This is a genomic window from Calyptranema fuscum S582, assembly GCF_055793305.1.
This window is the reverse complement of sequence record NZ_JBSLYH010000051.1, coordinates 1-54,416: the sequence shown is the minus strand read 5'-3', so window position 1 is coordinate 54,416 and position 54,416 is coordinate 1. Positions and strand designations below refer to the sequence as shown.

Annotated in this window: 37 protein-coding genes, 1 pseudogene and 2 riboswitches; of the genes and pseudogenes, 14 read left to right on the top strand and 24 right to left on the bottom strand. The window is 48.2% G+C overall.

Translation table 11 applies throughout. The features are described 5' to 3' along the window. The 4 genes and pseudogenes from ACR6Z4_RS26235 to ACR6Z4_RS26220 form a co-directional block, all read left to right on the top strand. Positions 1-246 (top strand): annotated as a pseudogene (locus ACR6Z4_RS26235) (IS701 family transposase); the annotation flags it as partial. Positions 247-629: 383 nt separating this feature from the next. Beyond that, on the top strand, positions 630-1,265 hold the full coding sequence (locus ACR6Z4_RS26230) for a hypothetical protein (protein WP_479720298.1): 636 nt from the start codon (positions 630-632) through the stop codon (positions 1,263-1,265). Between the two features lie 29 nt (positions 1,266-1,294). Next, entirely contained in the window at positions 1,295-1,768 is a 474-nt protein-coding gene (locus ACR6Z4_RS26225) for a hypothetical protein (RefSeq protein ID WP_479720297.1), read from the top strand. Between the two features lie 789 nt (positions 1,769-2,557). Next, a complete protein-coding gene (locus tag ACR6Z4_RS26220) occupies positions 2,558-3,193 on the top strand; it encodes a hypothetical protein (RefSeq protein ID WP_479720296.1) in 636 nt (211 codons plus the stop codon). Positions 3,194-3,563: 370 nt separating this feature from the next. Here ACR6Z4_RS26220 and ACR6Z4_RS26215 read toward each other — a convergent pair whose 3' ends face one another. From ACR6Z4_RS26215 to ygfZ, 6 genes are all read right to left on the bottom strand, one after another. Further along, the gene (locus ACR6Z4_RS26215; RefSeq protein ID WP_479720295.1) at positions 3,564-5,456 is read right to left on the bottom strand and encodes a right-handed parallel beta-helix repeat-containing protein; all 1,893 of its coding nucleotides are present in this window, start codon (positions 5,454-5,456) and stop codon (positions 3,564-3,566) included. Between the two features lie 898 nt (positions 5,457-6,354). Beyond that, positions 6,355-6,535: riboswitch (cyclic di-AMP (ydaO/yuaA leader) on the bottom strand. 255 nt (positions 6,536-6,790) lie between these two features. After that, the gene (locus tag ACR6Z4_RS26210; protein ID WP_479720294.1) at positions 6,791-7,420 is read right to left on the bottom strand and encodes a pentapeptide repeat-containing protein; all 630 of its coding nucleotides are present in this window, start codon (positions 7,418-7,420) and stop codon (positions 6,791-6,793) included. A 96-nt stretch (positions 7,421-7,516) separates the two neighbouring features. Continuing rightward, positions 7,517-8,980, bottom strand: coding sequence for a DICT sensory domain-containing protein (locus tag ACR6Z4_RS26205; RefSeq protein ID WP_479720293.1), 1,464 nt, complete (start codon positions 8,978-8,980; stop codon positions 7,517-7,519). Positions 8,981-9,425: 445 nt separating this feature from the next. Further along, positions 9,426-10,154: a phytanoyl-CoA dioxygenase family protein gene (locus ACR6Z4_RS26200; protein WP_479720292.1), complete on the bottom strand. Its 729-nt coding sequence runs from the start codon at positions 10,152-10,154 to the stop codon at positions 9,426-9,428. A 212-nt stretch (positions 10,155-10,366) separates the two neighbouring features. After that, positions 10,367-11,371, bottom strand: a complete 1,005-nt coding sequence (locus ACR6Z4_RS26195; RefSeq protein ID WP_479720291.1) for an alpha/beta fold hydrolase — start codon at positions 11,369-11,371, stop codon at positions 10,367-10,369. Positions 11,372-11,471: 100 nt separating this feature from the next. After that, complete coding sequence (ygfZ, locus tag ACR6Z4_RS26190; RefSeq protein ID WP_479720290.1) at positions 11,472-12,527, bottom strand: CAF17-like 4Fe-4S cluster assembly/insertion protein YgfZ; 1,056 nt, start codon at positions 12,525-12,527, stop codon at positions 11,472-11,474. 405 nt (positions 12,528-12,932) lie between these two features. Here ygfZ and ACR6Z4_RS26185 point away from each other — a divergent pair, with 405 nt between their 5' ends. Then, the gene (locus ACR6Z4_RS26185) at positions 12,933-14,150 is read left to right on the top strand and encodes a DUF790 family protein (protein ID WP_479720289.1); all 1,218 of its coding nucleotides are present in this window, start codon (positions 12,933-12,935) and stop codon (positions 14,148-14,150) included. A 140-nt stretch (positions 14,151-14,290) separates the two neighbouring features. Here ACR6Z4_RS26185 and ispD read toward each other — a convergent pair whose 3' ends face one another. Further along, positions 14,291-14,977, bottom strand: a complete 687-nt coding sequence (gene ispD, locus ACR6Z4_RS26180; protein WP_479720288.1) for a 2-C-methyl-D-erythritol 4-phosphate cytidylyltransferase — start codon at positions 14,975-14,977, stop codon at positions 14,291-14,293. A gap of 146 nt (positions 14,978-15,123) precedes the next feature. Beyond that, positions 15,124-16,215, bottom strand: coding sequence for a redox-regulated ATPase YchF (gene ychF, locus ACR6Z4_RS26175; protein ID WP_479720287.1), 1,092 nt, complete (start codon positions 16,213-16,215; stop codon positions 15,124-15,126). Between the two features lie 137 nt (positions 16,216-16,352). Between ychF and lexA the strand changes: the two genes are divergently transcribed. From lexA to rsmI, 4 genes are all read left to right on the top strand, one after another. Beyond that, positions 16,353-16,982, top strand: a complete 630-nt coding sequence (lexA, locus tag ACR6Z4_RS26170) for a transcriptional repressor LexA (protein WP_479720286.1) — start codon at positions 16,353-16,355, stop codon at positions 16,980-16,982. Positions 16,983-17,352: 370 nt separating this feature from the next. Beyond that, positions 17,353-18,072 (top strand): DUF2726 domain-containing protein, encoded by a 720-nt coding sequence (locus ACR6Z4_RS26165; RefSeq protein WP_479720285.1) that lies wholly within the window; start codon positions 17,353-17,355, stop codon positions 18,070-18,072. Between the two features lie 310 nt (positions 18,073-18,382). Beyond that, complete coding sequence (locus ACR6Z4_RS26160; protein ID WP_479720284.1) at positions 18,383-19,048, top strand: hypothetical protein; 666 nt, start codon at positions 18,383-18,385, stop codon at positions 19,046-19,048. Between the two features lie 201 nt (positions 19,049-19,249). Then, the gene (gene rsmI / locus ACR6Z4_RS26155) at positions 19,250-20,104 is read left to right on the top strand and encodes a 16S rRNA (cytidine(1402)-2'-O)-methyltransferase (protein WP_479720283.1); all 855 of its coding nucleotides are present in this window, start codon (positions 19,250-19,252) and stop codon (positions 20,102-20,104) included. Here rsmI and ACR6Z4_RS26150 read toward each other — a convergent pair. Further along, complete coding sequence (locus tag ACR6Z4_RS26150) at positions 20,093-24,703, bottom strand: PAS domain S-box protein (protein ID WP_479720282.1); 4,611 nt, start codon at positions 24,701-24,703, stop codon at positions 20,093-20,095. The genes rsmI and ACR6Z4_RS26150 overlap by 12 nt on opposite strands. 378 nt (positions 24,704-25,081) lie before the next feature. On the opposite strand from ACR6Z4_RS26150, the gene ACR6Z4_RS26145 reads away from it, so the two are divergent. Continuing rightward, positions 25,082-25,417, top strand: a complete 336-nt coding sequence (locus tag ACR6Z4_RS26145; RefSeq protein ID WP_479720281.1) for a hypothetical protein — start codon at positions 25,082-25,084, stop codon at positions 25,415-25,417. Here ACR6Z4_RS26145 and ACR6Z4_RS26140 read toward each other — a convergent pair. The 4 genes from ACR6Z4_RS26140 to ACR6Z4_RS26125 all read right to left on the bottom strand — a co-directional run bounded on the left by ACR6Z4_RS26140 (position 25,374) and on the right by ACR6Z4_RS26125 (position 32,177). Further along, positions 25,374-26,024: an alpha-ketoglutarate-dependent dioxygenase AlkB family protein gene (locus ACR6Z4_RS26140; protein WP_479720280.1), complete on the bottom strand. Its 651-nt coding sequence runs from the start codon at positions 26,022-26,024 to the stop codon at positions 25,374-25,376. The genes ACR6Z4_RS26145 and ACR6Z4_RS26140 overlap by 44 nt on opposite strands. Further along, on the bottom strand, positions 26,006-26,689 hold the full coding sequence (locus ACR6Z4_RS26135) for a hypothetical protein (RefSeq protein ID WP_479720279.1): 684 nt from the start codon (positions 26,687-26,689) through the stop codon (positions 26,006-26,008). The genes ACR6Z4_RS26140 and ACR6Z4_RS26135 overlap by 19 nt, the downstream gene beginning before the upstream one ends. Positions 26,690-26,696: 7 nt before the next feature. Continuing rightward, on the bottom strand, positions 26,697-29,411 hold the full coding sequence (locus ACR6Z4_RS26130) for a PAS domain-containing sensor histidine kinase (protein WP_479720278.1): 2,715 nt from the start codon (positions 29,409-29,411) through the stop codon (positions 26,697-26,699). A gap of 210 nt (positions 29,412-29,621) precedes the next feature. Further along, positions 29,622-32,177 carry a HEAT repeat domain-containing protein gene (locus tag ACR6Z4_RS26125; RefSeq protein WP_479720277.1) on the bottom strand — a complete coding sequence of 852 codons (2,556 nt, stop codon included), beginning with the start codon at positions 32,175-32,177 and terminating at the stop codon, positions 29,622-29,624. 512 nt (positions 32,178-32,689) lie between these two features. Here ACR6Z4_RS26125 and htpG point away from each other — a divergent pair. Next, positions 32,690-34,681, top strand: coding sequence for a molecular chaperone HtpG (gene htpG, locus ACR6Z4_RS26120; RefSeq protein ID WP_479720276.1), 1,992 nt, complete (start codon positions 32,690-32,692; stop codon positions 34,679-34,681). A 206-nt stretch (positions 34,682-34,887) separates the two neighbouring features. Then, the gene (gene rpmB, locus ACR6Z4_RS26115; protein WP_479720275.1) at positions 34,888-35,124 is read left to right on the top strand and encodes a 50S ribosomal protein L28; all 237 of its coding nucleotides are present in this window, start codon (positions 34,888-34,890) and stop codon (positions 35,122-35,124) included. A gap of 295 nt (positions 35,125-35,419) precedes the next feature. On the opposite strand, the gene ACR6Z4_RS26110 is transcribed toward rpmB, so the two are convergent. From ACR6Z4_RS26110 to ACR6Z4_RS26085, 6 genes are all read right to left on the bottom strand, one after another. Further along, complete coding sequence (locus ACR6Z4_RS26110) at positions 35,420-36,592, bottom strand: ABC transporter substrate-binding protein (RefSeq protein ID WP_479720274.1); 1,173 nt, start codon at positions 36,590-36,592, stop codon at positions 35,420-35,422. A gap of 404 nt (positions 36,593-36,996) precedes the next feature. Continuing rightward, entirely contained in the window at positions 36,997-37,128 is a 132-nt protein-coding gene (locus ACR6Z4_RS26105; RefSeq protein WP_479720273.1) for a hypothetical protein, read from the bottom strand. Positions 37,129-37,166: 38 nt separating this feature from the next. Further along, positions 37,167-38,261, bottom strand: a complete 1,095-nt coding sequence (locus ACR6Z4_RS26100) for a zinc-dependent alcohol dehydrogenase (RefSeq protein WP_479720272.1) — start codon at positions 38,259-38,261, stop codon at positions 37,167-37,169. A gap of 101 nt (positions 38,262-38,362) precedes the next feature. Next, positions 38,363-39,403: a cobalamin biosynthesis protein CobW gene (cobW, locus tag ACR6Z4_RS26095; RefSeq protein WP_479720271.1), complete on the bottom strand. Its 1,041-nt coding sequence runs from the start codon at positions 39,401-39,403 to the stop codon at positions 38,363-38,365. Then, positions 39,396-40,553 (bottom strand): hypothetical protein, encoded by a 1,158-nt coding sequence (locus tag ACR6Z4_RS26090; protein WP_479720270.1) that lies wholly within the window; start codon positions 40,551-40,553, stop codon positions 39,396-39,398. The genes cobW and ACR6Z4_RS26090 overlap by 8 nt, the downstream gene beginning before the upstream one ends. An 8-nt stretch (positions 40,554-40,561) precedes the next feature. Next, positions 40,562-40,750, bottom strand: a complete 189-nt coding sequence (locus ACR6Z4_RS26085) for a CbtB domain-containing protein (protein ID WP_479720269.1) — start codon at positions 40,748-40,750, stop codon at positions 40,562-40,564. Positions 40,751-40,776: 26 nt separating this feature from the next. Continuing rightward, positions 40,777-40,919, bottom strand: a riboswitch (cobalamin riboswitch). Between the two features lie 153 nt (positions 40,920-41,072). Between ACR6Z4_RS26085 and recQ the strand changes: the two genes are divergently transcribed. Continuing rightward, on the top strand, positions 41,073-43,319 hold the full coding sequence (gene recQ / locus ACR6Z4_RS26080; protein WP_479720268.1) for a DNA helicase RecQ: 2,247 nt from the start codon (positions 41,073-41,075) through the stop codon (positions 43,317-43,319). Between the two features lie 244 nt (positions 43,320-43,563). On the opposite strand, the gene ACR6Z4_RS26075 is transcribed toward recQ, so the two are convergent. The 5 genes from ACR6Z4_RS26075 to ACR6Z4_RS26055 all read right to left on the bottom strand — a co-directional run bounded on the left by ACR6Z4_RS26075 (position 43,564) and on the right by ACR6Z4_RS26055 (position 50,659). After that, positions 43,564-44,685 carry a hybrid sensor histidine kinase/response regulator gene (locus ACR6Z4_RS26075; protein WP_479720267.1) on the bottom strand — a complete coding sequence of 374 codons (1,122 nt, stop codon included), beginning with the start codon at positions 44,683-44,685 and terminating at the stop codon, positions 43,564-43,566. A 107-nt stretch (positions 44,686-44,792) separates the two neighbouring features. Next, positions 44,793-45,989, bottom strand: coding sequence for an EAL domain-containing response regulator (locus ACR6Z4_RS26070; RefSeq protein ID WP_479720266.1), 1,197 nt, complete (start codon positions 45,987-45,989; stop codon positions 44,793-44,795). Positions 45,990-46,010: 21 nt separating this feature from the next. Continuing rightward, positions 46,011-49,076, bottom strand: coding sequence for a PAS domain-containing sensor histidine kinase (locus ACR6Z4_RS26065; protein WP_479720265.1), 3,066 nt, complete (start codon positions 49,074-49,076; stop codon positions 46,011-46,013). Positions 49,077-49,080: 4 nt separating this feature from the next. After that, a complete protein-coding gene (locus ACR6Z4_RS26060; protein ID WP_479720264.1) occupies positions 49,081-49,512 on the bottom strand; it encodes a response regulator in 432 nt (143 codons plus the stop codon). An 82-nt stretch (positions 49,513-49,594) separates the two neighbouring features. Next, entirely contained in the window at positions 49,595-50,659 is a 1,065-nt protein-coding gene (locus ACR6Z4_RS26055; protein WP_479720263.1) for a pentapeptide repeat-containing protein, read from the bottom strand. A 510-nt stretch (positions 50,660-51,169) separates the two neighbouring features. On the opposite strand from ACR6Z4_RS26055, the gene polA reads away from it, so the two are divergent. Next, positions 51,170-54,094 carry a DNA polymerase I gene (gene polA / locus ACR6Z4_RS26050; RefSeq protein WP_479720262.1) on the top strand — a complete coding sequence of 975 codons (2,925 nt, stop codon included), beginning with the start codon at positions 51,170-51,172 and terminating at the stop codon, positions 54,092-54,094. Positions 54,095-54,416 lie beyond the last annotated feature (322 nt).

The window sequence follows — 54,416 nt, the reverse complement described above, 5'->3', positions numbered from 1 at the left end:
GCTGGGCAAGTCTTCACGCAGCATCCCTGGTGGGACAATCAACGGGGATGGAAAAATCTGCTCAATAATTTACGGTTGGTGATTGAACCGTAGATTGCCTTTAACCATCTCAAACGGTGGTTAACTGTGTTTTTCATTCCCACTCTGGAGCAAGGATTTGCCCAATTGATTAAGTGGATGCAGCAGTTTTACTGTCCGGTTATTCACGATGTACTCCTACGTCGCATCTTATTTAACTCTGCTTAAATGATGGAAGAGGGATATAACAGGAATAACTCACCATCACTAAGACTATCTTCTTGAGAAAATTTTTTAGTAAATTTGTGTCATTTGCTGATTTAATGATATTTATTCTCATTAGTGAGTGTTAATTTACTGACTAAGTTAAAGCTAAAGCCCTCAGTCTCATTGCTCTAAATGTTTTTGCGCACAAGCATCTGCCTATCTGGCAAGGTTTTGTGCTGTCAATTCTTATTGCAATTCCTCTACCGCTGCTTGGGCATACGTAGCACACCAAATTAACGGTTTCGGCGGGAGTGGAAGGGGTGCAGTCCCTCATCTTCTCTATGCAAAATTTAGTGTTTACACGAGTAGTTATCCTGCAAGTTCTTTCATCTGGAGTATGACTGATGTATCAATCAGAACCTGATCCCCTCGTCGCAGAAGCTATCCCGTCTCAGTTTCCCAAAACATTGGACATTGCCACGGTCAGTGTTTATGGGTTGGCAATTCTTGCGGCTGGGCTATTTTTGTTTCTGCCCTTTGTCAACCTGCTGCATCCCAGTCCATGGCAGCGATCGATCGGGTTGATTCATGGCATTGGAGCTATGTTAACGACCGTTGTTGTAGCTTACGCCGGACACTTAGCGTTTCCGTTACTGCGCGGCTCCGCCAAAGTTTTGCCCCAAATGCGAACGCTGACCTTTTGGTCAACAGTTATCACGGCTTTGGGTATTGCCACAGGCAACCTGGCTTATATGCGTTACAGAGCAGACATCAATTTTGGTGGGGCACGGGCTTGGCTTAAAGAAAATTCGCCCTTGGGTCAATACGTGTTGATGGAGTATCACGAATTTAGTGTGCTATTTACGCTGCCGTTGGGTGTGGCTTGTACTTGGATTTTGTGGAGGTATGGCGATGCAATTTTAGAGAAACAGAACCGCCCGGTTCTGGCTGTTACTTGCATTGGTTTGATGGCAATGATGTTTTTTGCAATGGGTGGGTTTGTTACGGGTTTAGGCATTGCCAAAATTCATGCGCTGTAATGTTTTATTGTTCTTAAGGAAGGTGAATGATGAATCAGCAAATATCACGTCCACGCACAAACAAGCCACTACCTTTTTACATTCAATGGTGGAATGGCTTGAAGCAATTTCCTAAAGTCCTTCACAACGGGTCAAAGAACCCACCTGCCACTTCGGGACCGGCAGCAGCTTTTTTGCTGAGTGGCGGAATTGGTGCAGTAGTGATGATGGTGGCACATCATCTTTCCGATACATCAAAGGCTCGCGAGGCGGCTTTACTTAAGTTGGGCAGTTGGATACCCGGTAGTGTGAACTCTGATCTAATGTGGGGAAATATTGGTAGCTACGCTGGTAAAGAAACAGTACTGCTTATCGGTTGGTTGGTTAGCCTGGCAATTCTCTATCCAATTTTGAAGCACAAGCAAATTAAACCGAGAACGCTGTTCTTCTGGACGTTTAGTCTATTTACATTAGCCACTGTAATGTCGTGGCATCCGTTGTTTCCTTATCTTCCATTGCAATAAAGAAGGATATCGCTATGCAGCACTCTAGCTTTGTGATGCACAAGTATATATGGGCTTGGGTAGGTGTTTTTGCTGCTTTTACCACCTCTTTTTCGGTAGCCATGATGCGGGTTAGCCAAACTGATAAATTTGCAGGGCAACCGCTGAATTCATTGACATGTGAAGGGCAGATGCCTACTCAAAGAATGGTCACTCGATTCGTTGCTTGTGCTCAGTTGAATCCAACATCGAATTCAGCACCCTAAATTCCTGAGAATTGAAGGTGGCTCTCAAGTGTTTGATCGACTCGACCTACAGCAATTTTCAATTTCTTAAGCCACAGTTTTTTCGTTGTGTGCCGCGCGGAGCGCGGCACACAACAAAAAAACTGAACATATCCAAGCGCGAAGCGCTGTAAATGCCGAAGGTAGTGGTATTTATGTAATGATTTTTGGCACGAAAATCACTATATAAAATCACTACCAATCGTCGTGCTTGATGGCTTATTTTTTTGAAACAGTAAAACTTCCTTTCAGGCAGAAAAATATAAGTTGACTAAAGGATCGTATTCCGGTCATATCCAAAGGTATTTCTGGGCATCTTAACCTTAAAAGCTTTGCGATTTCCCTTACGTAAGCTTCCAAAGAACCATAACCCATGAAAGTCATTTATAAAACCCCAAATAAGCTGATCATGGAATTCTACCCCTGGTTTAAGTGGATGCTTGTTAGTGTTTTCAATACCTGCGGAATAATTTGTTTACTCACGATTTTGGGGGCAACCTGGGACACTTTTGACTGTAATCGCGACTTGTCATCTTCCACCCAAGGACAATGCACGTTAACCCATCACAGTTGGATCGCCAAAAGTCAACGCCGTTGGCAACTACAACAGATCGAAGGGATCAGTCTGGAGCCGGAAGGCTTCCAAAAAAATGGTTCACCTCGTTATCGGATTGATTTGCGCACGACAGAAGGAATGGTCACGATCGTGGATAGCGCCAGTACTGACCTTTCACCGGGAATTGCTCAGGAGATTCAGCAGTTTCTGGATAATTCTCAGCAATTGAGCTTTAAAACCCAGAGGGATGAGCGACCCTATATTCTTTTCTGCGTCATACTTTGTCTGGCATTTTCAGGACTGTTTAATGTTTTGGGTATAGTGGTGACTTTGGAGATCAGCAAGTATACCAAGCAACTAACCTTACGACGGCGTAATCTACTGGGGACACGAACCACGACGTATCCGCTAGACCAGATTGCGGATGCGATTGTGCAGCAACAATCGGGTGGAAAGTTTGGTCCAATGGGTCGATTAGTGATTGTGCTGAAGGACGGCAAAAAGATCGTTGCTCATGATTATGATCGATTTGACATGGAAGCAAACTCTCACAAAAGCGCGGTGCTCATTTGCCACTTTCTCGATCTCCAGACTGGGGATGACTAAAAAATGACATGAGAACCTCTGTAAACTTTGCTGGATTCAAGGCAAAGCGTGATGGCAGCAACCTAACCAGCCTCTTGCCGTGAACGATCGAGACATTGCAAGTCAGGACTTGTTTGAGAGCGTCCAGCACATCAATGCCTTGCGTTTTCAGGTGGACTTCCAGCTATCCAATCCGTTCCGATAATCCTTCAATCAGGGCGATAACTGCATCCTCTCCTTGGATGCGAACCCTGTGGATCTCGTCCTGGCTGATTGGTATTGAGAGATTGGGCTGGTTCATCGGCTATGGCTTCGATTCAAGCTCAATCTTCAAAGCTTTTCAATCTTCAAAACTTCGATATCATGCGTATGAATTGCATTCCAGGCGGCATCATGTTGGCATACTGAACAGACCTGCATTTATCGCTGATTCATGCCCACCCACCCCGACGTTGGCAATTTCCCCGGTGCCCCATGGTGTCTGGGTTGTCAGTAAACCAGGGTCGATCGCCATCATCATGAAGGGGGTAGAGCGCTCCAAGGGATTGATTGGAATTGCAACAAACACAGGTTCTTGAATCGTTTCGGCAGTTGTAGTACTGGCAGCAGAGGTGCTGGTGGGCATGGTCAATTCATCGGCAGTAACATTGCCTGTTAAGGGGACATTGGCAGCATTGCCCAACAGGCGATCGCGACTATCACTCAGGCTACGGCTGCGCGTCGTCAAGCTAGTGGTGATAGAAGTATTGGCGATCGCCACTGCACCAAATTCAAAGGCACCGACATCAATCTGTCCATCACGCTGAAAGCCGCGTCCATCGACGCTAGGGACACCATCGTTGATGCCCGCATTAATGGCAGGGCTACCTGCCAGCAACGCCAGGGTAAGAACACCTCCCCCATTGTCTTCAAGCACTCCCAAATTGGGATCGACCAGGCGAACATTGGCTGTAATTTTGAGTTCACCCGGCAGTAATGTAGGAAATTGAATATTGCCACCCCCATCAATCAGTTGGCTATTAGACTGACGATGTTTACGATTTGCCCCCGCACCATTGCTGTCAAAAATAGAATTGGTAACGGTGATGGGTCGCTTAAATCGATAAATGGCACCCGCTTGATTGCCAGCATAGTTATCGTAAAACGTTGAATTCGTGATAAAGGTTTGCGATGCCCATTGGCGATTATAAATCGCACCCCCTTCGCCTGTATCGTTGCCACCACTGGCTTTATTGCCCGAAAAGGTAGTGTTAATCAACCGGACTGGTGACTCTCCGGTATACCATAAGCCCCCACCTTCCTGAAATGCTGTATTGTTTGCAAAGGTAGTATTGCGCACGGTCAGCCGAGTCGGTCCCAAGCGCAATCCACCGCCGATTGATTCACCTTTTTGGGATTTGATGGCTTTGTTATTGATAATGATGCATCCTTCAATCACTACTTGATCTTGAGGATAGCCAAACAGATAGAGTCCGCCCCCCTCTCCAGCCGCTTTGTTGCCGTCAATCCGACTGTCCGTAATGATAATTTTGCCGCCAACCGCATCGCCATTTTCAGCATCATTGTAAAACCGAGGATCATTAGGGATACTGGCTCCGTCTGCATAGATTGCCCCTCCCCAACCTTTAGGCATATCGGCAGTCAAGCGATCGCCTGCTGTTGAATCATTTTTTAGAAATGTAGATTGTTCAATCGTCAGATTGCTGAAGATGGTATAAATCGCACCACCATTAATCCCCCGATTGTTTTTAAACTGGCTATTTTGAATGGTGACATTACATTTTCGCAGGGTTCCAATGGCACCACTACTCATTTGCAAATCACCATACTTGGCACCATTGTTGTTGGTAAACTGGCTGTCAATCACTTTCAATGTGCTGCGATCGCGCACAAAGATGGCTCCACCGCCACGGGACGTATTATTTCTAAATTGGCAATTTTCAATGGTTAATTTGGCTCGTTCTTCAGTATGAATGGCACCGCCCAAATCATTGTCAATAAAGCCTTTTTCCAGAATCAAATGTTTGAGGGTGAAGCTGGTGCCTTCTGTTTTGACATTGAAAATACGAACAGTTTTGTTGCCGCTAATGATTAAACCAGGTGCATTGCTCCCGTCGATCGTTAGCTTTTTGTCAATCCGTAAGCCTTTACTGGTCAGCGTAATGGTTTGATTGGCAAGCGACGCTGCAAACTGAATCGTATCTCCCGCATCAGCATTGGCGATCGCTGCCCGGAGTGACCCTTTGCCACTATCAGCTGTCGTCGTGACAGTAATCTTTGCCATGGTTTTTTCCTCCAAAGGTCTAATAGCGATTAGTGATTAGCTGTTGGCTATTAGCAGTTAGCGAACAGTTATAGCAATTGAATGGTTAATTAGGACGGGGTGCAGGGGTGGAACCCCTGTCCGGGGGCATAGCCCCCGCACCCCCTGTCCTAACCAGTCCTTCGGTTGCTATATCACCTTGATAAATTAGGGACAAACCAAACGTTTGACAAAATGCGATCGCAAAAAATACTCAGCAAAATTCGTTCTCTGTACCCATTTTGAGCCTACCTAGAACATTAATTTTTCGTACCCGAAGGGTAGAAAACCCAACGCTTCTAAGAGGGTGTTTGAAAAGTGGACTATTGTGATTTTAAGCACGGGTTGATCCCCCCTAGCTCCCCTTCAAAAGGGGGGAATTGGTTCGGAAGTCCACCTTTTGAAGGGGGATTTAGGGGGATCTGAAACATCGTGCTACCGGCAATAAGACCTTTAAAACATCCTCTAAGGAATGGGAATTAAATAACTCCGATGATTTGTTGTAGGGGCGAACGGCCGTTCGCCCCTACAAACGATCCAATATTCGATCTTATTTAATCCACGATCCTAAGCACTGTTGGATGAGTTCTGAAGATAGTGTTCTAGACATGATGATTTGGAGAAAGGATGTATTGCTACATTCTCACTAGACCTCTGGCAAATTTGATTGGTTTGATTGGTTTGATTGGTTTGCTCAAGGGGGCTTTGATTGGAGGCTTTGCTTCCAATCAAAACAATCAGCAAATTTATATGAGATTCAGCAACACCCTAGAATTTAAAGAATTGGAATAATGTCATGACCGATTGAACATTGATGCAAAGGAATCACATCCTGGTAAAAACCAAGGTGATCTAGGATGAAGTAAAAAATACTGATCCTTCAGTCTTTCCTCACTGCCGACGAAGTTAGCTGACGGGCTAGGACTGAGAAATGTCCTTCTGCATAGGAGATGAGCCAACAAAAACAGTAGACGCCGGTATGTCTCATCTGTCTTTCCTTAGCAGATAAGCCCCCAAAAGTGGGTTCCTCCGTTCTGGTTTTACTTCGGAGCGCCTTCAAATGAAGTAAAGTCCAGATTAGGCTGACAAGGTATTAAGTTTCAGAGATACCCTAACATTGCATTTTGCTTGCGTCAACCTCCCCCATCAAGCGATTTACACCAACATCGGTATTCTCCGAATTGATGGATGGATGCCGCTTGTAGCAAATATAGCGATTGACCACCGACCCGTGCCCTTAAAAAGACATTGATCTATGTGAAAACTGGCAACGCCAGTTTTCACACAGATCAATGTCTCATAGGAAACGCTTGCGATTACCGCAATATTGTTCCGGTTAAACACGCACCTGCGAGATTGGTTCCTTCTAAATTGGCACCCGACAATTCAGCGCAAAGCAGGTTGGCTCGTGTGAGGTTGGCACCCGCCAGATTGGCATCGCGCAAATCGGCTTCTTCCAGGTTGACCTCACTCAGCATTGCCCCTTGCAGATCTGCCTGACTCAGGTTTGCCCCTTGCAGATTGGCGTTGCTCAGATTCACACCCCGTAAATCTGCCCCTCGCAAATCAACGCCTTGCAGGTTAACTCCCATTAAATTTGCACCACTGAGAAATGCCCCGGCAAAAATAGTGCTGCTAAGATTGGCTTGCATTAAATTGGCACCGCGCAGATTGCTGCCGCGCAGATCCGCTTCGTGTAGATCTGCTTGCATCAAATTGGCACCCAGAAGATTTGCTCGCAAATCTGCTCCAACCAGTCGCGCCCCGGCTAAATTGGCTCCATCCAGACGTGCCCCCGACAGTTTAGCGTGGCTGAAGTCGGTACCCACCAAATTTGCGCCTGCCAGGTTGACATTACTCAAATTCATCTTTGACAGGTCTTCGTCTTCTAAGTCTGCTCCGGCTAGATGCTTGAGTTTGCCTGCTCGGATTGCTTCAGTATCCATAGTCTGGTGAGTAGAAGGGGTAATGGAGGGAAACGGATGAACTAGTGTAAATATGAGAAGCCCAGCTTAATGCGTTTAGCACGGGGCTGACAACGATTAACTACGTGATTCTAAGGGTTGCCCCAGACGCAAAAGTTCTTCTTCAGAATGGGAGTCGAGCATCCATAACCCCATAGCAATTTTGGGTAATGCGATCGGTAAATGAATTCCCTGGCACAAGCCATTCACTAATAATTGCAGAACCTCAACCAGTTTGGGATCCCATCGTTGACCTTGCTGTTGTTGACAAACCGCCAGGGCTTGCTGCATGGCTTCGGGTGAACCCAGGCTGGGGTTGGCTTCGGTCGGATGGCTGGAACGAGCGATCGCCAGTTCTTTTTGAAAAGCGGAGGCTAAACCCAAAATTCTCGATTCAATCGGGATTTCATCACATTCCAATCCCGCAGGCTGACCCGATCCATCCCACCATTCGGTTTGATGGGTCAAGATAGTGGCGATCGCTTTCATCCGTTGCATCCGTCGCAGTAGTTGGGTGCCTGGGATCAGGGAGCAGGTCAGCGGCACACTGGGAGTTTCTGCGTTCTGGGTCGGAACGCCCGGTGTCAGCTCGGCGGTGAAACTTTGTAAGAATGCCAATCGGTGTAATAGCCCCGACAACCGCAGCCGATGGAGTTGCCATGCAGGCAGGTCAAGCAATTGTCCCATCGTTTCGGCTAGGGTAGCCACCTCTGCGGCAGCCATAGGATTGCTCAGATCGGTCTGGTCAATCAACTGGGCGACTCGCAGAAATGCCTGCAATTCATTCGATAACAGGTTGCTGTCTAACCCTCGCTGGTTCAGGAACTCGTAGGACTGCACAGTTTGCAGCAAATCCTGTTGGCTAATCCGTAGATAATCCACGACGCGAGAGACAATTTCACCCAGGTTATCGGCAGTGGGTAAGCCACAAAGGGCGTTTTGCTGCTGGCACTGGGCTTGAATGTCTTGCAGTTGAGCTGCTAATTTCTGTTGCAGGGCTGGATTGTAAGTACCAATATGGGCGATCGCCAGTGCGGCTGTTTCTTGCACCAGGCTTGGCTCAAACGTCCACAACCCATAAAACTTACGTTCTCGATCTTCTTTGGGCAGTCCGTAGGCTCCATACTCTGCCTCAGTCAACTCCTGGCACAACACCATCGCCGTGTAGTTGGGCGACACCACAATCAAATGCCACTCCTGGGCAACGGGGTCAGTCGGAGTTAATCCCACCAGGGCGACATTATCCAATTGGCTGGTCGGGTGTTCTGCGAATCCGGCATCGGGTGCTGCCATGATGACAATCTGGCGAGACTGCTGGGCAATGTCGTGGTAACGCTCGGCTTCTTCTAAATACCACTTGCCCCGCTGGAAGGCTGTAATCACCAACGGCGAGTAAGGTTCAGTCAAAATGGCATCTTCTAACGCATGACACAGGGCAACCAGGGTGTTTTTGTAGTACACGCCAAAATTAAGCGATCGCCCTCTGCCATCGGCTAGTTGATGAGCCTCTTGCAATTTTTGGAGAATGGAGCCTGCTAACATGCTGACAAATTTCAAAAAACAGCTAGATAAAAAATTCTATGAAAACAGAGAGAATCATTGGTTTATACCTGCATTCTCTCAGACTTGAGGCTATCTTAACAAATCTAAATCTTATTTCTCATGAAATTCATGATTTTCTTTTATATCGCTACCCACTTGGGTTGAGTACGGGGTGTGGGGGTGGAACCCCCACGCAGGGGGCACCGCCCCCTGCACCCCCTGTACTTAATCAACCTGCATATTGCTATATATCGCTACGTACTTGGGTTGGGACGGGGTGCAGGGGTAAAACCCCTGCGTGGGGCACCGCCCCACACCCCAACGTCCTAACGTGATTACGTAAAGCTATACCGTGCTTCGCGCCTGGATAGGGTTAAATTTTTTGGTGTGTGCCACGCTCCGCGCGGCACACACCAAAAAATCATTCCTTTTTTAGGGCGACTCGTTAAGGATAAACTCCCGGTGGTTTTAAGCGCTGACGTTGGGCATCGCTGAGGTCGGCATAGTCATCGGCATTGTAATAGCTCCGCGACCAAGCAGACGGAAACGGGGAATATTTATAGAACAGGGTGCGGCGTTCTGATTGACCGCGCCAGGGCATCGTTCCGTGGCTCAGGGCTTCGGTAAAGATTATGGCTGATCCGGCTTTGCCTGCAATTTCTCGAACACAGTCGGGGGGCTGCTCCAGCGATCGCCAGTCGGGGGGCAAGGGCAGGTTGCTTTTGTGGCTACCGGGAATGCAGCCAAATCCACCGTCTCCAGGTAAAACATCTGTGAGGTTGTAGGCAACGGTGGTTAAGCCGTTGTACATGCGATCGCCTTTGTAGAGATAATATTGACCGGGGTCGTAGGGCGTGCCACCTCCATGCAAATGGCACCCAATCGGACCGCGTCCCTGACGAATAATATGGGTATAGTCGTGGTCGAGACGAAAGTCTTTGCCCAACAATTCGACCAAATATGGAATAATGCGAGCCTGATCAATCAGCGATCGGTAGGGCTGCCCCCAGGACAACATGCCATCAAACCGTAGACACGATTGATCGGGCTGGGGTAACGCGGCAATCTGTTGATCCATGATCTGGTTGAGGGCATCTAGCTCTGCTACCGTTAGCACATCCTCAACCACAATAAATCCCTGAAGATCAAACAAATATCGTTCCAAATCATTCATAAGCTGGTAGTCCTAAAAAAGTAATGATTTTTTGTGGCGGGGGCGACGCCCCTGCCACAAAAAACATGACGTGAATACCACTACCCATAAGCTACAGATGCGATCGCAGGTTTAGGATCACAAATTAATTAAAACCCGGACGTTTATTTTTGTCAGCGCGGCTCCGCCGCGCTGACAAAAATAAGGCTTCGGTTTGATTAAATCCACGATCCTTAGCAAAAAGGTTGTTTGGGCGAAGATAATCGGGATGGCTCAATTTTATCCAGAATGATCTTGACCGCATCGATGATCACCTCCGGTTGATCAATCCAGACAAAATGTCCGCTCTGATCGGCTTGCAGTTGAACGGAGTCGGTTGATAGGCGGAGCAATTCAACATGCATGCGATCGCGCAACTGATTTGCATGACGCAGCGGCACAACAGCCGTCCACATCGACGGTTTAAAGAAAGAATGGGATTTAATACTCACCAACGGCATTGTTCCTAATGATTGAGTATTGCGAACCTGGCGGGCGCTTTGACGCAGATTGAGCATTTCCCGACTCATGGTGATCCAATGTTTGGGGCGACAAAACGAACGTTTGATCGGTCGTAAGCTTGATGCAGAACATTGCGTTAATTCAGGCTTAAGCCATTCAAATACACCAATCCGTTCTAACAGTCGAACGATTCCTAACCCTGACCCCACCGTAGACATGAAAAATCCCGAAACAAAGAACAGCCATAATGCTTTGAGTGGCACCGACATCTGCAACATTCCGGTTTCGTGGAGTCCGTCTGTCAGCACCATGCCAGCTACTTTATCAGGAAATTGATCAGCATACAGTCGCACGTTATAACTGCCGAAGGAGTCGCCTATCAAAATGTAAGGCGGCATCACCCCTGCTTGCGTCAATGCCGTATCCAATTCGGTGACAATGCTTTGACTCGTGCGTGGTTTTGGGCTGTGGTCACTCCATCCATAGCCTGCTCGATCGTAGATGCATACCCGCCCTAAGGTTGCCAATTGTTCGATCAGTACATACCCTTCACTGCCCCCCAAACTGTGGTCTAAGACAATGGTAGGCTGGGCATCGCCGACCACCTGGAGATGCAACCGATAGCCACCCACATCAACCCATTGACCGGGGGGGAGTGTTTGGTCTTCACGCCAACAAGCGATCGCCTGATACAGCGTGGTGACCATCAGCAGAAGTACTTTGACTAAATCCACCATTACCGATGTCCTGAGGTATTACTGCGGGGTAGGGCAATGATAGTCGTTTGGGGGATGAACCCGTAGGATTCACCCCCCAAACCATCGTCACATGCTGCCTTCAAATATACTCATGGCTGACGAAGGGAACCGACACCAGTGTGCCAGTGCGATCGCCAATTTGCACCGTTAATCCCTCAGCTACCGCTTTACTGCGAATATAAGCCAGAGCAAAATAGCCATCCGGGGTTTGGGTGCAACTGGTGAGTTTGCCGATCTTTTCCTCTCCGAGCATTACGGGGATTTCTGGCTCAACCGCATGGTCGAGTTGCACGCCCCAGAGCTGCTGTTTTACCCCTCGATAGGTGTGCAATCGGGCGATCGTTTCTTGACCGATATAACACCCCTTGCTGAGGGAAATGGTGTGCCAGAGTCCGGCTTCGAGCGGGTTAAACTCTTCGGTTAGCTCCCGATCGGGCATAGGACGACCTTGCAAGGTACGCAGTTGCTCCCAAACAGTCTCCCCCATGGGCACAACCCCTGCCTCGATTAAAGTGTGCCAGAGGGTTGCGGCATCCGTTGCGTCAGTGATTAAGGTATAACCGGGCGTCGTCAAGCCACTGCCAACCGCAATCCGAACGTCGATGCCGTTGATGTTGAACACCGCATGGCTGGCATAGGGTTGTCCGGTGATCGCCGTTGCACCCCAGCGTTGCAGCAATGCGTCACTGCCCGACCCCAGCAGACTAAACGCAGCGGTGGTGGCGCTCAGATCCTTAACCACAACTTTGTCGGCAAAAAAGATGAACCGATCCATCCAATCCAGCAGGTATTGGCGACGCTGGGGAGAAACAAGCAACAAAACGGCTGTATCCGTCACGTATGCCGTTACTAAATCTAAAGTGCGTCCGGTGGAGTTGACAAAGACCGTATCGCACCCCTGCCCCGGTTTGAGGATTTGGAAATCGTTGGTCGTTTGATTGTGCAGAAACCGAATGCGATCGGCATCAGACACCTGAAGTCTGCCCCAATGGCTGCGATCGCACACGGCTACGCCAGTCTCAAGGGCTGCGATCGCATCTGCATCATTGCCAAAGCTGGCAGGTATCGTTTTTTCGGCAAGGGTGATAAAGGTGGCACCGTTTGCGGTCTGTTGCTCGTGTAAGGCTTGCATCATAGGGTAGATTCGGATGGGGCTATGGTGATTATCAACCCTTCCATTTTGGGCGTTGATCCAACGGGACGTACAAGATGTTGTGAGAGAGCCGCGCTCTGCACGGCTCTCTCATCTTTATATAAGGCTGCGCCTACATTTACCCCCGGCTGTCGCCGTCCCCCTTGCCAAGGGGGACTACAGGGGGTTATCGGTTGGGTGCGTCTTCATAAAAAATTGGTAGTACACAACAACCGTAGTCTATCCAGGCGCGAAGTGCTATGACCGTCCTCAATGATAGGTCAGATCAGCGGCTTGTGAGAGGCGCACCCCGCAGGGGTGCGCCTCTCACAAGCCATGTGGGATTGCGCTACATATCTTGAGTATCTGGCAAAATTGATCAGAACGAAAGCCCAAATCTTGCCGTCTATGCTGCCAACCGATCTGTTGATCAATCGCCCCAGAGGGGAAGAACTGGAACCAAAGCGCTTGCCGATTAAAGACAAGAGTTTGGCGATCGCCACTGATTTAATTCATCTGTTTCAAACGACGGTTAGTCAAACCCAGGGCGACCTCAACCGTCACCTGCAAGAGCTAGAAGGTGAAGACACCGACTATCGAGTAAAACGTGGCTTGGCACACCTGCTCAAAAGTGAAACTTTCAGTACCTTTGAAATCGTCAGTCCGCTCGATCCGCAACTGTTGCGGCAACGAGTTTTTGCCCTCTCTGCCCAGGCAGCACCTTTACCCCAAACAGCGATCGCCACGCTACAAACCCTGGCAGATCAGTTGAGTGTTGAACTGGAACAGGAAGTATTGCCAACTCAAATTCGGGCAGGTCTGTACGCCGATCTGATAGAAAACCGGATTTTGACTCAGTTTCAGGCACCAACTCCAGAAGCCTTACTGCATCGCTATAACCTGTCACAAGTCCAGGGGATTTTCTATAAAGCCAGCCATATTACCATCACTGCCCACCGCAATGATCCGGGGGAATATAAGCTTCTGTTTCGTTACCTCAAACTGTTTGGCTTGATGGCATATATCGAAGGCGATGCCGACCACGGCTTTACTATTACCATCGATGGGCCCGCCAGCTTATTCAATCCCAGCACCCGCTATGGCACCGACATTGCCAAATTGATTCCTGCCCTGCTGCACGTGACCAAATGGAACCTCAAAGCCGAACTTCAGGTGCGCGATAGCTACACCAACATGCCAAAAACGCGCTATTTTAGCCTCAATTCTGACTGTGGATTGGTCAGCCACTATCCCCCCGGCAAACCCTACGACAGTATGCTAGAAGCGTCTTTTGCGGATCGCTGGGATGCCTTAAAAACGGACTGGCGACTGGAACGAGAAGTCGATCTGATTCCCATCCCTGGCAGTGTGATGATTCCCGACTTTCGCCTGGTGCATCCCGATGGGCGTGTGTTTTTGTTAGAAATTGTTGGTTACTGGCGACCTGAATATTTGCGTAAAAAGTTTTCTCAGGTGCGTCAGTCGGGCTGCGATAACCTGATTTTGGCAGTATCGGAGCGGCTAAATTTAGAAAAAGCGGGCGTCAAAATCAGTGATACCCCTGCCAAGGTCATCTGGTTCAAAGATAAGCTATCTCCCAAAGTCGTTTTGGCAGCATTGGATTAACGGGATTGTGTTGTCCAGCTTTTGAGGATGCAAGGCTGAGCCTTGCATCCTCAAAAGCTAAATTAATCGGCGTTTCTGATTCTGAGATGAATGTGAACGTGAAACTTTTGGTTTCACGTTCACATTCATCTCACTGCCAATTAAATTTGCCGTTGACGAAGAATAAATTCGGCGATCGCCAAGTCAACAGGGGTTGTTACCTTCAAATTGGTTTCTTCCCCTGCCACAATACTGACGGGCAAACCGCACTGTTCAAACAATGCCGCATCATCCGTCACTTCCCAGCCCTGACGAATGCCTGTTTCATGACAATCAAGCAAGGGCTTTACCTCAAACCCTTGCGGCGTTTGTGCTGCCCAGAGATTGCTGCGATCGGGGGTCTGTTCAATCAAGCGAGAGTCGGGATTCACAATCTTGATGGTATCTTTTACGGGAATGGCAGCAATCAAGCCTGCACACTGCAAAATTGCTTCCGCACAGCGATCGAACAAATCCGGTGTTGCTAAACACCGGGCACCATCATGAATCAAAACATGGTCTGCTTCAGCCGGAAGCCCTTTTAAGCCGAAGTAAACAGATTCTTGGCGTGTACTCCCACCTTGAATCAACTGCACCTGATCCGTCATACCTAACTCGCTCACCCATGCCTTGAAATCTGGGAAATCGATCGGCTGACCGATAATCCCGATCCATTGAATCGAGCGAGATTGCTGTGCGGCTAACAGTGTCCAGGCAAGTAAGGGCTTGCCCAATAACGGTAAGAGCAGTTTATTGCGATCGCTCCCCATACGCCGACCCGATCCTGCGGCTGGAATTAAAAGATACACGGTTAATTTGTTTTAAGTTTCAAGTTTTGAATAGTTGCGAGTACACCAACTTAAAAGTTTTAGAGGGGGTGGAGGGGGTAAAACCCCCTCTTGGGGGCGCAGCCCCCAAACCCCCATGTTGCAAAATGTCATGTTTGCAACACTAGCTATACATTGAAACGGAACAGTAACACGTCCCCTTCTTGCACCGTGTACTCTTTGCCTTCACTGCGAACCAAGCCTTTTTCTTTAGCGGCATTCATCGAGCCACCCTCAACCAGGTCTTTATAAGCAACGGTTTCTGCCCGAATAAACCCCCGTTCAAAGTCTGAATGAATCACTCCGGCTGCCTGGGGTGCCAGCATTCCGGCATGAATTGTCCAGGCGCGGGTTTCTTTTGGACCCGTGGTGAAGTACGTCCGCAATCCTAAGATGTGATAGGTCGCACGAATCAGCGTTTTCAATCCGCCTTCTTCAACCCCCAGAGAGGAAAGAAATTCTGCTCGATCTGCTTCAGGCAGTTCGACCAATTCAGATTCTACCTGCGCCGAGACGATGATCACTTCCGCATCATCTTGAGTGGCGATCGCCCTGACCTGTTCCACCCATTCATTGCCGCTGGCTAAGTCATCTTCCGAGACATTTGCCGCATAAATAATCGGCTTTCGCGTCAACAATCCCAGAGGTTTGACGATTAACTCTTCTTCTTCCGTCAAATCAACTTGACGAGCTTGTTTGCCTTCATTGAGAACTGCGATTAATTGTTCGAGAATGGCGAGTTCTGCCTGAGCCTCTTTACTGGTTTTCGCAAGTTTACGAGTGCGATCGGCACGACGCTCAATTTGCGCCAGATCTGATAATGCCAATTCCAGATTAATAATTTCAATATCGCGCGATGGATCGACCGAGCCAGCTACGTGGATAATGTCGTCATTTTCAAAACAACGCACCACATGCACAATGGCATCGACTTCACGAATATTGGCTAAAAATTGGTTGCCTAAGCCTTCCCCTTTACTGGCTCCCTTGACCAATCCGGCAATATCAACAAACTCAACTCGCGCCGGAACAATATCTGCCGATCCCGAAATTTTGGCAAGCACTTGCAAGCGCTCATCTGGCACCGCCACGATGCCCACATTGGGTTCGATCGTACAAAAAGGAAAGTTTGCAGCCTGTGCCTTGGCATTGGCAACAACCGCATTAAATAAGGTCGATTTTCCGACGTTGGGCAGTCCGACAATCCCGGCTCTTAACATGTCAATCTCAGCAAAGCGTCCAGCATTTTAGTCTAGCGCTTAATCGGTCATAGATGAGCGATCGCCCATTCGGGGGATGGTCATTCCCTGAATTTCAATAGTACAATAGTTCTTATAAAAAGTTTGGTTTACTTCTCATGGAATCTCTCCTTCCCAATGAGCAGCGCCTGTTCGACTGCCTCAAGCAGTATATTCGAACATACCACTTCCCGCCATCGATTCGAGATTTAAAGCAGGCGATGGGGGAAAAATCGCAATCTAAAATTCAATCTTTATTAAAAGAATTACGCTATAAGGGTTACATCAATTGGGAAGATGGCAAATCCCGCTCATTCCAAATTCTTCAGCAGACGGTGCCGCAAATATTTCAGCCGACTCTTCGGGTGTTAGGTGCGATCCAGGCAGGGGTAGTGGTCGAGCATCCCAGCGATATGCAAGACCAGATCGATTTAGGCTCACGCTATAAACCGAGTGACTATGCCCTGCGGGTGTATGGGGATAGCATGATCAATGCACATATTTGCGATGGAGATTTTGTGGTGGTGCGTCCAGAGCCAGATCTATGGCTCTTCAAAAAACAGGATATTGCTGCCGTATGGGTTGAAGGTGAAGGCTCAACCCTGAAATATCTTGAATTTGAAGAGGGTTGGGTCGTGTTAAAACCCGCCAACGAACGCTATCAAAGCCGCAGAGTTGAAATCGATAAAGTACAACTTCAAGGCGTTGTGGTTGGCGTTCATCGCGACCTGATGCCCCTGCAACTTTAGGAAGTTCTAAAAAGCAACGCCTGATCTTTGTGGCGCGGGCATCGCCCGCGCCACAAAAACGGCTGACTAAAATGAGCTACCTTAAACAAACTCTGTCGAAGCCAAAACTGGATAGCGATCGCAATCAGTCAGTCAAGTACTCTATCTAAATTAAAACCGAGATCTTAAAAGCCTGTGTTACCCATTGCACCAGTAGCACAAAGTTTCAAGGGTTTATGTTTAATTGGGACAATGCCAGGGAACTCTGGTTAAGGTCGCAAGTCAACGCGATCGAGCTAAGTCGCGCAAACGCTGTCAATTACGATGCATCTGACTATCAGGCGTTTCTCGGCTCCAGCGAGTCTGTTAATAGATAGGGAGTAATCAGGAGATGGGGTGGATCGTCATAGCATTGCTGCTGATCGTGATCATTATTGCGGTCATTGTCGCGACCCAGAAGAATATATCGACGAGTAAAGGCTCATTCAACTATCCCTATGTTAAGAAGGGCGCATTACTATCATCCATAGAGCGGTCTTTCCTGACGGTTTTGGAACAGGCGATCGGTCAACACTATCGCATCTATGCTCGGGTAAGGCTTGCCGATCTTCTTGCCGTCAAGTCTGGTACCGCTAAATCAGAGCGCACCTCTGCTCAGAATCGCATCAACTTCAAGTCGGTCGATTTTGTACTTTGCCATCACGATACACTTGAGGTTGTGTGTGCCATTGAGCTTGATGATTTATCCCATCAGCAGGACACTAAAAAAGCAAAAGATTCATCCTTTGTGAATGAAGCTTGCCGGGTGGCAGGTCTTTCTTTAGTGCGGTTTCCAACCAAAGGCTCACACTCGGTCTCCCAGGTCAGATCAGCTTTGGTTGAGGTGTTAGGGACAAACTTCGCCAACCCAATGGAACCTGTGAAAACGACCCATAAAACCGTAGCCACATCCAGAGAAAAAAATACTGAACACCCGGCTACGCCCGTATGCCCAAAATGTGGATCACAGATGGTTCTGAGAACCATTAAGCGCGGAGCCAATGCAGGTAACAAAATGTGGGGTTGTAGTCACTATCCAACGTGCAAGGGGCAGATTTTGGGCAACCCATAATCGGGTCTACGTAAAGTTGTGTAGCGAACCGCGTAGGATTGAAATCACAATGGGTAGCTAAAAGAAGTAGCTTTTGCTTATGGTCTGGCGATCGCCTATCTCTCCCTCTTCTAGGGTAAGAAAGCGATCGCTTTTCTGTATGCATCTAGCAAACTTAAAAAGCTACGAGTTAAAATTTTAGCGCGTATTTTGTTGATTCGATACGTTGGGTAAGCATACGAATAGGTACCTAATACACTGCGTTGCTTCGGGCAGAACAGATGAGGTTAAATGGATTAGATATGGGGCATTGTGAGGGAGGAATTTTTACATGGCGTTGTCTGAAAAGATAGTGGAATTAGTGATTGATAAAGTTTTACTGGGAGGTATTGTTTTAGCCGCAGGTTATTGGCTGAATAAACGATTTGAGATATTTAAGAATGAGACTAATGAAAAATATCATCAAAGACAACTCATCGCGGAGCTAGAGAATCAACAGAAGCAACATATTTCTGAATTAGAGAATCAGCTGACGATATCTCAATACAATGCGGAACTTGAGTTTATAGAAAGACAAATTTCTGAGTTTTACTGGCCAATATATTTAAGATTAGAAAAAGATAACGTAATGTGGAAGCGGATCAAAACGTTGAGTGCCGATAAAAATGTTTTACCTGCATCTGCCAGTGACGTTATAGAACGAGATTTTATTCTCAGGAAGCATCAAGAAATCGTTGAAATTATAGAGTCTAAGATTCATTTAGTGGGTGACTTTGCTAACAGCAAAGAGTTAATCAATGAGTTATTAAAGTACATCAAGCATGTTGCCATTTACAAAACAATTCGTTCTATCAAAGAACTACACAAAGTTAATCCTGTTGATCTGAATGAGCCGTTTCCCGAGAAGATTTTCTCATTAATTGAACATAACTTTCAAGAGTTGCAAAACAGATATGAGAATCTTAAAAAAGTCAGATTTGGGGAGCTTCAATCATAAGCTTAGTTTCATTGTTTAAGAATTAGGGTAATGGTATTCATATAATAATTTTTTGTGGTGCGGGCGACGCCCGCACCACAAAAAATTATTACTTTTTTAGGACTACCAGGATTCTTAAGGAGAGCCGAAATGACCTTATTTTTGGATGAATAGAAGAGATACTAACTCGTCTGGGGTAGGTGTCGGTCTACAATAGGCTACATGGAAATTAAGCCCGGAACCCTATATGTCGTCGCCACTCCTATCGGCAACCTGGAAGATATGACCTTCCGGGCTGTCTTTGTTTTGCAGAATGTGGATGCGATCGCCGCTGAAGATACCCGTCATACAGGAAAGTTGCTGCAACACTTTCAAGTTACCAAGCCGCAAATTAGTTATCATGACCACAACCGCATCAGCCGCTTAACAGAACTACTATCCCGATTGCGGCAGGGAAAAGCGATCGCTCTGGTGACGGATGCCGGGATGCCGGGAATTTCTGACCCTGGCTATGAATTGGTCAAAGCCTGTGTCGAAGAAGGGTTCCCGGTGGTACCAATTCCGGGAGCCAGTGCGGTGGTGACGGCTCTCAGTGCGTCAGGGTTGCCCAGCGATCGCTTTGTGTTTGAAGGTTTTTTGCCCGCGAAGGGACAGGAACGGCGTGAACGATTGGAATCACTGCAATTAGAATCTCGCACTCTGGTTTTTTATGAAGCACCCCACCGTATCCGACAAATGTTACAAGATTTGGCTGAAGCATTTGGGGGCGATCGCTCGATTGTGCTGGCACGAGAATTGACCAAACTGCACGAAGAATTTTGGCGCGGCACCGTTACCGAAGCGATCGCCCATTATACTCAACACGATCCTCAAGGAGAATATACCGTTGTGGTTGCCGGTTGTGAAAGTAGCCACCCTCAACTGTCTGAATCTGCTCTTAAAGCTGAATTGCAAGACCTGATTCGGCAAGGCTTTTCGCGATCGCAAGCCAGTCGCCAACTGGCAAAACAAACATCTCTACCTCGTCGGGAGATCTATCAACTGGCACTGGCAATTCCTGACCCTTCAGGATTGTAATAACTGCTGAATAATTTCGACCAACCGTTTTAACCGCACTGGTTTGCTCAGGTAGTAATTGGCTCCTGCGCGCAGGCATGATTCTTTATCCCCTTCCATCGCACGGGCTGTCAGGGCAATGATGGGCACAGAAGCAAGTTGCGGGTCAGATCGAATCAAACGGGTTGCTTCTAATCCATCCATCCCCGGCATTTGCACATCCATTAAGATGAGGTCGGGTTGTTGAGCTTTTGCCAGTGCTACGGCTTCTTCTCCATTGTTAGCCAAAATCACCCGGTAGTTGCGATCGCAAAGGTAGTCAAAGAAAGTTTCTCGGTTGGCTTCATTGTCTTCTGCCAGCAGAATCAGGGGTGCGATCGCATCATCCAGGATCGATTCTTCTGAAGCGGGTGCAGTACTGCTGAGGTCGGGATCAGACGGAGACGGCGAGGATACCTGATAGGGTAAGGCAACAGTGAAGCAACTGCCTTCACCCAACGTACTTGCAAGCGCTACCTGACCACCATGCAATTCAACAAACTGCTTTACCAACGCCAACCCCAAGCCAGTGCCTTCATATTGACGATTCATACGGCTATCTATTTGGACAAAGGGTTGGAACAATCGGTGTACATCATCAGGTGCAATCCCAATGCCCGTATCCGTCACCTGGAATAAGATCAGCGGCACATCTTGAGATTTGAATTGGTCAGGAATTGTTGCATTGCCACGCCAGGAAGTGCCGCAGCCAACTGCCACACTAAGACCGATCTGCCCTCCTTCGGGGGTAAATTTTATCGCATTGGTCAGCAAGTTAATTAATGCTTGCCGGATGCGGCGCTCATCGATGATGATTGACGCGATATCGGCTGGAATATCTGTGATGACTTGAATGTTCTTGCGGAATGCTTGCTGCCGGACAAACAGTAAACTGGCATCGCAAAGATGAGGCACTGAAACAGGCGTCAGATAAAGTTCTAACATGCCCGATGATATTTTTGCCAGGTCAAGAATATCGTTAATCAATTCCAGCAAGTGCCGTCCACTTTTCTCGACCGTGGTGATTGCCTTCTGCTGACGTTCAGTTAATGAACCCATGCGCTGTTCTTGCAAAGCTTCCGACATGCCCAAAATGGCATTCAGGGGTGTCCGCAATTCGTGGCTCATATTGGCAAGAAATTCATCTTTAAGCCGAGTGGCGCGGGCAAGTTCTTCGTTGGTTTGCATCAGTTGAACTTCGGCACGTTTGCGATCGGTGATATCCTGAGCCGCACCAATAATGAACTTGACCTGTCCCTCTGAATCACGACTAAAGACTAAATCTCGACTATAAAACCAGTGCCATTCACCGTCAGCATGTCTGAGCCGATATTCTATAGCAAACACTTCACCACCCGCAGACAGAGTCAAGCGTTCAAAGTGCGTCGCAATCAGTTCCTGATCGTCAGGGTGCAGGAGATTTAGTAAAAAATCAGATCCCATCGTCTGGATTTGGTCTGAAGTATAGCCCAATGTACTGGCAACCTCCCGGTTTGTGTAGACACTGCGCTGTTCCTGAATGTCATACAAGTAGAGAACATTGGGTGACGCATCCGCAATTTGTTGAATGAACCGCTGACTTTCTTGCAGGGCAAGCTCAGCATGTTTGCGATCGCTAATATCTGCCAAAATCCCTTGAGCACCCACAACGATGCCGTCAGCGTTGACGATAGGTGTGGCGTTGATGCTCACCCAGATGTAGTACCCCTCGCGATGGAGATGCCGGAACTCAATCGTGTTAAAGGCTTGCCCAGTCCTAAGAATCTCTATGTAATTACTCAGCATGCCTGGGAGATCGTCTGGGTGGATGAGATCGACGAGGGGTTTGCCGACCCAGTCACCAGGTTCCCAACCAAAGAGCGTCTGGAATTGGGGTGAAAGATAGTTGAAGATACCAAGATAGTCTGTTGACCAAATGACGTCGTTAGCGCCTTCTACCAACCGTCGGAACTTTGCTTCGCTTTCGGCGAGTTCAAACTCCATCCGTTTCAGCGCACTAATATCAAAATTGATGCCAATCATCTGCTGAGGATTGCCCTGAGCATCGCGCACCACTATTCCATACGCCTTGATAAAATGGATGCTGCCATCCGAATGCACCAGGCGAAACTCGGTGTCGTAGTCAGCCTGCCCTGCAATGGCTTGCCAGAGTAGTGATTCTGTAGCGTTCCGATCATCTGGATGGAGCCGATTGATCCACATCTCGTAGGGCAGAGAAGCATCCGGTTGCGGCGGGATATCATACAACTCATACATCCGCTCATCCCAAAACTTGACGTTGTGGACAATGTTCCAGTCCCAATACCCAAATGCTCCTGATTTAAGCGCCAGAGCAAGGCGTTCCGATAGGTTTTGCAGCTCTGTGGTACGTTCGGTAACTTTAGCTTCAAGTTCTTGATTGAGGGTCTGGAGCTGCTGTTCGGCGCGTTTGCGACTGGTAATATCGCGAATCATAACTAAGACTTCATCTTCACCGCTCTTGATGATCCGCACTTCTTCATCTTGAATGCGATCGCCAATGGAAAGGTGTTGCTCATAGATTTGCAATTCACCCGTTTGCAATGCCTGCTCTAAGTAATAGCGTTGTCGTTGTGCGGCGTCTGGAGGCAATAGCTCAGCAATCGACCGACCGACAATATCAAAATCTTCCGGGAAGATCGCAACCTTGCGATAAGGTGTGACCAACTCGCGATAGATTTGATCCGCTCCAATGCGAAACATCAGATCGGGAATCGCGGTGATGACGGCACGACTTCGGGCTTCGCTGGCGGCTAAGGCAAATTCTGCATGTTTGCGATCGCTAATGTTATTAGCACAACCAATCAAATGGGTAATATTGCCCTGATTGTCTTTGATCACAGAAAGGCGCAGGTTAACATAGAGTCGCCTTCCTGACTTAGCAATAACAGCTACTTCAGCCGCATGATGCCCTTTGGCTAAGAGCGGTGTAATTACTTCTGTCTGAAGATGCTCAAAATTTTCATAGAGAATACCAACATTCTGGCCCAACATTTCAGCTTCCGTATAGCCATAGAGTTGCTCGACGCCACGGTTCCAACTGAGAATAGTGCCATCCACATCGGTGCAAATTACCCCGTCATGAATGTCTTCCAACACTTGTGCCTGGAGACGTAAGGTCGCTTCCGTTTGTTTGGACTGGCTAATATTGCGCCCCTCGGCGATGAGCATGACAATTTTTCCCGATTCATCCCATAGAGGATGCAGCGAAAAGTCTACTGGAACGACTAGATTTTCAGCATTCAATATCTCGACTTCGTAGGAAATTGTTTCCCCCTGGGCAGCACGGGCGATCGCGGCTTTGAGTTGATCTTGCACAGTCTCAGAGATATCCCACCAGGGTGTTTCCCAAAACGGCTGGTTGATCACCTCTTCGAGCTGCAAGTCTCTAAAGCTCAGCGCCGTTTGATTGACCTCTACCACCATGCCGGTGAGATCCAGCACTCCCATCATCTCAAACGTATGATTGAAAATGCCTCGAAATTTACGCTCACTGGTCAATAATTCACTGGTACGTTCTTCAACTTTCTGCTCCAGCGATGCGTTGAGGGCTTGCAGCGATGCATAAAGTTCTGCCTGTTGAATGGCGATCGCCGTCTGCACCGCTAATTGCTGAAGCAACCAAATATCGCTTTCCTCCCAGGCGCGGGGCGCAGCACATTGATGTGCAATCAACAAACCCCATAACTGAGGCTGCCCGTTGGGCATCAAGATGGGCACGACCAGGTTCGCCCGTACCTGAAACTGCTCCAGGAGCTGCACATGACAATCCGTCAGGTTTGCTTGATAAATATCGCAGGCAGCAAAAATTCTGCCCTCTTGATAGGCTCCACCAAGGTTTTCCTGAAAACAAGTATCCACAACTTGCGCATTTAGGCAAGGAGACCAGGGTGAAGTGACTGATTCCGAGACAATCGTGCCGCTCATATCAGGATTAAATTGATAAACCAGCACCCGATCGGCAACCAAAAACTCACGCACGTCCTGGACGACCGTACCCAAAATCTCTTCCAATTTCAGATATTGCCGAATATGAAGCGCCATTTTGGCAATGATGGCTTCTTGCTGTTGCGATCGGACTAATCGCCGAGACAGGATGATGCGATCGCGAACTCGGCTAACACACGTACAAAGTTCAACAGCCGTAATATCTCTCTTGATCAGATAATCGGTTGCCCCCAATTTCATTGCCTGTACCGCAACCCGCTCATCCCCCTGTCCCGTCAGGATGATTGCGGGTAATTTCTCGTCGGGGTAGCCTGTCCCCATCTCTGCCAAAAATTCCAGTCCATCCCCGTCTGGTAAATTCAGATCCACCAGAACCACATCTGGCTGATGCGATCGCCACAGATCTAACCCTTGCTGCAATGTTTCTGCTTCAAGCAGACGGTAAGAACAATCTGTATCAGCCATGAGATAGCGGCTGTAGATCACCCGATCAACGTCCGAATCATCCACAAGGAGCACCGTTGCTGTATTAGACAGAACAGATGAAGATGCTTGAGAGTTGCGGCTATTGCCGTCGTCCTGGGGAGACGTTGGCTGGGACGATGAATTGGGCATGGTTCGGCAGTAACAACATTTAAAGGGGATGAGAACGAGTCCTTGAATCGTTTGAGGTATTATATCTACGCACTGATCAGGTTCTCACAGATCACGGGCGGCATTTCACAGGAGTGGTTTTCATCGTGTGGAGATTGTAGCCTGACTCAATCGAGTTATGCCTGATGATGTGTTGAAAAGTAATGCTTTTCACCCGGTCACTATTTTGCTCTGGAGAGCATAACATTACCTAGACTGAATTCAAAATTGGTATCGTCGAGTCTAAGTATTGCCGATTTAGGCAATGACATTTAATGCAAGTACTACGGTGTAGAATTTACACCAAATGTCATTGTTAACTTAAGCAATACCCAAAAGTCTACACCTTACAGATTGCCCATGAAAACAAAACTCTTCACGCTGATCAAAGGAATTTCTATCATTCTCATTTCCAGTGCGCTGGGTTTAGAGCTATGGAATCTGTCTGCGTATTGGATGACCCATGCAACCTTTGATCTGCCTGTCTGGATGGTTGCATTCGCCCGGTTTGCGTTGATCTCCCATTTGATCGAAGGGTTAATTGCTGCCCGATCTGCACCGGCTAAGCAAAAAGCAGCGATCTCGTATGGGATTTATACTTTCTTTGTGGGTACGGTTGCATTGTTAGAATTGTTTGATCCGCAGGGACTCATCATGGGCGATCGCTCCTCTGAATCGTACGGAACGTCAGATTGATTCTGGGATCAACGGGTTTTGCTGTTTTAGGGACTTGATGCAACCAGTAGTGTTGGGTCGATCCTTGCATCAGCAAGCCACTACCCTGGGTCAGGTCTAACGTATACTTCAAGGCTTTATTGTGTTTGTGCCGCAGCATAAATCGACGGGTTCCCCCCAAACTGAGGGAAGCAATCACTGGATCACGACCTAATTCGGGTTCATCATCGCTGTGCCATGCCACACTATCATTGCCATCGCGGTAGAGGTTGAGCAACACACTATTAAAACAGGTGTGCGCTAAGGTTTCTGCCATTGATTTAATGTGCAGGAGCGGCTCCGTCCAGGGATGAGGCACCATCGTAATGCCGGAGTAGGTATAGGTTGTGTTGCGATCGCCATACCAGGCTGTGAGCCGCGGAATGGGGATCGTTTGTCCGGCAATTTTGATACAATCCTGCTGCCACTGAATGGATGAATTGAGCGTTGCAAACCATTGATCACTTTCAGCCTGACTGAATATCTCCGGATAGAAATATATCTCGGCATCGGGCAAATCTAACTTGATCGCTGAATCTTCATTGGGTAATGGGGATCGATCCCAGAGGCTCAGTTGTCGCGAATCCATAGTGCCAGTCCACCTCCTCGACCGCGTGCTGCAATGCAATCGTCTGTAACCCAAAAGAAAGCAAAGAACGGTAAGGTGGCGATCGCTTGTTGATAGAAATCGTGGTGATCTACTTTACCTTGACGCACAGCACCCTTGTAGATCGTCAGCCCCAAGACACTGACGTGAATCTGGTTAAAATCAAAAGCCAGTAGATTTTTTTTGCCCATGTACTTGAGCGGTCCTGTAAATTTTACCGTTACCGAACCGACTTGAATTTGATTGCTAATGTCACCCTGATCTGGGCTACTGTTTGCATCGGTTGCGGCAGCAAAGCAAATATGCGCCGGAGCAAACTTGGGCAGATAAAACCCCTTACCCAGGATAATGCCGCCCCGTTGGCGCACTTTGCGGGTGCCTGTGGCAAAACACAGACGCCAGCGTCCATTCAGGCTGGCAAATGGATAGCTAAGCCGCTGTTGCTTCGCTGTTTTTTCGGCTTGTAACAAGGCATTCACCACTTGCTCAGCCGTCGGGCGATCGCGTTTGGACTGGAACCCAGAATGGGGTGATGGTGCCGCCGCATCCTGCTGCCCTCCCCGAAATGCATTCGCCGCTTGCGTCAATATGGCAGCAAAGTCAGGGCTAGCCGGAGATGCAAAATCAATGGTAGAAGAATGGGTCATACTGTCACTAAGAATGATGGTGTGCTAAAGAAACTGTAAACCGACTGCCTTTTCCTACCTCACTTTCCACAGAAATGCTGCCTCCATGCAGTTCGACAAGCCGTCGCACGAGCGTCAGTCCTAACCCTGTGCCTGCATATCGACGGGAGTAAGAACTATCAATTTGCACGAAGGGTTGAAACAGTTGCTCAACATCGGCGGGTGCGATGCCAATCCCTGTATCAGATACACTAAATCGTAAAACAGAGTGCGCTAAATCTGATTCAACCGCGAGTTCAACCTGTCCTCCCGATGGCGTAAATTTCACCGCATTACTCAGCAAATTGATCAAGATCTGGCGCATCCGTCGTTCATCTAATTCTGCAATCTGGACATCATCGGCGATCGCCAAACTGAGGCTAATTTGCTTATCATCTGCCATCGGCTGAATGAAGTTAAGGCTGGCGTAGCACAACGGTTGTAGCGCCACGATAGCGGGTTGCAAGTCCATCTTGCCAGATTCAATTTTGGCAAGATCAAGAATATCATTGATCAATTCCAATAAATGCTTCCCACTTTGGATGATGGTTGAGATGTACTGATATTGTCGAGGATTGAGTGCGCCAAACATTTCCGCTTGCAATACCTCAGACAAGCCCAAAATAGAGGTGAGAGGGGTGCGTAATTCATGGCTCATATTTGCCAAAAATTCATCTTTAGCTTGACTGGCAGCATCCGCCAAACTCTTTGCCTGACGCAGGTTTTCTTCTGCTTGCTTACGTTCTGAAATATCAGTAGTTGACCCGACCAGTCGGATCGGTGTTCCTGTATCATCCCAAATAGCTTGCCCTCGTACTTGCACCCACTTATAGGTGCCATCTTTGCATTGGGCACGATATTCCACAGCATACTGCGGAATTTTGCGGTGCAAGTAGGCTTGATGAATCGCCATAATGCGATCGCGATCATCGGGATGAATGCGGCTAAGCCATTCATCCGGATCATCCAACACATCCTCCTCGGCATATCCCATAATTTCTTTCCAGCGGTTAGATCGAAACATGGTGTGATTCTTTTTATCCCAATCCCAAATCCCATCATTATTGGCTTTGAGAACGAGTTGCCAGCGTTCTTCTGCCGCCCGCAGCGCAATTTCTGCCTGTTTCCGTTCTGTAATATCCATCGTCGTGCCAAACAACCGTAACAGCTCCCCTTGTTGATTGAGAATGGGTTCGGTTCTAACTTCAACGTAGCGGATGGATTCATCGGGTCGAATGATACGATGTTCGAGTTCAATCGGCATATAGTTAACTATGCCCTGCTCAAACCGTGTCTGCCAGAGGGAGAGGTCGTCTGGATGAACACGGTGATCTCTCAATTCTTCATAGGTCGGTTCACCTTGATCGGGGTCAAGCCCATAAATATGAAACAGTTCTTCTGACCAACTGTTTTCCCCCTTTAAAGAATCAAATTCCCAACTGCCGATGTGAGCAATTCTCTGGGCATTTGCAAGATGGGCTTTGCTACGTTTGCGATCGCTAATATCATGCATTACCGAGAGAATGCAGGGAATTCCATCAATCTCAATCAGTTCAGCAGACATCAACACAATTTTGATCTCGCCCGCTTGAGTCCGAAGCCTGACTTCTAGATTCAAAAATCGCCCTGCGTCTTGCAACAATTGTCGTAATTTCATCCGGTCGTCTATTGTCACCCACAGGTTGAGTTCGACGGTGCTATAGCCGATCACGTGTTCGCGGGCGTAGCCGATGAGTTGACAAAGGCTATGATTTACTTCGATATAACGACCTTCCGCATAACTAGCGATCGCCACTGGATAGGGTGAAGCATAAAAAGCACGTTCAAATATTTTTTCTGCTTGTTTACGAACTGACATTTCTTGTTGCAATCGTTGGCTTTGCTCGGCAAGTTGCTGTTCCAAGGTGCGGGCATGGTCTCCTAACTGACGGCGATGGAGGGCATGTTCTATCGCGATCGCTGCCTGAGTCAAAAGAAAGTGCAAACTGTCCCGATGAGGTGCAAGCACAGCATCAGTGAATGCACCCCTCGATTGATAATGCTCCAAATAAAGAATGCCCAGTATTCTGCCATCCAAATTTATATCATCAGCATTGATACCATCAGAATTAATACCATTAGAATTTATATCATCAGAATTTATATCATCAGACGGTTGTGGCACAGGAGTTTTACCAAGAGTACTAGTTCTTGACCTGGTGGTTTGAGAGTCTCCAAGCGGTAAAGGGTGTCTCAAAAGAGGCAGACATAGCACAGACCTGGGATGCTGCTGGCTGAAATAGGCATCAATAGATCCACCATCCCAAGCTTCATCTAGATAATCATCCAGGGAGCGTGTTATCTGAGGCTGGTGGGCTGGCGCACTCGTTCGGCTAACATCGTCGATCGCATACACTTTACCCGTTTGTTTGACTTTCGTGATTAAGCTCAAAGGAACGGTTTGACCCAGGTCTAAACAGGGCGATCTCCAACCGCTCACTTGCCCCACACGATATTCTGCTGCAAGGGTTAATTCAGCATCTCCAGCCCAAACAAAAACTGCTCGCTCAGCCCCTATCTGTTCTGCAATCACTCGGGTCAGAGTAATCTGTAAGCGATCCAGCTCAAGCTCTTCAGATATGGCTTGAGCTGCATTGAACACCATTGCCAAATCTGGAACTGTCGCCTCCCCCCCGTTTGATGTTGTCGATCTCCCAAGGGACATCTTTCCACTCCCTAAAAAGATGGGATACCCATTTTCATCCCAGCTTACAGCCGTTTTTAAAGAGTAAGCCGTAGTCATCAAAAGTTTATTTTAGGCAACGTATCGGGCATGGCTTAATCTAGCGATGAAATTGGGTGGGAGTGCTGCGCTCCGCGCGGCACTCCCACCCAATTTCATCGCCTCAACTCGTTACCTCACCGGGAAAAGTTTTTACGCTGCTGTTTGCACAGGTTTTACTCTACGCGATCGCAATAACTGGACAAAGGTATCGCTGACCGTGTGGTCTTTGGTATCAGCCGCATACTGAATCAACATTTCACGCAGGGCGATCGCATCCTCCAATTTTAGAAAACTTGCCAACATAAAATATACCCCTCGAAAACGTGGATCACCCAGGTGTTGTTCTTGTCGCTCTGGGTACGCCAAAAATGTTTGAAGAATAAAAAACTCTGCAATTTTGTCGTGGCGAAAATACCATTCTTTGGCAGGCTTTCCTTCGCTATCCGTAGCTTGACGGCTAACCACCATTTTGTGCCGTTCCATGCCCAAAAGTTCCTCTAAAAACTGAGCGTCGGGTAATGCTGCTTCATCTTTAAGCCGCATCTGGTAAACGGCTTCCGAGAAAACATCCAGCGGAAATTCTCGCCCCAGATGCTTGTCTCGATATTCCTCTGCCATCACCGTATATTGCTGTTCCTGTAACCGAAACAAGTCTGGCTGTTTGCCTGCGGCAATCATCGAAGCAATCACCGTTAGATCCATTGGATTAGAAAGAATCCGTTGAGCGGCTGCCAGTTCTTCAGCATCTTGTCGATCGCCTAAAACTTGTTCCAGATAACGGGTGCAAGATTGCTCATAGGCTTCACCACGAATGGGAGCATAGTCGGGAATCAATGGATTCCGAGAGCGTAAAAATGCTTCAACATGCGATCGCCCCAAGGGTTGCATGACAATCCGTTTAGCCGTCGCCGGAGGGATCCATTCCATGGGTTGCGTTGCCAGAATGATATCGCCTTTGAAGTAGTTTTCGGTGAATTCGACAATCTTAGCTCGTGTATCCGCGCTCACTTCGTTCAGACCATCAATACAAATAGCGATCGCCCCACTATAAATCAAATTTTGCAAAAACTTCGGGTCTTTAATCTCCTCACCATGCAACTTCTTTTGGATTGCTTCAATCACACCATCAGCACACTTGGTTGCCGGAAGATATACCACAACTCGTTGCGATCGCTGGCAGAGATGCCGTAAAAACATCGTCTTGCCCAATCCCGAAGCCCCTTCCAGCACCAGTTGCCCCTGAAACCCTGAAACCGCTGCCCGAATCGGAACACTCTCCCCTGAATCAGGATTTTTGACCTCTGAATTTTCAAAATAGGCTTCTGGTTTAAAGTTCTCCAATCCGGCATCGGCGAGCAGAGATTCCCGAAAGGGGGAAAAGAGCGATCGCCGCAGAAACGGCACCCAGGTCAACGCAAACCCCACATAGCCCAATCCCATAATCTTCCGCACCCAGGGATTCCAAAAGAAGATGGCTTGTACCTGCGGAGATTTGGGATAGAGGAGAATCAGAGCCAGCCAAAATGCGGCGTGAGCTAACCAAACTTGTTTTCCGGCTGAAATCCATTCAGCAACAGATTGCAGCAGAAATGCCTGCCGCTTGTTCTGAAGCGATTCCAGCGACGTCTCCACGCTCAGACGATAATCATCCAGATAGATATTATCTTTTTGCAACCTTGGATCGGCTAACACGTCTTTAATGGTCAAAACAACTGCCAATGCTTGCTCAGTCTGCGGCATCGTCAACGCATGGCGATACTGATTAGCTGCAATATCTTTTAGCGATCGCGCAGCCTCTTTGCGCACCTCAAACTCATTGTCTTTCAATGCCTCAAACAATGTAGGGAGGACGGAATCAGGATTTGTGCTAAAGAGTCCTAATGCGTAAGCAGCACTACTCCGAACAGATGGGTTTTCATCCTTAATCAGATTAATCAAGGGGGAAATAGCCGTTTCATCTTCTACACCGATCGCCCGTATCGTATAAGCTGCATTACTGCGCACATGGGCATATGGATCTTGAAGCGTCTCTATCAAGACAGGAAGAGCTACTTTATAGTCCTCATCGTTTCTGTTCAAGGCATAAGCGGCATAGCTACGGACAGCAGCATTCTCATCCTTTAAAGCCTCGATCAGCGCCGGAATAGCAATTTTGGTATCTGCACCAATCTGTGCAATAGCGGCTGCCGCGCTACTTCGGACATCGGCGTTGCTATCCTTCAATACTTCTAATATGGCAGGAAGTACGCTGTTAGTTTGAGTGCCAGAATTCCTGAGTGCATAGACCGCAGCAGAACGAACTTTTGAGTTTCCGTCTTGAAGCGCTTCTATAAGGGCAGGGATTGCGATATCAGCTTTAATGGCAGCAATGGATAAGCTAGATGCAGCAGTCTGACGAACCTCAGCATTTTCATCGTTTAAAGCTTGAACTAAAGCAGGAACAACCAGGTCATCTTGTATGCCAACATGGAAATATAAAGCATACACGGCATGAATTCGAATGTTGGCATTGTTGTTTTCGAGAGCTTTGATTAGCGTCGGAATCGCATCGGCATCACAGTCAAACAGTGCATCACTACGATTGCTGAGGTAGCCATTGACGTCTGCTTCTGTGCAGGTTTTTGCCCAGGCAGAACCAGTGAATAGCAACGGCAGTGAGAAACTGAGGAGAGCAATTTTTAAAGCGATGGAGAAGGGATTTCGCATGGGTTTCTCTGTGGGGGCAGCACGAGAGGAAAGTATTCAAGGCGATCGCTCGACGTTGAATGGTGTTACTGGATACTTCGCCTTCAGGCATTGTAAATCCGGGTTGAGCCAGTGATGTTTCCGATGTGCAAAAGGTTATCTGCCTTAACTCAACCTACGGGAGAAAGCCAGGTTAACCGAATTGGAGTTGTTGCTGGATACAGAGATGAACGGTGAGCGATGGCAACGTGACTAGCCCCCCTAGATTTCCACACATGGGAGAATTTGAGCAATCCGGCTCCCTTAGAATTGGGGGTTGGGGGGCAAATTCATCCGTTTATTCAGCGACGCCGAATTAGCTGCCAACGCCCTGTCATCTCAACATTACTTTCGTCTTGGTAGGGAAATCCGTATCTCCAGAGGGAGGACAACCCCCGATTAAAATATAAAGGGACTGCCCAAAATATTGATAGATTGCGCTGCAAGCCTCACATTCGATCGCAAATTTTGCTTTAGACGTTGGAAGTAGACCTATGACAACCATCCTGGAACAGGGAAATATCACGATCCATACCGAGAATATCTTTCCCATTATTAAGAAATGGCTCTATTCAGATCATGAGATTTTTCTAAGGGAACTCATCTCCAATGCGGTAGACGCAATTAAAAAGCTGGATATGGTGTCCCGCTCGGGAGAATATTCTGGGGATATCAGCGAGTCAAAAATTGAAATCACCCTCGACAAAGACAACAAAAAGCTATCGATTTCCGATACGGGCATCGGTATGACTGCCGATGAGGTGAAAAAGTATATTAACCAGGTTGCTTTTTCTAGCGCAGAAGAATTTGTTGAAAAGTATAAAAACAGCACCGACCAACAGATCATTGGGCATTTTGGTCTGGGTTTTTATTCGTCTTTCATGGTGGCGTCTCAGGTCGATATTGACACCTTGTCGTATCAAGATGGCGCAACCCCCGTTCACTGGTCGTGCGATGGTTCGACTCAGTTTGAGTTGAGTGAATCGACCCGTACCACTCGCGGCACAACCATCACCCTGACCTTGATGGATGAGGAACAGGAATATTTAGAACCTTATCGCATCAAGCAGTTGGTCAAAACCTACTGCGATTTCATGCCCTATCCTATCCTGTTGGATAGTGAGCAAATCAACAAACAGAAAGCTCCCTGGAAAGAGTCTCCCGGCAACCTTAGCAAAGATGACTATCTAGAGTTCTATCGCTATCTCTATCCCTTTCAGGAAGATCCGCTACTGTGGGTGCATTTGAATACCGATTATCCGTTTGTGGTCAATGGTATTCTCTACTTCCCTAAACTCAAGCCCGATGTCGATGTCACTAAAGGACAGATCAAACTGTTCTGCAATCAAGTCTTTGTCAGCGACAACTGCGAAGAGGTGATCCCTCGTTTTTTGCTGCCGTTGCGGGGTGTGATCGATAGTATCGACATTCCTCTCAACGTCTCGCGCAGCTTCTTACAGAACGATCGCACAGTCCGCAAAATTGCCGACTATATTGCCAAGAAAGTAGGCGATCGCCTCAAAGAACTCTACCGGGATGACCGCGACGCTTATGTCAAGAGCTGGCAAGATCTGGGCACGTTCGTCAAGTTTGGCTCTATGAACGACGACAAGTTCAAAAAACAGGTCGAAGATATCTTGATCTACCGCACCACCTACCAGGGTGCTGTCGGTGGCGATCAAGGGGCGACCCCCGCTGTGCAGGTACAATCCGCCGACGGTGATGTTTGGCAAGATGTGACGTCTGAGGCTGAGTCTGGCAGCACCAGCTCAACAACTCCTTACACGACGTTGAAGGAATATCTGGAGCGCAATAAAGAGCGCCATGAAAACCGCGTCTTTTACTGCACCGACTCCGCATCCCAGGCAACCTATGTAGAACTGCACAAGAGCCAGGGCATCGAAGTCTTGTATATGGACTCGTTTATCGACTCGCACTTCATCAGTTTCCTGGAGCGAGAGCATACCGATGTCCGGTTCTCGCGAGTCGATTCTGACCTGGACGAGACCCTGATTGACCAGGATAAGTCGGGTGACATTGTTGATCCCACAACCAACAAAACCCGCAGCGAACAAATTAAAGAATTGTTTGAAAAAGCGCTCAACAAACCCAAGCTCACTATTCGCACAGAAGCGCTGAAGTCTGAAAATGCAGAAGCTGCCCCGCCTGCTATGGTGCTATTGCCCGAAGTGCTGCGGCGAATGCAAGAGATGAATGCCTTGTTGAGCCAGCAAGCCATGCAGTTCCCAGAAGAACACACATTGCTGGTCAATACGGCTCATCCCCTGATTCAAAATCTCGTGACCCTTAACCAGGGCAGCATCCTGCAAGCAGACGGAACAACCGCATCCAACGACCTCAGCACCCTGATGTGTCAGCACATTTATGACCTGGCACTGATGGCACAAAAAGGGTTTGATGCCGATGGCATGAAGTCCTTTGTGGAGCGATCGAACCAGGTGTTAACGCGATTAACCGAAAAATAGGGCGCTCTCACTAGAGACGCGATCCATCGCCTATCGCGTCTGTTGATTCAGTCCGGTGTGGTGGGGCGCTATGCGCCCCACCACACCGTTTTTGTTGAACGACCTTGCACATTGCGATCGCGAGCAATTTTTTTCCATGACTTGCCCTGACAATTCTGCTATAATCGCTAATCGTGCCTAAGTAGACTGAATTCACTGGAACAGCCATGCCTCGTAAATGTGATTTGACTGGTAAGAAGGCAAATAATGCGTTCGCCGTTTCTCACTCTCACCGTCGGACGAAGAAGCTTCAGGAAGCCAATCTGCAAGAAAAGCGGATCTGGTGGCCCCAAGGAAAACGCTGGGTGAGACTGCGTCTTTCAACAAAAGCGATTAAAACCCTTGAGAAGAAAGGGATTGCTGCAATGGCAAAAGAAGCGGGGATCGACCTGCGCAAATATTAAAGGATTAGCAAATCTCTCAATTGCAGGCTTTAGCTTTTTGATCGACCCAGGTTTGTTGTACAAGACGCCTGGGTTAATTTCTAAGAGACTGGCTGTCAGGTGCGATCGCCTTTGGGGTCGATTCTAAACCGGCTGTAGAAACCAACACGTTTTGGGGTAGGGGTACGGATGGTCGAACCCCTATCTTTTTGCATGGGCTAAAAACGTCTGAGTCTTGAGAACCAGGGTGAGAGTCCCAGAATGAGCAGTTTGGTGGGTCAGACTAGACTTTGCCTGGTCTGACCCACCAAACTGGTTAGGCACTTCTGAGTTCTGTCCAATGTTTGTCGTACAAGTCGATCACCTCTTCAACTGGCGCGATCCCCTCACATTTGTCCAACATTTCTGCGGTGGGGAAGAGTTTTGCATTGGCTTTCAACTCACTCGATAACAACTCAAAGGCAGGCACAATCGGAGTTGCAATTTTGAGTGTCTCGACCGCAGTCTTCGCATTTTCCGGTTCCATCATAAAATTAATCCAGGTGTAGGCAGCGTCTACATTGGGTGCAGAGGTGGGAATTGCCATCGTATCTGTCCATACCGAGGTGCCGTTTTTAGGAATCACGTAGACCAGATTGGGATGGTCGATCGGTAATAAATTCCCCAGGGTTGAATAAGACATACAAATCGCCAGATCGCCTGAAATCAGTTGATCTTCCCAACCATAGGTTTGAAATGAAGCGATCGCCGGTTTCAGTTCTAACAGCTTGTTGTATGCTTCCTCTAGCTGTGCCGAGTCCGTAGCATTGTAGGAATAGCCCAGCATTTTCAATACGGCTCCCATCGTTTCGCGGACATCATCCAACAACGTCATTTTGCCAGCCAGTGCCTCTTGATTTTGCCAGAGAAAATCTAATCCTTCCGGTTCCCCATCTAAAACATCGCGGTTGTAAAGCAACCCTGTGGTGCCGATGGTAAAGGGCACGCTATGGGCATTGTTAGGGTCATAGACTGGACTTTTCCACTTTTCTAATAACGTATCCAACCCGTTGATGCGACTGGCATCCAGTTCCGTTAGCAACTGCAATTCAGTCATCTGCCGCACCATATAATCAGATGGGTAGATAAGGCTGTATTGCGATCCGCCACCCGCCTGCAATTTAGCCAGCATGGTTTCGTTGGAATCATAGACATCAACCACCACATTGATTCCAGTCTTTTCCTTAAACAGGGCATTCAAATCTTCGCTTAAATAATCTGCCCAGGTGTAGATATAGAGCGTATTGGGATCACCCGATGGTGCTGCCGGAGTATCTGCATCTGCAACAGACCCACTGATGGTGCCTCTAGCACAATTAGAAAAAGCCATGCTGGACAAAGCTGCCGCAGAAAATTGCAGGAACCTGCGACGACTGGCATTGAGCCTGGGCGTTAGTTTGGTAGGACGAGGATAGGGTTGAGAAGACGGTTGAGACGGTCTCAGGTTCATAGACAATGAGCGACTCCAAACGTAAAACGACAAGATGAGTGAGCAATGATCAGTCAGCAAAAATGAACGTTCAAACATCGACTGGACGGTAGGCTAAAGCCGCCCGAACCGCGATTGTTTATGCCCTTTGGGGTAACCAATCATTGATTCGGACAAGTTTTTAGGATCATGGATTGCATAAAACCCGAGTTTTTTTGAAAGCGCGATGTCGAAGCCATCGCGCTTTCAAAAAAACAGACAGGTCAATCAATCGGTGATCCTCACCGTTGATCCAGAAACGTTGATCCAGAAACCCAGTGCTAGATGTTTCTAGAAATAGATGCTTGATAGTGCTATGGACTCAGAACCAGCAAGGTAACAGGTTAAAAAACAGCTCCGCACAATGTTTCAACCCGTGACCTGCCCTAACAGGATTGCATCAGGCTATAGACATCCATTGGCGATCGCATTGACGCTCTACCCATGAGTAAATCAGGCTGAGTCAGAATAACAGTTGCCAAAGTTACTAAATCGGCACGGGTCTTAAAGATTGGCAAGTTTTTTTGAGGATTTAGCTATGCTGCTGGCGTGAGATTTAGGGGATCATGGCGACTTTGATGACTTTGCGATCGCGCATATCTTCAAACGTTTGCTGCAAATCTTTGAGCGATCGCTGATCACTAATCAATAACTCAAACGGCAAAACTCGACGTGCCAATACAGCCAACGCCTCGCGCACATAGTAAGGCGTATTGTGAAACACACCTTTGAGCGTTAATTCACTGTAATGCAATTGCTCCGTATTAACAGTAATGGTCGTATCCCGAGGACAACCCCCAAACAAATTCACCGTCGCACCCGGACGCGCACAGGCGATCGCCATTTCCCACACCGACGGCACCCCCGTTGCTTCGATCACCACATCGGCTCCCCAACCCTCTGTTAACGCCTTCACCTGCTGAGGAATAGAGTCAATCTGGCGATGGTTAAAGGTTTGCGCTGCACCCAGTTGCTGACCGATCTGGAGACGGTGATCATTCCCGCCAAAGAGGAAAACCTGGGGTGGGGTGGGGTGAAGCGAGGAGGGGGTCGTAGGAACAATTCCTGGCACTTGCTCCGTGGGATTAAACCCATACCCGATCGCCAGCGCCGCCACAAACATTAAGCCGATCGCACCATCCCCCAGAACGACAACGCGATCGCCCGGTTTTACCTGAGAGCGGGCAACGCCATGCAACACACACGCGAGCGGTTCGGTCAGGGCAGCTAACTCATCGGGTACGCCCGCTGGAATCGGCAAAAGATTGTGGGCAACGATGGGGGCTGGAATTTTTAGATATTCGGCAAACGTGCCATTGTTAAAGCTGAGATGGGTGCAGAGTGAATATTCGTGCCGCTGACAAAAAAAACACTTCATGCAGGGTGCCGAATTGTTGGCAACCACGCGATCGCCGAGGTTCCAACCCGTGACGCGATCGCCTATGGCAACAATCTGTCCGGCAGCTTCATGCCCAAACAAGGTAGGTGGCTTCAACATCTTGGCATGTCCACCCCGCCGCCAAACCTTGAGATCGGTGCCGCAGGTGGTCGCCGTTGCCACCCGAATCACGACTTCATCGGGTGCAGGGGTCGGTTCTGCAACGTGTTCTAGTCGTAAATCTTCTTGCCCGTACAATACTGCCGCCAGCACACCCAATCATCTCCAAGGGATACGAATTTTCATCATCTCACATGTAATTCTTTTTGAGGGAGCGACGGCAGAGCCGTCGCTCCCTCAAAAAGAATCGGGTGTTAATTGGCGGCGGGTGTTAGTTGGCTATGGATTAACGCCTGATCGAGGGCTCGACCAATCATCACCAGTTTGGTTTGGCGGGGTTCGCTGGTTTGCCAGGGGCGATCGTAGAAATAATCAAAGCGATCGCCAACACCATGCAATACCAGGCGCATCGGCTTATTAGGAACCGAAACAAAGCCTTTAATCCGGTAGATTTCTTGCTGCTGCACCAGGGTTTGCAAACGGTGGATCAAAGTTGCCGGGTCAAAGGCGTCATCGACCCAAAATTGAACGGAGTTAATGCCATCATCGTGGTCGTGGTCTTCTTCGGTGTCATGGTGGCTGGGACGGCTGTCGAGATTATCTTCTACAGCAGAATTAAAGCCCAATAGTAACTCAGTAGTCACCTGACCCTGTTTGCATGGCACGATCTTGACACCCGCCCGGAGTTCTTGCTGCAACCACTTCATCACCTTGGCTTGCGCCTCAGCATCGACGCAATCAACCTTGGTCAACAACACCAGATCCGCACAGGCCAGTTGATCTTCAAACAATTCTTCGATCGGAGTTTCATGTTCCAGGCTAGAATCTGCCTGTCGTTGGGCTTCCAAAGCATCCAGATCGCCAACCAGTTGACCATTGGCTAAAGCCGCACAATCTACGACTGTGATCACCCCATCCACCGTGGCAGCCGTGCGAATTTCGTGCCAGCGAAACGCTTGCACCAACGGTTTCGGTAACGCCAATCCAGACGTTTCAATCACAATACAATCGATTTGATCCCGCCGTTTCAGCAATTCCTGCATAGTGGGTAAAAATTCTTCTTGCACGGTGCAGCAAAGGCAACCATTGGTCAATTCCACAATAGTGCTGGGGGTGTCGTCGTCGTCGCACACCTGACAAGAGCGCAAGAGTTCGCCGTCAATGCCAACTTCGCCAAATTCATTAACCAGTACCGCAATGCGGCGACCTTCGTTATTTTGCAAAAGATGGCGAACAAGGGTGGTTTTCCCTGCGCCCAGGAAACCTGTGACCACTGTAACCGGGATTTTATGCATGGTTGGAGGGTGTTCTTGAAACGGGTAAGGGCAAAGTCATGCGGCGCAATCCAAACCCCGCACCTAAGCCAACGGCGGCGATCGCCGTCAGATAGGCAAGACTGATCAGCCGGACTGATAGCGGCGGAAAGGCACCGTCTACCTCTACATCCTGCATCAAACTCAGAGACGGAAAGGCTGGGTCGGCGTTGGCTGGGGGCGATGCTGTAATCTGAATGGCATGGGGCATGCCATCAAAAAACTGTTGCGTCCAGGCTACCGTACCGTTAGCGTCTGGAATACCACGATAGGCAAACATCAGCTCGTTTTCTTCCAGCCCTATCACCTGAATGTTGAACTCAGCCTGGTCGATCGGCTGTTGGGTGCGGCTGTCTGCCAGTTGGACGGATAAATCGGCAGTCGTGCCGACTTGAGCATCAGTTTCACCTTGATAGGTCAGCGTCAGATTTCCGGCTTGGGGGACAGCGGCGGGACGGGGAACAGATTCATGATGACTGTGATTGTGGCTGGCTTCTGCCAATTCGGCATAGATATTGACAAACAACAGCGCAGCGATCGCCACAACTGTAACTCCCGATAACAATAACCGCACGGGTTGTGCGGCTACCTCACCCTCTTGAGCCTGAGAACGAGCGCCAATCACCCAACCGCCACCCAACCCCACCAGGAGCAAAACAGCTGCCAAAATAGCAGCATTGCGATATTTGATCGGGTTTTCGGGAACCGTGAGGGTTAACGTTTGTTGAAACGGTTCAAATGCCCCTGCGGTTAGCGGCGAAACTGTGACCAGGAGGCGATAGTTGCCACGAATGGGCATGCGCTGTTGCCACTGAAGTGTACCCGTCGGAGCGATCGCATCCAGTGTCAGTAGCGTGGTGCCTTCGACCATGGGGAAATCCGTCGTCAGCCAGGGAGTTTTAGCAGGAGTCAACAGCTCTAGCTGAAATCGGACATTCGGCAAGGGCTGTTGGTTGTCATCTAGAGCTTGCAGTTGAATGGCGATCGGTTCTTTTAAGGGAACGGTTTGCTGAAGTGGTGGCTGCGTTTCTAACTGCACGGAGGGCTGAGCCAGACTAGCCGTTGCAACACCAAACAGGCTGATGAGGCTGGATACTCCGCCCATCAGCAACAGACGATTCAATTGATACATAACATTACCTAATGACAACCTACACCCAGTGTTGCGTGGCGAGTACTGTGAAGGGCGTCATGGGCAGGGGGGTAAGAACTGAAATACAGCGTCCAAACGGTGAGTGAGCTGAGCGATAGATAGAGCGCGATTTGCACCGGCACGGATAACGTAACTTGTGCGGTGCGCTTAAGCACGAGTGAAGCCGAAGCAGTCATGATCTGTACCTCGCAGATAACTGAATAGAGCGATCGCACTGAAAGTAGGCATTCTGACTCATGAGCCGAGACTCAATTACAGCTGCGGGACAGTGCCGGACTTTCACCGAACTTTCCCTGTCTTTTTGCTTGGAACCCAAGACAAAAAGCTCCCGATGGCACTTCTCCATCAGAACCTCTCAGTGATGCTTAATCAAGCTATCACGTCCCTTTTATTTGAATGCTTAAGATTTATAACTCATCTTCAGAATTCCAATCTGCCATCCTCCTTTCGGCAAATTTCAGGCACCATAGAAGACGAGGATGCTCCATTAAAGTTTTCATGACAACTGACTTAACCACCCGCGATCGCCAATTTACCTCTCTGGAACAAGCTTTAAAGCACTTTTTTGGCTACGATAGCTTTCGTCCAGGGCAACGGCAGATTATCGAAACTGCCCTACAACGGCAAGATTCTCTTGTCGTCATGCCCACCGGGGGTGGCAAATCGCTCTGTTTTCAACTACCGGCTCTGCTCAATCCGGGGTTAACGGTGGTGGTGTCGCCGTTGATTGCGCTGATGCAAGACCAGGTTCAGGCATTACAAGACAACGGCATTGGGGCAACATTTCTCAATAGCAGCCTGGGTTTAAACGAAACGCGACAGCGAGAACGAGCCATTCTCAATGGCGATATCAAACTCCTCTATGCAGCACCGGAACGATTGCTGAGTGAGAGTTTTTTGCCCTTTTTGACACAGGTTTCCGAAAAAATTGGGATTGCCGGATTTGCCATCGATGAAGCCCATTGTGTTTCTGAATGGGGGCATGACTTCCGCCCCGAATATCGACAATTGCGGCAGGTGCGGCAACGTTACCCCGATGTGTCGGTAATGGCATTGACAGCAACGGCAACCGAGCGCGTGCGGCAAGATATTGTGCAGCAGTTGCAATTAGAATCACCCTTCATTCACATTGCCAGCTTCAATCGCCAAAATCTGTATTACGAAGTTCGTCCCAAACAAAAACATGCCTACCTAGAGTTGTTGCAACTGGTGCAAAAGACCCATGGATCTGGCATCATCTATTGTCTCAGCCGTAAAAAAGTCGATGAAATCACCTTCCGGCTTCAGCAAGATGGTATTCAAGCTTTGCCCTATCATGCCGGGTTAAACGACAAACAACGGACTGAAAATCAAAATCGATTCATTCGCGATGATGTCCGCGTGATGGTAGCAACGATCGCCTTTGGCATGGGGATTAACAAACCTGATGTTCGCTTTGTTTGTCACTTTGACTTACCGCGCAATCTGGAAAGTTATTACCAGGAATCAGGGCGTGCCGGACGGGATGGTGATGATGCGAAATGCACCTTGTTTTTTAGCTATGGTGACTTGAAATCATTGGAGTATTTGATTGCTCAAAAGGTTGATCCGATTTATGGGGAACCCTTAGCCGAAGAACAACAAATCGCTCGCCAGCAAGTCCGTCAGGTGGTGGATTATGCCGAAAGTACCGAATGTCGGCGGCGCATTCAACTGGCATATTTTGGCGAACGGTTTGCGGGCAATTGCGGCAATTGCGATAACTGTCTCACCCCTCGCCCCGTCGAAGATTGGACGGTTGACGCCCAGAAGTTTCTCTCTTGCGTTGCCCGTTGCAAAGAACGCTTTGGCATGAAGTACATCATTGATGTGTTACGTGGCTCCAAAGACAAGCGCATTTTGCAAAACGGTCATAACGAACTTTCAACCTATGGCATCGGACGCGATCGCAGTGGCGACGAATGGAAAATGCTAGGGCGATCGCTCTTGCATCAGGGCATCCTTACCGAAACCAGCGACGGCTACTCGATCCTTAAACTCAACGAGCAAAGTTGGGAAGTCATGCGTAAACAACGCACCGTTTTGATCACCGTTTCTACCCCGTCTGTAACCGAAACAGAAGAAGAATCGCGTGCCAAAGCCGATGTGGATATGCTGATCGAAAAATTGCGATCGCTGCGCAAAGAAGTTGCCGACGAACAATCCGTACCTCCGTACGTAATTTTTTCCGACTCCAGCATCAAACTGATGGCGCAACGGCAACCGCAAACCCTCAACGAATTTGCCAAAATTTCTGGCGTGGGTGCCTACAAACGCGACCAGTATGGACCCCGCTTTGTCGAAACCATCCGGCAGTATTGCGAAGAACAAGGCATTGCCCTCAAACCCTGGCAAGCCGCTGACGATGCTGCAACTCCATCCACTGACCCCCAACCGACCTCCAAACAACTCCTTGCCAAGACCCACTTCTTTACCCTGGATCTGCACCAGCAAGGCTATGCCCCCTTCGATATTGCCACCCGCCGTAGCCTCAGCATCAATACCATCTTCGACCATCTAGAAATGTTGATTGCTGCCGGACAACGCGTTGACTTAGATGCGATCGTCGCACCCGATCGCCAGATTGCCATTCAAGATGCCATCCAAAAAGTAGGCGATGCTTCCCTACGCACCATCCGCGATCACTTGGGCGAAAGCTTTGATTACACCGAAATTCGTCTGGCTCGCGCCAAATGGCGACAGTCAACGGAGCAAACAGGTGAATGAGGTTGTGACGCATCCGCTCTTGCCGTAGGTGCATGACTGGGTCTGTTTTAAAAGTTGTTTTTTCGTGCGCTTCGCGCACGGAAAAACAACCGTCTTAGCGAGTTTTAAAACACGCCCTGGCGTTCATATATGATGAGAAAGCAAGGCATTGATGTGCTGGATGCTCTCAAACACGTCTTGATTGGAAACGTTCCAACACGGAGTATGGCGACGAGGACAAAACGTCTCGCGCTCAAAGTCAACGTTATGAGTTTTCCGACTCGTCTATGGGCATAACGCCTTGAAGCAAAGCAATCTGGACGGTTGTCGTTTCACCTAATGTACTGGTAATGCTGACTGTGCCATGATGCAACTCTGTCAATTGTCGAGTAATGACTAACCCTAATCCCGACCCTTGTTGTTCATACAGCCTGCGCTCAAATTGTACATAAGCGCCAACATCGGCAATTTGGGCAGGGGTCATTCCTCGTCCGTGATCTGTTACGTCTAGAAGATAGCGATCGCCCTCAATGTGACTTGAAATCTCAATCGGTGTTCCGGGTGTAGAAAATTTACAGGCGTTGCTGACCAACTCTTCTACAATTTTTCTCAAATATTGTTCTTGAATTTGTACCGGATGATCGCAGAGCTGAATTACTACATCGTCATCCCGCTCCATTTTGATGGCGGTCAGATGTGCTGCCTCAGTTATGGCAAACTCAGGCATGATGGTCATCATCCCGTCGATCACCTGAGTTCGATTGGACGATTGAGACTGAAGCTGCAATTCGGCATATAACAGCGTATTGCGAATGACCCGTTCCAATCGCCATGCCGATCGGTTCATGGCTTCGGCAATTTCTAGCAAACTGTCGGGATCCATCGAATCATAGCTATCCCTCAAAATTTCGGACAACCCAATTAACCCATTTAGCGGCGTCAGTAGTTCGTGGGGGAGCGCATGGGAAATATTAACCCGCAAATTGTCTAACTTTTGCTGATAGTGATCCTGTACTTCAACTTTCTTTTTCAGGCGAGTGCCGATGGACGATAACAGTTCTGCGCGAGTAAATGGTTTGGTGAGATAATCATCTGCACCCAAATGCATGCCTTGCCGGATATCAAGTTCATCGACTTTAGCAGTTAAGAAAATAAATGGAGTGGTAATTGTATTGGGCAGCGATCGCACTTGGTTTAAGACTTCATAACCGTCCATTCCCGGCATCATCACGTCGCAGAGGATTAAATCGGGGTGGCTGGCTTGGGCAAGTTCAATGCCTTGAAACCCATCCTCAGCGCACAAAACTTGATATTCTTCATCTTCTAAGATGTCTGATAGAATATCGCGAATCGAAGGCTCATCTTCGATAACTAGAATCTTTTTCATGAGGTCTTCTCTACTCAGCTTTATTTTTAATTTTTAAGTGGATATAAAAAATAGATTAGTCAATACATTAAAGCTTGCAAATGCCAGATTGAATCTGGATCATTCTGCTAGTTCAATACAGAAGAATGCTGGCTTAAAAGTTGTTCAAATTCTGCTGCCGGAAGTGGTCGGCTAAACAAATAGCCCTGCATACCATCGCAGTGATGTTGGATCAAAAAGTTTTTTTCAGCCGTCGTTTCAACACCCTCGGCTACTACTTTAAGTTGCAAATCGTGCGCCATTTGAATCAATGCCGTTGTAATAGCAGCATTTTTAAGATTCTGGTCAATATCGCGGACAAAGCACTGATCAATTTTCAACGTATCAAAGGGAAAGTGTTGAAGATAGCCCAACGATGCATAGCCTGTACCAAAATCATCGATTGCAATTTGAATGCCTAATTCTCTCAATTCGTGAAACTTTGTTTTAGTTGTTTCCACATTTTTAACCAACATACTTTCAGTGAGTTCTAGCTCTAGAGAACTGACTTCAAGCTGCTTTTCCGACAGAATTTGGGCTACTTTTGACGTTAAATCAGGCTGGTTAAATTGCAAACTAGAAAGATTAACGGCTATCTGAAATTTGGGTAATCCAGAATTTTGCCAGAGTTTTGCCTGGGTGCAGGCTGTGTCTAAGACCCATTCGCCTAAGGGAATAATTAACCCGGTCTCTTCGGCGATCGGAATAAACTCCGCCGGGGAAATCATGCCAAATTCGGGCGATCGCCAGCGTATCAATACCTCCGCTCCAAAAATCACCCCCGTTTGTAAATTGATTTGAGGCTGATAATGCAGCAAAAATTCTTTATTTTCCAGCGCTTGCGCGATCCGCTCGGCTTGCACATGCTGATTGGCGGTTGCCGCATCGACTCGGGTGGCATACGCCTTTTCTAACAGGATTTGTTTGCTTAACCGAACTGCAATGGTTTCTAGCAATTCATCCTGGGAAAATGGTTTAGTAATATAGTCGTCTGCACCCAACAACATGCCACGACGAATATCGGGTTTACCTGCCATTGCGGTCAGAAAAATAAACGGAATCGTTGCGCTGTCGAGATCTTGACGCAATGCCTTTAGCACACCATACCCGTCTAATTTGGGCATAGAAATATCGCAGAGAATCAGGTCAGGTTTTTTTTCCTTGACCATTTCCAGTCCCTTTTGACCATTGTCTGCCAATAAAACTGAGAAATCGGCATTTGCCAAAATTTCAGAAATTAGATCTTGCAGGGTTGGATCATCCTCAATGACTAAAACTCTATACATGAACAGTTTGGGTACTAGAGATTATAGGGGGCGCAGATGGATCGGCAACTTTACTGTACATAGAGTGCCCATCCCCAGTTGGCTCTCTATCAAAATCTCACCTTGATGTATCTCGACAGCTCGTTTGACAATGGCTAAACCCAGTCCATTGCCCGCAATAGTGCCGACGTTATTGGCTCGATGGAAAGGCGAAAATAAGTGCTGTAAGTCTGTATCAGGGATGCCGATGCCGTGATCTCGGATTTGAAAGATGACCGTCTTGTTGTCACATTCAAGATTTAGTTCTGCCGGTTCGGCATTGGGTGAATATTTCAGGGCATTTGAAAGCAAGTTTGTGAGAATCTGCCGCAGTAATTTCTCGTCTAGATCGGCAATGCAATGCTGAGTCTGGGTTTTGAAAATAATTTTTTGTTGATTTTTGGCTAATGCCTGCAATTCTTCGACCACATCTAAACACAACGCTTTAGCATCGACCGGGGTTGGATTGCACGGCAGCCGACCCGATTCAGCTTTGCTGAAGGTGAGGATATCTTCCAGCAATTGGGTCATGTATTGGACGGCATTTTTGATTTGCTGGTAGTGTTTTTGCTTTTTCTCGTCAGTCCATTTGTGGCTGGCGGCTTCGAGCAGCTCCGCTGAACCCAAAATTGTGGTCAATGGCGTGCGAAATTCGTGGGATGTGGTTGTGATAAAGCGAGATTTAAACTCGTTGAGTTCTTTTTCTTGATCGAGCGCTCGTAAAACTTCTGCCTCGGCTTGTTTGGTTTGGGTAATGTCTGAGGAAACCCCTGCAATGCGATACAGCTCGCCCTGGTCATTGTAAATATGAAAGGCGCGATCGCGAATCCAGCGAATTTCACCGTCTGGGCGGACGATGCGATATTGGATATCGTAAGTCTGCTGTTCTGTCTGCCGGGTGATGGCAATATAGCGATCGAGATCTTCGGGATGAATGGCTTGAAATAGGGGTTCGAGCGAAGTGTACAGGTCGTTGCGATCGCGTCCCCAGATTTTGTCGTAGGCGTCGCTGACATAGAGAACCTTGGTGGCATAGGGTTCTTCTAGCCAGAACACATCATCAATATGCTCTGCCAACTGCCGAAAGCGCTCTTCACTTTGCCGCAACGCATCTTCCATCTGTCGGCGTCGCGTTAAATCTCGAATGATCCCGACAATATATTTATTGCCAGACGAATCTACTAAGCGACTTTTTTTGGTCGAAATATATTTTAGGGTTCCCGTTGCATCCGTGACGTATTCTTCGTTTTCATTCGCGATCCCCGTGGTCAATACATTATTATCATGTTCCCAAAAAGTCGTAGCTTGTTCTTGTGGGAAAAGGGTGCGGTCTGAGTGTCCTAATAACTCTTCGCGAGAGTAGCCCAGGAAATCGCACAATTTTTGATTGAGCAAGATCCAGCGGTGCTGTTCGTCTTTGACAAAGATGGGATCAGACGCGGCATCTAAAACCGCCGATAGAAACTCTTGCGTTTTAGAAAGTTCTTGATTGGCAGTGCCCAGTTCTAACGCTTTTTCTTGCAGATCTTGGTTGAGATATAGGATCTGGGCTTCGGCTTGTTTGCGATCGCTGACATCAAAAATTACGCCATCTAAATAGAGCAACGAGCCATTTTCTGCCCAAATACCTTGCCCTTTTTCATAGACCCAGCGGACGCTGCCATCTCGTTTGATGATGCGATATTCCAAAACATAGGTGCGCTTTTCAGCCAGAGCTGCCTCAATGCGTTGATTGTTGGCGACAACGTCATGGGGATGGGTGACATCCGAAAATCCGCGAACGCGCGTGTCGGTAAAGTCTGCCGCAGGGTAGCCAGTGAGGGTTTCTATTTCATTGCTGACAAATACAGCTGTCCAGCGTTCATCGTGGAGGCATCGATAAATCACTCCAGGAATATTAGAAACGAGGGTTCTAAACTTGCGTTCACTTGCTTCTAAAGCTTTTGCGGCGGCTTTTCGGGTACTGATATCGCGCACCAGGGCACACTTAAATTCTTCGCCATTGAACTCGAAGTAGTTGGTGCTAATTTCGACTGGAAAGGATTGTCCGTCTTTGGTGCTATTGATCGACTCTATGACATAAGAACGTTGTTGTTTTAAGTGTTGCCAATGATCTGCCCAGGTATCTCGGCAAACGTTGGGATCGACATCAAAAATACTGAGCTTGAGCAGTTCTTGTTGAGAATAGCCCAGTAGCCGACAGGCCGCGTCGTTAACATAAAAAAACCGAGCATCGGATCGAGTTAGAAAAACGGCATCACTGACGCGATCGAGGCAAAATTGGGTAAGTTTGAGCGATTCTTCGGCTTTTCGGCGTTCGTTTTCGACCCGTTTGCGATCGCTAATATCTCGCACAATGCAGATGTATCCGCCATCATGCAATTTAGTAATCGAGAGTTCCTGGTGAAAGTCTTCTCCGGTTTGGCGTCTACTCACCGTTTCGCCACTCCAGTAGCCTTTGTGGTTGAGGGCATCTAGCGATTGGCTGGTGAGGCGAGCCAGTTCCTGAGCGTTGTAGAGTTGGTCAAATTTTTGCCCGATCAATTTTTCTGCTTTGCTATAGCCATAGAGCTGGGCAAATGATTGATTGACGTAGGTAAATTCTCGATTGGGATTGAGCACAACGATGCCATCTCGAGAAGCAGCGATCGCCGTTGATTGCTGAAGAATAACTTCGCGTGTGCGTACCCGTTCGATGGCATAGCGAATTGCCCGTGTTAGCAACGGATATTCGATTTGCCCTTTGACTAAATAATCTTGCGCACCACGGCGGAGCGCTTCTAACCCAATCTCTTCGTTATCTAACCCGGTTAATACAACGATGGGGATAAAGGGGGCTATTTCTATTGCCCGATTAATCGTTTCTAGACCCTGGGAATCGGGCAGGGATAAATCGAGCAGAATAATATCAAAGCAGGTTTGACTCAGTTTTTGGGCAGCTTCACCAAACCGAGTCACATGAATGATTCTCCAGATATTGTGTTTGTCATCGATCAGAATCTCCTGCAACAGATCGGCATCCGCAGGATTGTCCTCAATCAATAAAATTTTGATGGACGAAGCATTCACAGGTTTAATCGGGGTGGGGAGGAAGTTTGGCAGTAGCCAACCAAAACAGCTCTATCGCTTTAACAATATAGACAAATTCTTCTAAACCAACGGGCTTGGTGATGTAAGAATTTGCATGTAATTTGTAGGCTTGAAAGATGTCTTCGTCAGCGGCTGAGGTTGTCAATACGATTATTGGTATTTTTCCCAAATCTGGGTCGGTTTTAACTTCTGCTAACACCTCCCGCCCATCCTTCCGAGGTAGATTGAGATCGAGCAAGATTAAATCGGGACGGGGCGCTTCGGCATATTTTCCCTTTTGATGCAGAAATGCGATCGCCTCGACACCATCCTTGGCAATATGGACAGTACTCAGTATCTCTGAGTCACTCAACGTTTCGATTAATAAGTCAGCATCGCTGGCAGAATCCTCAACTAAGAGAATCTCAATGGGCATGGCAAGAAAGCGTGTTCAGGGCTGAACCGCTTTTATCTTACTGGAGTTTTGGTTGGTCTACGGGTCTTTGGTACGTATTTCTTTAGGAATGAACGCTACCATCGGGCATGATCACTCCTTTGAGAATTGCGCCGGTGAGTTTGACCATGATGCGATCGCTCACACCCACCTGGGCACCTGTTAAATCGGCACCGCTCAGGTCGGCACCACTCAGATCGGCACCAATTAAATTTGCGCCCTGAAGATTGGCATTTTTGAGACTGGCTTCCAGCAAATTTGCCCGAAATAGATTGGCTTTTTGTAAATTTGCTCCTGTGAAATTGACCCGATGTAAAAACGCATCGGATAGATTGGCATTGCTCAAATCTGCGTTGCTTAGATTTCTGCCAGACAGATCTTTTTCTTTGAGATTTGCCCCCCGCAGATCTGCACCACTTAAATCGGGGTCTTGCTTCTTGGTCTGCTGGCTGGCATGAGGTTGGTAGCTAGATTGAGTTTGATAGGTGTTGTAAGACTCCCGTGAATAGGAATAGGTGTAGGGATTAGAGCGAGGAGGTTGATAGGTGTAGGACTGGTAGTTTTGCGACTGATGATTGGTGGTGGATTGGTGGTTATTGGATTGGTAATTATTGGATTGATGGTTATTGGATTGATGATGATTGGTCTGATGATGATTGGTAGATTGATTCGTGGATTGGTGGTTATTGGTCTGATGGTTATTCGTGGACTGATGATGATTGGACTGATGGTTAGTGGACTGGTGATTGGTGGATTGATGGTTGTGAGTACTGGATTGGTGATAATTGGGCGATTGGTAATTCGCCTGGTTTGACGATTGGTAAGAATAATGGGGACGCGGCGGCGGTTGATAGTAATAGCGAGTCTGTGACTGCTGAGGTTTTGCAGTAGCAGCCTGCGGTTGTTTTACCTGGGTTTTGGCGTTTTGTTGATGCGATCGCAACGTTTCCCGCGCCTGGTTCAATTCTTTTAGCTTTGTCTGGGCTTTTTCTTGCAACCGGGCATTATCTTTGGGAATGCGATCGGGATGCCAGACAAAAACCAGGTCTTTATAAGCCTGGTTGATTTCCTCCAAAGAGGCTCCAGGCTCCAATCCAAGAACTCTATAGCTGTTTTCCAGATCGTTCATCCTGATCAAAGTTTCTCCATCTGGGGCTGAAGCGCTCTTAGCCAATTCTAAGGGCTATATCTATTTACTGGAACGGGAGCCTCGCAGTTTCCTGCAATCTATAGAGATCCTTTATAAGATCTGGACGAGGTGTGGCAGGATAGCGCTATGCGTTCAAAGTCGGGAGGGTATTGTGTTGACCCATTACGCTGAGTGTAGCGGTTTAACACATGTCTTGTCCTAACTCGATGGCGTCAGGCTATGAACCCCTGTCTGGGCTTCACCGTCTCAACCCTTAAGGATCGTGGATTAAATAACCTGTATTCCTGTTAGAGAGAGCGACAGCGGAGCCGTCGCTTTCTCAGGTAGACGTTGCACGATGGGCTGGAACTGCCGCACACGGCGTAACATTTCCCAAAAATAAGGTTCTAATGAGAGTTTGTCGATAATACCCTAGTTAGACCAAAGGTCACGCTAACATCAATCTAGACTTAAGATTGCTAGCACAAAAGTTATTACTCTTCAGTGTTTATGTCTCAGTCTGCTGTCGCTCTAACCCCCACGGTTCTATTAATTGATGGGCATTCCCTTGCCTTCCGATCCTATTATGCTCATGCCAAAGGACGAGATGGGGGGTTGCGGACTTCGACTGGCATTCCCACCAGTGTGTCGTATGGATTTCTCAAGGCACTGCTGGATACGATGGAGATTGAGAAGCCCGACTATGTGGCGATCGCCTTTGATGTGGATGATCCAACGTTTCGTCACGAAGCCGATCAGACCTATAAAGAAGGCAGAGCCGAAACCCCCGAAGACTTTTTTCCGGATATGGAAAATCTTCAGGAGTTGCTTCAGGCATTGAACCTCACCATCATCACCGCACCGGGTTATGAAGCCGATGATGTGATTGGCACCCTGACTCGACGCGCCCATGCCGAACATTTTAGGGTCAAGATTTTGACGGGCGATCGCGATCTATTTCAACTGGTTGACCCAGAGCAGCGGATTACTGTCCTCTACCTCAGCACCGTATACGGCAAGGGCACACCGCCGCCCAGAGAATTTGGGGTAGAGCAGGTGAAAGAGAAAATGGGCATCTTGCCGTCGCAAGTGGTGGACTACAAAGCCCTCTGCGGCGACTCGTCGGACAATATCCCTGGGGTGCGGGGCATTGGCGATAAAACAGCCGTGCAATTGCTGAGTACCTATGGCTCACTGGCAAATATCTATGCTTCCCTGGATCAGATCAAAGGAGCGGTGCGGAAAAAGTTAGAAGAGGGTCGAGAGGCAGCGCTGCATTCTCAATATCTGGCACAGATCCATCTCGATGTGCCCATTACGACGGCGTTAGAAGATTGTAGGCTGCATGGCTTTGAGGTCGAGGCTGCTCAGCCGCTACTGGAAAAACTGGAATTCCGTTCTTTTCTGAATAAGCTGCAAAAGCTGCAACAACAACTGGGGGGCAAGGTGCCGACCCCCGATCCCCAGACAACATCGACCATCCCACCTACACCCTTGTCCACGGTGTCAGATACAGAGGATGAAGATACCTGGTTTTATAGTGCTGCCGACACAGAAGCGGCAAAAAATCAGGTGCCGCTGGCGATCGCCCCAGAGATTATCGATACGCCTGAAAAATTGCTGGCGCTGGTGCAGCGATTAGAAACATTGACCGATCCGGCTACACCTGTTGCCTGGGATACAGAGACGACTGCGTTAGACCCCCGTGATGCCGATCTGGTGGGAATTGGCTGTTGTTGGGGAGCAGAGATTGATGCGATCGCCTATATCCCAATCGGACACCGCACGGGCAACACGCTGGAGAAGTCTTACGTCCTCGAAACCCTGCGCCCGATTTTAGAAAGTGCTAACTATCCGAAATCGTTACAAAATGCCAAATTCGATCGCCTGATTCTGCGGTGTCAGGGCATTCACCTGGCTGGGGTGGTGTTTGACACGATGTTAGCCAGTTATTTGCTCAATCCCGATGCAGCACACAATCTGACGGAAATGAGCCGGAAATATCTGGGAATCTATGCCCAGAGCTACACTGATCTGGTGCCCAAAGGCAAAACGATCGCGGACGTTGACATTGCAGCCGTTGCCCAATACTGTGGCATGGATGTTTACACCGTCTTTTGTCTGGTGCCCTTGCTAATGGCTGAGTTAGAAGCCGTTCCCAGGCTCAAATCTTTGCTATTAGAGGTCGAGCAACCACTGGAACCCGTCTTGGCAGAGATGGAATATACCGGGGTGCGGATTGATCAGGCGTATTTGGCAGAATTTTCGCGATCGCTAGAACGGGATCTGCTTCAGATCGAACAACGTGCCTATGAATCGGCAGGCAGCACCTTTAACCTGGGATCACCCAAGCAACTGGGCGAACTGTTGTTTGAAAAACTGGGACTCGATCGGCGAAAATCTCGTAAAACTAAAACGGGCTACTCCACCGATGCGGCAACTCTAGAAAAATTGCAAGGCGACCATCCCGTGGTCGATGCGATTTTGGAATATCGCACCCTGTCGAAGTTGAAATCGACTTATGTAGATGCTTTGCCGTTACTGGTGCATCCCAAGAGCCAGCGGATTCACACAGATTTTAACCAGGCTATTACCGTTACCGGACGGCTGTCATCTTCTACGCCCAATTTACAAAATATTCCCATCCGTACTGCCTTCAGTCGTCAGATTCGTAAGGCATTTTTGCCACGGGATGGGTGGCTGTTGGTGGCAGCGGATTATTCGCAGATCGAACTGCGAATTTTGGCGCACCTCAGCCAGGAACCTGTTTTGTTAGAAACCTACCAGAACAATCAAGATATCCATGCGCTCACGGCGCGGCTATTGTTTGAAAAGGATGAGATTACGTCTGAAGAACGACGCTTAGCCAAGGTGATTAATTTTGGTGTGATCTATGGCATGGGCGCGCAACGGTTTGCCCGTGAATCGGGGTTTAAAACTGCCGATGCCAAGATGTTTATTGAACGGTTTAATGAACGCTACTCCAAAGTGTTTGGCTATCTTTTGCAAATGCAACGAGAGGCGATCGCCCATGGATATGTTGAAACCATTCTGGGACGACGACGTTATTTTAACTTTGGCAGCGACAGCATTAAAAAATTGCGTGGGGTGAATCCTGATGAGATTGATTTAGCGAAGGTCAAAACCCGCGACCAGTACGATGCTCAGATGCTGCGAGCAGCTGCTAATGCGCCGATTCAGGGGTCGAGTGCAGACATCATCAAAGTGGCAATGGTGCAACTTCACCAGATTTTGCAAAACCGTAACGCCCATCTGTTATTGCAAGTGCATGATGAATTGGTGTTTGAAATCCATCCCGATGAATGGGCAGATCTGCAACCGCAGATTAAAACCACTATGGAGTCGGCGATCGCCCTGAGTGTGCCGCTGGTGGTTGAAATCAACGTTGGACAAAATTGGATGGAAGCCAAATAGGCAGGTGAGTGCCGCTCTCACACAACCTTTGTCCTAATCAACCCCTCGACTGCTATGGCGGTACGCATCAGGTTGGGACGGGGTGCAGGGGTTTCACCCCTGCGTGGGGGCACCGCCCCCACCCCCTGATGCCCTAACTGGATTGCGTAGAGCCATAGATATAGCGGTACGCATTAGGGTTGGGACGGGGTGCAGGGGTGAAACCCCTGCGTGGGGGCACCGCCCCCACCCCCTGATGCCCTAACTGGATTGCGTAGAGCCATAGATATAGCGGTACGCATTAGAGTTGGGACGGGGTGCAGGGGTGAAACCCCTGCGTGGG

Coding starts and splice junctions, on each gene's coding strand:
- ACR6Z4_RS26230 (WP_479720298.1), top strand. CDS start 630: ATGTATCAATCAGAACCTGATCCCCTCGTCGCAGAAGCTATCCCGTCT.
- ACR6Z4_RS26225 (WP_479720297.1), top strand. CDS start 1,295: ATGAATCAGCAAATATCACGTCCACGCACAAACAAGCCACTACCTTTT.
- ACR6Z4_RS26215 (WP_479720295.1), bottom strand. CDS start 5,456: ATGGCAAAGATTACTGTCACGACGACAGCTGATAGTGGCAAAGGGTCA.
- ACR6Z4_RS26210 (WP_479720294.1), bottom strand. CDS start 7,420: ATGGATACTGAAGCAATCCGAGCAGGCAAACTCAAGCATCTAGCCGGA.
- ACR6Z4_RS26205 (WP_479720293.1), bottom strand. CDS start 8,980: ATGTTAGCAGGCTCCATTCTCCAAAAATTGCAAGAGGCTCATCAACTA.
- ACR6Z4_RS26200 (WP_479720292.1), bottom strand. CDS start 10,154: ATGAATGATTTGGAACGATATTTGTTTGATCTTCAGGGATTTATTGTG.
- ACR6Z4_RS26195 (WP_479720291.1), bottom strand. CDS start 11,371: ATGGTGGATTTAGTCAAAGTACTTCTGCTGATGGTCACCACGCTGTAT.
- ygfZ (WP_479720290.1), bottom strand. CDS start 12,527: ATGATGCAAGCCTTACACGAGCAACAGACCGCAAACGGTGCCACCTTT.
- ACR6Z4_RS26185 (WP_479720289.1), top strand. CDS start 12,933: ATGCTGCCAACCGATCTGTTGATCAATCGCCCCAGAGGGGAAGAACTG.
- ychF (WP_479720287.1), bottom strand. CDS start 16,215: ATGTTAAGAGCCGGGATTGTCGGACTGCCCAACGTCGGAAAATCGACC.
- lexA (WP_479720286.1), top strand. CDS start 16,353: ATGGAATCTCTCCTTCCCAATGAGCAGCGCCTGTTCGACTGCCTCAAG.
- ACR6Z4_RS26165 (WP_479720285.1), top strand. CDS start 17,353: ATGGGGTGGATCGTCATAGCATTGCTGCTGATCGTGATCATTATTGCG.
- ACR6Z4_RS26160 (WP_479720284.1), top strand. CDS start 18,383: ATGGCGTTGTCTGAAAAGATAGTGGAATTAGTGATTGATAAAGTTTTA.
- rsmI (WP_479720283.1), top strand. CDS start 19,250: ATGGAAATTAAGCCCGGAACCCTATATGTCGTCGCCACTCCTATCGGC.
- ACR6Z4_RS26150 (WP_479720282.1), bottom strand. CDS start 24,703: ATGCCCAATTCATCGTCCCAGCCAACGTCTCCCCAGGACGACGGCAAT.
- ACR6Z4_RS26145 (WP_479720281.1), top strand. CDS start 25,082: ATGAAAACAAAACTCTTCACGCTGATCAAAGGAATTTCTATCATTCTC.
- ACR6Z4_RS26140 (WP_479720280.1), bottom strand. CDS start 26,024: ATGGATTCGCGACAACTGAGCCTCTGGGATCGATCCCCATTACCCAAT.
- ACR6Z4_RS26135 (WP_479720279.1), bottom strand. CDS start 26,689: ATGACCCATTCTTCTACCATTGATTTTGCATCTCCGGCTAGCCCTGAC.
- ACR6Z4_RS26130 (WP_479720278.1), bottom strand. CDS start 29,411: ATGTCCCTTGGGAGATCGACAACATCAAACGGGGGGGAGGCGACAGTT.
- ACR6Z4_RS26125 (WP_479720277.1), bottom strand. CDS start 32,177: ATGCGAAATCCCTTCTCCATCGCTTTAAAAATTGCTCTCCTCAGTTTC.
- htpG (WP_479720276.1), top strand. CDS start 32,690: ATGACAACCATCCTGGAACAGGGAAATATCACGATCCATACCGAGAAT.
- rpmB (WP_479720275.1), top strand. CDS start 34,888: ATGCCTCGTAAATGTGATTTGACTGGTAAGAAGGCAAATAATGCGTTC.
- ACR6Z4_RS26110 (WP_479720274.1), bottom strand. CDS start 36,592: ATGAACCTGAGACCGTCTCAACCGTCTTCTCAACCCTATCCTCGTCCT.
- cobW (WP_479720271.1), bottom strand. CDS start 39,403: ATGCATAAAATCCCGGTTACAGTGGTCACAGGTTTCCTGGGCGCAGGG.
- ACR6Z4_RS26090 (WP_479720270.1), bottom strand. CDS start 40,553: ATGTATCAATTGAATCGTCTGTTGCTGATGGGCGGAGTATCCAGCCTC.
- ACR6Z4_RS26085 (WP_479720269.1), bottom strand. CDS start 40,750: ATGACTGCTTCGGCTTCACTCGTGCTTAAGCGCACCGCACAAGTTACG.
- recQ (WP_479720268.1), top strand. CDS start 41,073: ATGACAACTGACTTAACCACCCGCGATCGCCAATTTACCTCTCTGGAA.
- ACR6Z4_RS26075 (WP_479720267.1), bottom strand. CDS start 44,685: ATGAAAAAGATTCTAGTTATCGAAGATGAGCCTTCGATTCGCGATATT.
- ACR6Z4_RS26070 (WP_479720266.1), bottom strand. CDS start 45,989: ATGTATAGAGTTTTAGTCATTGAGGATGATCCAACCCTGCAAGATCTA.
- ACR6Z4_RS26060 (WP_479720264.1), bottom strand. CDS start 49,512: ATGCCCATTGAGATTCTCTTAGTTGAGGATTCTGCCAGCGATGCTGAC.
- ACR6Z4_RS26055 (WP_479720263.1), bottom strand. CDS start 50,659: ATGAACGATCTGGAAAACAGCTATAGAGTTCTTGGATTGGAGCCTGGA.
- polA (WP_479720262.1), top strand. CDS start 51,170: ATGTCTCAGTCTGCTGTCGCTCTAACCCCCACGGTTCTATTAATTGAT.